This window comes from Pseudomonas khorasanensis (genome assembly GCF_014268505.2).
In the GTDB taxonomy this organism is placed as follows: Bacteria; Pseudomonadota; Gammaproteobacteria; order Pseudomonadales; family Pseudomonadaceae; genus Aquipseudomonas; species Aquipseudomonas khorasanensis.
In genome coordinates, this window is record NZ_JABWQP020000006.1 from 1 (window position 1) to 57,388 (window position 57,388).

The following is a 57,388-nucleotide window of genomic DNA, read 5'->3' on the forward strand; positions in this document are numbered from 1 at the left end:
CAGGTTCGATGTCAGCGCTGGAGCCGATCCAGCGCCTCGCCACTGCGCTTGAACCAGCCAATCAAATAATCCGCCAGCACTTGCGTGCGTTTCGGCAGACCGCCCTGATAAGGGTGCACCAGGTACATCGGCATGCGGCGGGTCTGAAAGTCGCGCAGCAGCCAGCGCAATCGGCCGTCGGCCAGCTCCGTCGGCAGCAGGTACGACGGCAAACGGGCAATGCCGGCGCCAGACAGCGCGGCTTTTTTCAACAGGCTGTAGTGGTTGCTGGCAAACGGCCCGGACACCCGCACCCGCAGCAATTCATGCTGCTGGTGGTACAGCCACTCCTCCCGCCCGCTGTAGTGGCTGTTGAGCAGGCAACGATGCTCGGCCAGTGCCTGTGGCGTTGCGGGTTCGCCGAAACGGTCGAGATAGGCCGGGCTGGCGCAGGTCATTTCATGCCAGGCCAGCAACGGTCTTGCGACCAGCCGATCGTCATTGGCCACCTCGGCGCGAATCGCCAGGTCAAAGCCATCACGGGACAGGTCGCGGTAACTGTTGCTCAACTCCAGCTCAATCTGGACCTCGGGATACTGCTGCGAAAACTCCAGCAACAAGCCATCAAAGAACGTTTCTCCCAGCGACACTGGAACCGTCATGCGCACCGGCCCCGCCATGTCGTCCTTCAAACGCGCCAATGCCTGACGCGCTTTTTGCACCTGGGCGACCAGCGCCTGGGCTTGCGGTAACAAGGCCGCGCCGGCTGCTGTCAGGCTCAAACGCCGGGTCGTGCGTTGCAACAGCACCACGCTGAACTGCGCTTCGAGCTGACTGATGCGCTTGGACAACTGCCCTTTACTGCACCCCAGCTGCTGCGCCGCCAAGGTGAAACTGCCAGCCTCGATCAGCACGGCGAATGCCGCGAGGTCATCCATCTCGCTCATGCATTGTTTCCAATTGAAAACCAAAGGTTGCCTATTAGTGCGCTTATCCGCAGAAAAAACCACTCTAGACTGAGCCCTCATTCCTTCACTTGAGGTAGAGCTCGATGAAAATTCTCTTGATTGGCGCAGGTGGCACCATCGGTTCGGCAGTGGACAAAGAGTTGTCGCAACGCCACGAAGTCATTCGCATCGGTCGTAACAGGGGTGATCTGCAGGTGGATATCAGCGACAGCGCCTCGATCCGCAAGCTGTTCGAACAGACCGGCAAGTTCGATGCCTTGATCTGCGCGGCAGGCAACGTGACTTTCGCACCGCTGGCCGAAATGAGCGAAGACAGCTTCGCCCTCGGTCTCAAAGACAAACTGATGGGCCAGGTCAATCTGCTGCTGATCGGTCGCGAATTCGCCAATGACGGCGCCTCGTTCACCTTCACCACTGGCGTGCTCAGCCACGATCCGATTCGCAGCGGCGCCTCGGCAGCGCTGGTCAACGGCGCCGTCGACAGCTTCGTTCGCGCCGCGGCCATCGAACTGCCGCGCGGGTTACGGGTGAATTCGGTGAGCCCGACCGTACTGGCCGAAGCCATGGGCAAATACGCGCCTTACTTCCGCGGCTTCAAGCCTGTTTCTGCGGCGGATGTGGCATTGGCTTACGCCAAAAGTGTTGAAGGCCTGCAGACAGGGCAGACTTTCCACGTCGGTTGATCGCTTACTCGATCAGGGTGGGCAAAAGTTTTTTTGCAACGGGCCGAAGCATCGCGATTTTCCATTGCCCACCCAGTACCGAGTGAACCGTCACCGTTGAAATCGGCTGGCCATTGATCGAAAGCGTCAACGGCTTGCCGATCGACTCCCGGCTAATTTTTGCGACCCTTTCGGTTGCTTCCGGCGTCAAGGTGACCGAGAGCTGAACATGATCCGGGTTAGCCCCTTCATCATCCTTGAGCAGCATCTCCATTCTGGTGAAATCCCTTGCCGAGGAGAGATTTATCTCGGCTGCCTGACTTACGCTCGATGCTGCCAGCGCCAACAGCAATATCGCAGACTTCCATTGCATAAAGTTCTTCCTGATACACGAGGCGAAACTATGCATCGACCTGAACGGCGACTCAATGGTGGCCACACAAGCCTTGTGATCGTCAGCCGCCCTCAGTAACGTGGCAGCACTTGTCTGGAGAGCCAAAGATGCGTGTTGCCCGTTCGTTAGTCCTCGTTGCCCTGCTGCCGTTGTTTGCCGCCTGCCAGTTATTCGACGGTCAGCGTGAAAGTGCCTCGCATGTCGGGCAGACACGGATGCAGGGACAACTGACCGCCGCCGAAGGAAAGCTGGTGTTCCAGCCGTGCCAGGATCAGCGCCAACTGGTCGTCAATGACGTCGGTGGCACCAGCGTTCTGCAAGAGGCCGCTACCCTGGCCGACGAGCAGGGCAAGCTGTTCGCCGATGTGCGCGGCAAAGTCGCGGGCGACCGCCTCGACCTGAGCCAGTTGTACCGCGTCGAACGCTCGGGCACGGCTTGCGATGATCCGAATTTCAAATTGCTGATCCTGCGCGCCGCCGGCCATGGCCCGGAATGGAACGTCAAAGTCAGCGGCAAAGGCATGGTTATCGACCGTGAAGGCCAGGCTCCGCTCGCCGTACCGTATGTGGAAGAACAACTGGGCGATGGCCGTTTCAATCTCAGCAGCGAAGCCAATAATCAACGCATCGAATTATGGGTCGCGCCGCAACGCTGCGTGGATAGCATCACCGGCAGCGTGCAACACATGAGCGCGGAACTGCGCATCGACGGCCAGGTGCAGCGCGGTTGCGGGTATTTCGGCGGTGCGCGCAACGACTGATCGTTTTTCCCCCACGGATCCGTTCGCGGCGGCTTATAATCGCCGCCTTCAAACGCCTTGGCGCAGTTGTGCGCCCCGCGAATCCGGATCCCGCCATGTTACGAATCACTGAACTCAAGCTGCCAATCGACCATCCCGAAGAAGACCTGCGCGTCGCCATCGTGCAACGCCTGGGCATCGCCAGCGATGACCTGCTCGATTTCACCCTGTTCAAGCGCAGCTACGATGCGCGCAAAAAGTCCTCCGAACTGTGCTTCATCTACACCATCGACCTCAACGTACGCGACGAGGCCCGGGTGTTGGGCAAGTTCGCCGATGACCGTAACGTCAACGTGGCGCCGGATGTCAGCTACAAATTCGTCGGCCAGGCGCAGAGCGATCCTGGTCAGCGACCCATCGTCGTCGGTTTCGGCCCCTGCGGTATCTTCGCCGGCCTGCTGCTGGCGCAAATGGGCTTCAAGCCGATCATCCTCGAACGCGGCACCGAAGTACGTCAGCGCACCAAGGACACCTGGGGCCTTTGGCGCAAAAGCGTACTCAATCCCGAGTCCAACGTGCAGTTCGGCGAAGGCGGCGCGGGCACGTTTTCCGACGGCAAGCTGTACAGCCAGATCAAGGACCCGAAATTCCTTGGCCGCAAGGTGCTGCACGAGTTCGTCAAGGCCGGCGCGCCGGAAGAGATTCTTTACGTCAGCAAACCGCACATTGGTACGTTCCGTCTGACCGGCATGGTTGAAAACATGCGCGAGCAGATCCGCGATCTGGGCGGTGAAGTGCGATTCCAGGAGCGCGTCAGCGATGTGCTGATCGAGGACGGCCAACTGGTCGGCGTGCAACTGGCCAGCGGCGAAACGCTGCACTCCAGACACGTGGTTCTGGCCCTCGGCCACAGCGCCCGCGACACTTTCCGCATGCTCCACAGCCGTGGCGTGTTCATGGAAGCCAAACCGTTTTCGGTGGGTTTCCGCATCGAGCACCCTCAGTCGCTGATCGACCGCGCGCGGCTGGGTAAATACGCCGGCCATCCAAAACTTGGCGCGGCCGATTACAAACTGGTGCACCACGCCAAAAATGGCCGTTCGGTCTACAGCTTCTGCATGTGCCCGGGCGGCACCGTGGTGGCGGCGACCTCGGAGCCAAACCGCGTGGTGACCAACGGCATGAGCCAGTACTCGCGAAACGAGCGCAATGCCAACTCCGGCATCGTCGTCGGCATTACACCGGAAGTTGACTATCCGGGCGGCCCGCTGGCCGGGATCGAATTGCAGGAACGCCTCGAATCCCACGCCTTCATCCTCGGCGGCAGCGACTACAAGGCGCCGGCGCAACTGGTCGGTGACTTCATCAACGGCAAGCCTTCGACCGAACTGGGCGAAGTCGAGCCGTCCTACAAACCGGGCGTGGCGCTGGGCGATCTGGCACTGGCACTTCCAGACTTTGCCATCGAGGCGATCCGCGAAGCATTGCCGGCGTTCGAGAAGCAGATTCGCGGTTATTCGCTGCACGATGCGGTGCTGACCGGGATCGAGACACGCACCTCGTCACCGCTGCGCATCACCCGCAACGAGTCGTTGCAGAGCATGAACGTCAAGGGCTTGTTCCCGGCCGGTGAAGGCGCGGGTTATGCCGGCGGGATTCTGTCGGCGGGTGTGGACGGGATACGGATTGCCGAGGCTGTAGCGCGCGATATCCTTGGATTGGACGCTTGACCAGCATTAGCTGACAAAACACAAAAACCTGTGGGAGCGAGCCTGCTCGCGAATACGGTTTCATGTTCAATAGAAATGTTGATCCATGAACCGCCTTCGCGAGCAGGCTCGCTCCCACATTGGTTTGTGCGTTCCCTCAAATGTTGGCGCGTAGCACCGAGGTCGGAAGCGCCTCTCCCCGCTCGGCACTCGCCGCCACGGCTTCAATCAATCCGCTCAATTCATACCCCTGCGCCTGCAACCAATCCTGATCGTAATAGGTGCCGGCATAACGCTCGCCACCGTCGCATAGAATCGCCACGATCGACCCCGACTCTCCCGCCGCTTTCATCTGCTGCGCCGCCATCAGGGCGCCGATCAGATTGGTCCCGCTCGACCCGCCTACATGCCGCCCCAACCGTTGCGCCAGATAATGCATGGCCGCCAGCGACAAGGCGTCCGGCACCTTGACCATCGCATCGATCACCTTGGGCAAAAACGACGCCTCCACCCGTGGCCGGCCAATGCCTTCGATGCGTGAGCCGCAGTCCAGTCGCAGGCTCGCATCACCGGTCTGATAGAAATCGAAGAACACCGAACGTTCGGCATCGGCGCACAACACGCGGGTGCAATGCTGGCGGTAGCGCACGTAACGGCCGAGGGTCGCGGTGGTGCCGCCGGTACCGGGGCTGGAAATCAGCCAGCTCGGTTCGGGGTGTTTCTCATAGCGCATCTGCTGGAAGATCGACTCGGCGATGTTGTTGTTCGCTCGCCAGTCGGTGGCGCGTTCTGCGTAGGTGAACTGGTCGATGAAGTGACCGCCCTGCTCGCGAGCCAGACGCTCGGATTCGGCGTAGATCTGCGTCGGATCTTTCACCAGATGGCTCTGGCCACCGTAAAACGCAATCTGGGCAATCTTCTCTTTCGAGGTGGTCGCCGGCATCACCGCGATAAACGGTAAACCGAGCATTCGCGCGAAATACGCTTCGGAAATCGCCGTCGAACCGCTGGACGCCTCGATTACCGGCGCACCGGGCTTCAGCCAGCCGTTACACAGCGCATAGAGGAACAGCGAACGGGCCAGGCGATGCTTGAGACTGCCAGTGGGATGGCTGGACTCGTCCTTGAAATACAACTCGATGCCGGCAAAACCGGGCAGCGGCAAAGGGATCAGGTGGGTGTCGGCGCTGCGCTGGAAATCCGCTTCGATGATGCGGATGGCTTCGCGGGCCCACTGTCGGTTGTCGCTCATGGTGATGGTTCTTCTCGTTGAGTCGGGCAGTCGTTGAGTCTTCTCGAAGGCTCATCGTCAGCTTAGGAAAAATCCTGCGGCGCGCACAGATACAGCTGAGTCTCAATGTGTCAGGCAACTGCTAGGCTCAGCGTGGCCCGGCCTAAAGAGTCTGTAACGACATATAACAAAAAAGAATATAACTTTTGTTTTAACAACTAACAGTACGGGTTAGGGTAGTCCACCTTTTGGATTATTAGATGGAGAGCGACCTTGCCTCTGCGTAGCACTTTCACGCGTTTCTTTCAGTTGGAAGCTGCCAGCGGTCTGTTACTGATCGCCGCGGCCATCCTGGCGCTGATTATCAACAACTCGCCGCTGTCGTGGCTGTACACCGGCCTGCTCGACACCCCGGTGGTGGCGCAGATCGGTGCGTTGAAAATCGCCAAGCCCCTGCTGCTCTGGATCAACGACGGCCTGATGGCGATGTTCTTCCTGCTCATCGGTCTGGAAGTGAAACGCGAGGTGCTCGACGGCCAGCTGTCCAAACCTTCGCAAATCGTTCTGCCCGGCGCGGCGGCGGTCGGCGGTATGCTGGTGCCGGCGCTGATCTACTGGTTTCTCAACCGCGACAACCCCGCCGCCCTCAGCGGCTGGGCGATCCCGACCGCCACCGACATCGCCTTCGCCCTCGGCGTATTGGCCCTGCTTGGCAAGCGCGTGCCGGTGTCGCTGAAGTTGTTCCTGATGACATTGGCGATCATCGATGACCTCGGCGCCATCGTAATCATCGCGATTTTCTACTCGGGCGAACTGTCGACCCTGTCCCTGGGCCTGGCGGCCGCCTGCATAGCCGCGCTGGTGGCGATGAACCGGCTCGGAGTGGTCAAGCTCGGCCCATACATGATCATCGGCCTGATCCTCTGGGTCTGCGTGCTCAAGAGCGGTGTTCACGCCACGCTGGCCGGCGTGACCCTGGCCTTCTGCATTCCGCTGCGCACGAAAAACGCCGAGCCGTCGCCTCTGCTGACCCTCGAACATGCGCTGCACCCTTGGGTCGCCTACGGCATCCTGCCGCTGTTTGCCTTCGCTAACGCGGGCCTGTCGCTGAGCGGCGTCACCGTTGAAAGCTTTACCCACGATGTGCCCATGGGCATCGCCATCGGCCTTTTGTTGGGCAAAACCATCGGCGTCTTCGGCCTCACCTGGCTGGCCGTCAAGATTGGCATCGCCGCCCTTCCCCAAGGCGCCAACTGGGGCCAGGTACTCGGCGTGGCAATTCTCTGCGGCATCGGCTTCACCATGAGCCTGTTCGTCGGCTCGCTGGCCTTCGAACCGGGCGTGAGCGACTACGCAGGGATGGACCGCATGGGCATTCTCACCGGCTCGATCCTCGCGGCATTGATTGGTTATGCGGTGACGGCGGCGGCGAGTCGCGGGAACTCCCAACTGAAATGACCCCTTGTGGCGAGGGAGCTTGCTCCCTCGCCACAGATTCCCCGCTCTCAGTTACACAGCGAACAATCCCCACCTCTTTAGCGACCCGTCCTACAGCCGCAATTTCTCCGCTTCGATAACGTCGTGCGGCCCCTTTCGAGGGGCTGTCGATGATGAACGAAGGGATGAACAGTGGCGCGGAACAGGGATATTCCCCGGGTGCAAAACCCACCGGCGGGCGACGGGCATCACATTACCTGGCGGTATATGACGACCGCTGAACTGGCCGAGCGCGAAGCCGGGCAAAACGCTTACGACGCGATGCTGGCACGCCAGGAAGCTTTCGAGCGTAGCCGTGAAGTGGCTGCGAAAAAACCTGAAACGGTGCGCGCCGGGTGCGTGTTCGCCAAGTCCTGCAAGTTGCCGGATGCGATCATTGATTACAACAATCCCTCAGGAATGGTGCCGACCGACAGCCTGAAGGATTACGGCGAGCTGATCCTGCTCGGGGCTCGCGAAGCCGACGAAAGCGGCGGCATTCCACTCAAGAAAATCAGCGCCAACGCGGTCCCGGTCGGGTTTGGCAGTCTGGCCCTGGCAGGTTCGGCTTTCGAAGCGCTGCCTGCGCTTGTATCGAGCGCAGCGGCGGCGCCTTTGGTAGGCCTGGTTGCGCTTCTGATGCCATCAACCCTGGGCGACAGTGCGCTTTACACCGATGAGCAACTGAACACTCTCAAACAAGCCCGGACTCGCGTGCGCATGCGCGTCGAACAACAGGCCGACGGCAGCCTCAAGGGTTACGGCTTCTACACCGGCAAGAACCGCAATTGGGAAATGGTCGATGTCGTGCAGTTCACTGCACGCGGCGACCGGTTCGTTGCTGATCTGGGTGAAGGCGTCGAATTGCTTTGGACGCCGGCCGTGGACGGTTCGGACATCCTCGGCATCCCAGCACTGGAGGCTGCACCGCAAGCGCCACATATCTGGGTGTATCCACCGACGAAAGCGGCGGACGGGATACTGGTGAACCCGGTTTATCCGCCGGAGTATAAAGATTTTATTTTGGTGTTCCCGGCAGATTCGGGTGTCAGGCCGCTGTATATAGTGGTTGCGCGTCCGGTGTCTGGCGACCACGACTACCATACGCCGCCCAAGCTGCTTCCAGCATTTCCCGATGCGAAACCGGTTCGTAACAAAGGGCCTCGAAAGCGCTGGGAAAGCAAGAAACGCATCTATGAGTGGGACTATCAACATGGTGCTGTCGAGGTTTATAACCGGGAGGGGGATCATCTCGGCGAGTTCGATATCAATACGGGCAAGCAAACCAGTAAGGCAAGACCCAAAAGACGCACCACAACAAAGTAACTATCGAGTACTCCAAAAATGGTTTTTTTAGCTCTCTCTGGATTTTTCCCGGAAACAAATCCTGACAACTCTCTGCAATATGACAAAGACGTCCCGGAGGCTTCGGAGCAAGCAGTTCTTGATGCAATGGGATGGAAATCGCTTAAAGACGTACCTATGGGGGAACACGACCTGACTGAGACTCAAGCCAGAGAAATCATGCAGATCGTCAATACGCCCTTCAGGGACGACTTGATATATTGCATCGGCCTTTGTCGTGAAGCCTGAGGAACCAGATTCGAAAAGCGCAAAACAGGCGAACACAAAAAACCCCGACCAGTCACCTGATCGGGGTTTTCTTTACCCAGCATTTCGCTTAGTGCGAAACCCGGCTCGTCCCGCCAACGGTCGAAATCCGTACCCGCTCGCCCACGCGGAACACTTCGTTTTCCTGAACCTGCTGCACGTAGGCGCGCATGCTGCCGTCGTCTTCACGCACGGTGATTTCTACGCCCTGGGTGCGCGTCAGGCCTTCTTCGGTTGCCGAACCCAGCAGACCGCCAGCCACTGCACCGATAACCGCTGCAACGATGCTGCCCTTGCCGCCGCCGATAGCGCTACCGCCCACACCACCCACCACTGCGCCAGCTGCGCCGCCGATCGGGGTTTTGGTGCCTTCGATTTTCACCGGTCGCAGGGATTCGATGGTGCCCATGCGAATCGTCTGCACGCGACGCGCTTCGTCACGGGAGTAGGAGTCGCCGGTGAGGCTCGATTGGCAGCCGGTCAGCAACATCGCCATCGTGGAAAAGGAAGCAACCAGCAGAACAGACTTACGCATAGCATCAACTCCAAAAGAACATGTGTTCATTAAACTCCGTGGACAGGCGCGTGTCACGACACCATCCGGATAAAATTTGCTTCCATTCAGGCTGAGTACAGATGCCCGCGAGCGTTCACTTAAAGTAGCGCGGAATCAGCGATCCTGCGCCATCGCCCTTCATCCCGCTCGGTAGACTGCTCAAGGGGCCAGACGTTCAAGAATCCAGTCGGTGCCCTGCGATCGATAGTTGAGGCGGTCATGCAGACGGCTCGAACGGCCTTGCCAGAACTCAATGCGTTCCGGGAGCAAGCGGTAACCGCCCCAATGTTCCGGGCAGTGCGGCTGAGTATCGCTGAAACGCTGTTCGGTGGCCTTGAGCAGGTCTTCGAGTTCAGCACGCCCATTGATGACCCGACTTTGCGGCGAGGCCCAGGCGCCGAGACGGCTGCCCAGCGGACGCACTTGATAATACGCATCGGACTCTTGCGGCGTGACCTTAAGGACCCGCCCTTCGATGCGCACTTGGCGCTCGAGCGTCGGCCAGAAAAAGGTCATGGCGGCAAAGGGATTGGCCGCCAGATGCTGGCCCTTGGCGCTGTCGTAGTTGGTGAAGAACGTAAAGCCCTGCTCGTCGAGCCCCTTGAGCAGCAGAATGCGGCAATGCGGACGGCCATCCGCATCGACTGTGGCCAAGGTCATGGCATTGGCTTCCACCGGTGCCTGCTCGGTTTTTACCGCATCGGCAAACCACTGGTGAAACAGCGCAAACGGCTCGGCCGGTGCTTGCGCCTCGGTCAAACCGTCACGGGTGTAATCGCGACGCATATCGGCCAGAGCCTGGGTCATGGCGCATTCCTTTTCGTTAGCGGATCACTTCTTTGTTGCGTCGGTCGCGGCGACCTTCTTGTCGGTCGCAGCGGCCTTGGCTGGCGCCGTCTTTTTGGCTGGCGTCTTGGCCGGTGTCTTTTTCGCAGGGGCCTTGGCGGCGGCCTTCTTGGCTGGCGCTTTCTTGGTCGCCGGCACAGCGGCTTTCTTCGCGGCAGGCGCCGGGGTTACCGGTTTGGCCACTGGTTTGACGTCTTGCGCAGCAACCAGGGTGACGGGCTTGGGCGCCGGCATGTTGTATTTGCTCAGCAGCGCAACCATGGTGTTTTGCGGGGTCACCAGCAGTTCGACACGACGGTTCAGGGCACGGCCTTCAACGCTGTCGTTGGCTGCACGCGGTGCTTCGGAACCCATGCCGCGCAGCATCAGGCGATCACGCTGCAGACCGCTGAGACGAAAGATCGCCGCCACCGATTGAGCACGTTCCTGGCTCAGCTTGATGTTGGCCGGCGCGGCACCGCTGGTGTCGCTGTGGCCCAGCACCAGCACGGCGGTTTTCGGGTCGGCTTCGAGAATTTTCGCCACGCGGGTGAACGGGCCGAGCGTGACCGGCAGCAGCATGGCTGGACGGTCCGGGTTGAATGAACCTTCGACCGGCGCCGTCACGACCAGCACGTTGTCGCGGCGTTCGACTTGCAGTTTGCTGTCTTTCACCGCTTCACGCAGGCGCGGTTCATAGTCGTCAAGCCAGGCTTGAGTCACTTTCGGATCCGGCATTGGCACGGCTTTCGCGGTTGGCTGATCCTTGCCGCCGAACGGCCACCACCATTTGCCATTGGACTCCGCGTCAGCCTTGGCGACCGCTGCCGGTTTGGCCTCAGGTTTGACCTCGTCCTTCAGGTCAGCCTTGACCGCTTCGTCGCTGGAACCGAACGGCCAGTACCACGGATTGCTGCTCTCGGCCTTGGCAATTGGCGCGGTCGCCGCCGGTTTCAACGGAGCGGGAGCCGGAGCAGGCTCCTTGGCCGCGACTTTGCCTGCCGAACCGAACGGCCACCAGCTGCTGCCGTCCGCATCGTTTTTCGGAGTCTGTGCGCAACCGGTGATCGCTACACACAGGGCCAGGGCGAGGGTCTTTTTAGATGACATTGAAAATCCACAAAATGAAGTAATGAAAAATCAGAGCACTTTCGCCCGGATAAACAGCCGTTTTGAATCGAAAATCCCTTCGAGGTTCCGACCCTGGAACCTCTGTTATAGCTTTACAGACAAGTGGCAAGCACCCGCGCGAGCTTCTGCGCGCGCGGATCCATCAAAACGTAAGGCCCCAGGGTATTTGTCACGAAGCCGAAAGCGACATCGTGCTCAGGGTCAGCAAAACCGATCGAACCGCCCGCCCCCGGATGACCGAACGCGCGCGCGCCGAGGCCGTAGGTGGCGTTGGGCACGTCCGGTTGATCGAGCATGCAGCCGAGGCCGAAACGGGTGCGGGTCAGCAAGGTTTTGTCGTCGCCCAGGCTGTGCTCGCGGGTCAGCTCTTCAAGCATCTCGCTTTCAAGCAGGCTGCCGTCGAGCAGACCGGCATAGAACCCGGCGAGGCTGCGCGCGTTGCCGTGGCCGTTGGCCGCCGGTTGCTGCATGCGCCGCCACTCCGGCTTGTTGGTGCTGGTGAGCACCGACGGCGGATTGGTGAAGGCGCGGGTAGTCATGGCGGTCGGCTCGCGCATTGTCACTTGCAGCAGGCGCTGGGCAGCGGCATCGCCCGCGTTGCCCTTGCCTCGAGCGATGTGCGCGACCCGATGAAATTCTTCGTCGGCCAGGCCCACGTGGAAATCCAGGCCCAACGGTTTGGCGACGCGGGCGACGATGGATTCGCCCGGTCCGCGACCGTCGGCGCGGCGCAGCAATTCACCCACCAGCCAACCGTAAGTGATCGCGGCATAACCGTGACCGGTGCCCGGCGTCCACCACGGCGCTTCGGCAGCGAGGGCGTCAACCATGGTCTGCCAGTCATAGAGGGCTTCGGGGGCGAGCAGCTCGCGCAAAGCCGGCAGGCCGGCCTGATGGCAGAGCAACTGACGCAAAGTGACGGATTCTTTGCCGGCGGCAGCGAATTCAGGCCAGTAGCGGGCCACAGGGGCGTCCAGTTGCAGTTTGCTTTCCGCGACCAATTGCAGCGCAGTGACGGCGGTGAAGGTCTTGGTGCAGGAGAACAGGTTGGCGATGGTGTCGCTGTGCCAGGCCTCGGTGCCGTCCTTGTCGGCGGTACCGGACCAGAGGTCGAGGACGGTTTGCCCGCCGACCTGAATGCACAAGGCTGCGCCGCGTTCCTGGGGATCGTCGAACAGTGCGGCGAAAGCCTCGCGCACCGCTTCGAATTGAAGCTCGTAATGTCCCTGAATCTGCACCGCAACTCCCCCGCGAAAACGCCCTACAAAGTGGCCCGCATTGTTCCAGCCCTTGAGGGATTTGGGAACAGGCGCGGGCCAGACGGTTATTTCAGATATTTCGGTGAGGCGGCTGATGCCTTCGCGAGCAGGCTCGCTCCCACCCTGGACCTCGGTAGCACCGCAGATCCCCTGTGGGAGCGAGCCTGCTCGCGAAGAACGAACCGCAGTTCAACGCCTAGTGGCCGTTTCCCGAGTGCCCACCCGGATGCCCTGCCTCGGTACTTTTGCCAGCCTCGGCGTTACGCCCGCCCTCTGCCTCGGCAACGGGCGCTTTCTGCGCTTGCTTGCCCAACTGCTCCATCGCCTGCAGATTGCTTTTGCGCACCGCGTCGACGAAACCCTGATACGGCAGATCTGTCACGCCGACCAGACCAAAATGGCCGTTCTCACCATCGAGCAAGCGTCCGGTCACCGGTTGGTCGAGATACTGGAACCAGTGCACGCCGACAATCGAAGGCTCGCTCACGGCCTGCTTGAGGAAATTGGCATAGGCCGGGCCGCGATCCTCTTCTTTCGCCAGTTGCGTCACGCCGCCCCAGAACGGGCCACGATCGGTAGAGCCGAAGTTGAATTCGGTGATCAGTACGGGTTTGTCCAACGCCTTCAGCGCGGCGAAGTCATAACCGTCCTGCGGCTTGAGCGTGTACATATTGAAACTCAGCACATCGCAATACTGCGCGCAGGAGGCCACGGCCTCAGGCGTGCTGATGGCGAAGCGGCCGCCGAGTAGCATCTGATTGGGCGCATGCCATTTCAGCGAGTCGGAAATGGTCTTGAAATAGGTGTCGGCGAACACCTTCTGGAAGTATTTGAAGTCCGCCTCGATTTCCGGATGCTCCGGGTTAGGCAGCGGCGGAACGAAGCCCGGATCCTCCATCAATTCCCACGCAGCCAGCTCGATGCCCCAGGCTTTCGACAGCCCGGCCTGATTGCGGTACTTGTCGCGCAGTTGCTTGAGGAACGCGCGTTTGGCCGGCACGTCGGTGGTCATTTTCAACGTGCCATAGGCCAGCGCGTAGTGCGACTTCGGATCGTCACCGGGGCCCGCCCAGGCTAGCTCGTTGTCGGCGTAATACCCGATCAGCCACGGGTCGTTGCGGTGATCGCGGGCGGCAATGGCCACGGCGCGCTCGGTGGCCATGGCGAAACGCGGATCGAACGGATCCGGCATGCCGCCCCACCAATCGCTGCCGGTGCTGATGCTGGTGTAATCGCCAACGATCGACAGCGGCAAGGTATACGGCACGCGTTCAGCCTCGGCCAGCGACGGCGCGCTCCAGTTGCCAACGGTGTTGAAACCCCAGGCTTGCAGGCGATCGAGGGTATGGGTAGTCCAGCGCGCCTCATCAAACGTGGCTTTGCACGGAGCGGCGTTTTCGGTGGACGCTTGCACCGCGTCGGTCTGCGCCGCTTCAGCGACACCCGACTTCGGCTCGGCAGGCACCGGTGCAGGCTCAGCGGACTCGACCGAAGTGGCTTCAGCCGCACCCGCCTTGGCCGCTTCGGCAATACCGGCCTTGTTATCGCTGTCCGGTTTGCACGGTTCGCCGTAGAGACGCTGCAGGTTGGCACCATAGAAGTCATACCAACGGCCATTGCCGTAGCCGCGCCCCTGATCGGCACCGTTGCCGCCACGGTTATCGTCCTCGCCAAAATGGACCGCCAACGGGTCCCCGGGCTTGGGCAGTGACTCGAACATGGATTCGCGTCCGGCCACGTAGGTCTGGTTGACCTGCGGGCTGACGGTGTTGACGCCCAGCGAGTAGAACGGATGGCCTTCAGGGGTCACCAGATACCAGCGGCCATCGCGCTTTTCAGTGCGGAAGAAACCGCTGGCCTTGAACGCCGGGCCTTTGTTCCAGCCGCCGAAGGTGTCCAGCGACGACTTCCCGCGCTCGGCCAGCCAAGTGTTCAGTTGTTGCTGCTCTTTGGCGGCGGCGGTTTTCAGTTGTTCGTCGGTATTGACCTTTTCCGGCCACTTGCTGCGGGTCGACTGACCGTAAGCGTCGACGAGATTGCCGTACACCGCCTGCGCCACCGATTCGCCGTCCTGCACGCCGAACCGCTCGATTAACAAGCTCTGGGCGACTTTCGGTTGATCCATCGAAAGACTCACCGAAACCACCTGGCTGCGATCGATTTCGCCGCTGCTGCTGGCCAGCAGAATGCGCTGGCCATCGACGGTCATCGGCATTGCCGGCCCGGCTTTCATGCCCTGACTCAACGGCGTCGAGGCCACCAGCGGCACCAGCAAGGTTTGTGCAGGGCCGGCCGGCAGATCGACGCGGCTGACCAGGGTGCGACCGTCGTTACTTTGAATCTGCACATAAACCGTCACGGCCCAGTTCATCGCGCTCTGCAAACGCAAGGTCATCATGCCGGACTGTGACCAGTCCCACGCGCCGGTCTGGGGCGTCAGGCGCAAGGTCGGGCGGGCGACCGGATTGAAGGTCACCCGGCGCAGCACTTCGCCTTCCGGCGTCTGTTCGGCATTGGCTTGCGGCAGGTCAGTGTTTTCCGTGACGACTTTGACCACATCGGCCGGGCGAACGAAGTTGAACAGCGTCTGCTGACCGGCGGGCGCCGCCAGCAACGGCGCGGCAAAGATCAAGGCGAAAACAGCGGGCAACGAACGGCGGATCATAAGAACGGAGTTCTCCCTAACGACCCGAAGGCCAGTGGAAACGCGATGGCAGAGAGATAGACAACACGGCGGGCAAATCGGCCCGCCGGGGTCTCAGGAAATTTCACGACGGAAAGGAGGCAACGCATTGAGGATCGCCTTGCCGTAGCGCTGGGTGACCAGACGCCGATCGAGCAAGGTGATGGTGCCCCGGTCTTCTTCGGTGCGCAGCAGACGACCGCAGGCCTGAACCAGCTTCAGCGAGGCATCGGGCACGGAGATTTCCATGAACGGGTTGCCGCCGCGGGCCTCGATCCACTCCGACAGCGCGGCTTCGACCGGGTCGTCAGGCACCGAGAACGGGATTTTGGCGATCACCACGTGCTCGCAGTACGCGCCCGGCAAATCGACGCCCTCGGCGAAACTCGCCAGCCCGAACAGCACGCTGGAATCGCCGCCATCGACCCGCGCCTTGTGCTTGTTCAGGGTTTCCTGTTTCGACAGATTGCCTTGAATGAACACTTGCTTGCGCCAGTCGCGATCGAGGCCGTCGAACACGTCCTGCATCTGTTTACGCGACGAGAACAGCACCAGCGTGCCGCGTGAGCCTTCGACCAGATCCGGCAACTCGCGGATGATCGCCGCGGTGTGGGCGGCGGCGTCGCGTGGATCGGCCTTAAGATCCGGCACGCGCAACACGCCGGCGTCGGCATGATGAAACGGGCTCGGCACCACCGCCGTGACGGCTTTTTTCGGCAACCCCGCACGCATGCGGAAGCGGTCGAACGTGCCCAGCGCGGTCAGCGTTGCCGAGGTCACCAGGCAGCCGTAAGCAACATTCCACAAACTGCGACGCAAGGTTTCCGCAGCCAGGATCGGGCTGGCGTTGACCTCGATGTCGAACAGCGAACCACTCTCGGCCAGCGTCAGCCAGCGCGCCATTGGCGGGCTGTCTTCCGGGTCTTCAGCGGTGAACGCCGTCCACAGCTCCCAGTTGCCGGAAGCGCGGGACAACAGGCTGCCAAACAGCGGATACCATTCTTCGGCCTGATTGCTGGCGATACCGATATTGACCTCGCCATCCATGCCTTCCTTGAGCAGGTCGGTCAGGCGCGTGAACAAGTCATTGAGGCGCGAATAGCCTTTTTTCAGCTCGATGCCCATCTCCCGCATAGAGTCGGGAATCACCCCGCCAACGAAGCGATGACGCGGGCGCTCGCGGCCTTCGACGTCTTCACCGGGCTTGAAATCGGCGATCTGCTCGCAGGCGGTGAACATGAATTGCTGCTGGGTCTTGATCTCCCGGGCCAGCTCCGGCACTTGCTCAATCAGCTTGCCAAGGTCGCCCGGCAGCGGATGTTGGGCCAGCAGTTTGGTGAGGTTCTTGGCGGTGGTTTCCAGCCAGTCGGCGGTAGAACGCAGGCGCGTGTAGTGCGCGAAGTGGCCGATGGCCTTGTCCGGCAGGTGGTGGCCTTCGTCGAACACGTAAATCGTGTCGCGCGGATCGGGCAGCACCGCGCCGCCGCCCAACGCCAGGTCGGCCAGCACCATGTCGTGGTTGGTGACGATCACGTCGACCTTGCCCATGCCTTCGCGAGCCTTGTAGAAGGCGCACTGGCCGAAGTTCGGGCAATGACGGTTGGTGCACTGGCTGTGATCGGTGGTCAGGCGCGCCCAATCCGCGTCTTCGAGCGCCGTGGACCAGCTGTCGCGATCGCCGTCCCATTTATTGCCGGCGAGCTTTTCGATCATGCTGGTGAACAGCTTCTGACTGGCCTCGTCGACCTCGATCTTGAAGCCTTCTTCTTCGAACAGCTGGGCGGTGGCGGTTTGCGCGTGGCCTTCCTGCAGCAGCATGTCGAGCTTGGACAGGCACATGTAGCGCCCGCGCCCCTTCGCCAGCGCGAAAGTGAAGTTCAGCCCGCTGTTGCGCATCAGGTCGGGCAAATCCTTGTAGACGATCTGCTCTTGCAGGGCGACCGTCGCGGTGGCAATCACCAGACGCTTGCCGGCCAGCTTGGCCGTTGGGATCGCCGCCAGGCTGTAGGCCACGGTCTTGCCAGTACCGGTGCCGGCTTCCACCGCGACAATCGCGGGGTCGCCACTGCGCCGGCCTTCGTCGTCGGTGTCGATATCCCCGAGGACTTTGGCGATTTCAGCGATCATCAGGCGCTGGCCGTAACGCGGCTTGAGGCTCTTGGCCTCTAGAAAACGCGAATAGGCGCCCTGGATCGTGGTTTTGAGTTCAGTGCTGATCATTGAGTGTCGGGCGCAAAAACGCTGGATAAATTTTCAGTGGTTTGGTTCGGCGGCTATCATACCCCGCTAATCGACATCGCGCAGAACGGAGTACCCCAATGACACCTTTTAGCCTCGTTTATCCCCTGCATGTCCTCGCCGCCCTGGTGTGGGTGGGCGGCATGTTTTTCGCCTGGATGGTCTTGCGCCCTGCGGCTGTGAAGGCCCTGGACGGCCCCGCTCGCCTGACCCTGTGGGTGGAAGTGTTTCAAGGTTTTTTCCGTTGGGTCTGGGTCGCTGTAATCCTGCTGCCGATCAGTGGCGTGGGCCTGTTGCATTTGCAGCAGATCGGTTTCGAGACCGCGCCGAAATACGTGCAGGTAATGATCGGGCTGTACATTGTGATGACTGCGCTGTTTATCCGGATTCAGGGGTTGATGCTGCCGGAACTGCGCAAGGCGGTGGAGGCGAAAGACTGGCCCGCGGGTGCGGCGGTGCTGGGGCGGATTCGGCGGGTGGTGGGGCTCAATCTGATTGTCGGGGTGGCGCTGGTGGCGATTGCGGCAGCTCGGCCGATGTTCTGAGGTGTCGAGACAAACACTGCTGTGGCGAGGGAGCTTGCTCCCGCCGGGTTGCGAAGCAACCCAAATCAGCTGCCGAGTTTAACCAGAAGGGGCGCGCTGCCTGATTTTCAGGGCCGCTGCGCGCGCCAGCGGGAGCAAGCTCCCTCGCCACAATGGAAAGTGCTGTTCTTTAGAGGCGTTGCACGGTAACAGCGCCCGCCGCACCGGCAGGCCCCGGCTGCCCATCAGCCCCGGCCTTGCCATTTTTGCCGCCATCGGCGCGGTACACCAGGCAGCCCTTGGACTTGCCGCCCTTCCCGGCCTTGCCGCCCACACCCGCCGGGCCACCGGCACCGCCCGCCACGTTGACCTTGATCAAAGCCTGCGGAAAATCGCGCGGCACTTCAAGACGCACCAGCGCGCCCGGTGCACCTGGCTGACCATCACTGCCGTCACTGCCATTGGCGCCGTGCCCGGCCGAGCCATAGGTGCAGCCTGGATCTTCACCGTTGCCGCCATCCAGCCCGACGAAACCCGGCGCACCGGTGCCGCCACGGGCATCGACCGTCAACTGCGGCGCGGTCAAGGCCTGAAATTGCAGATTGAGATTGCGCCCGGCCCGGGCGGCTTTTTCGTAAGTGCCAGGGGCGCCGCGTGCAGTGATCTGACTGCCGTCGCTCAGTTCGGCGCGCTTGACCTTCATCTCCAGCGCGGTTTCAGCCGGAACGATGGCGATGCGCGCTTCATGGCCCAGGCGCAGCTCATCGACGTTCAATTCGGCCACGTTCGACGGAATCAGCAAGGTGCCGTAATCGGCCACTTCCAGTTTTTCCAGTTTCAATGTGCTGGTGGTGTTCGGCAAACGCATCAGCGAGTTGCTTTGCACATTGACCACCTGGGCACAGGCCAGTGGGCTGATGAAGAGAGCGAGCAGGCAGAGTTTACGCATGGGAAGAAGCCTCCGGAGCGGCCGGGGCCGGGATGGTTTGCAGGTGGAATACGCCGAATAACAGGATGCGGCCGCGATCACGCCAAGGGTGCGAACGGCCCTTGAGGCTGCGATTGCACAGCAGCACTTCGAACACATGGAGAAGCAACAACAGAGCACCGGCCAGATTGACCAGCAGATGCAGCGGATGGACAAACGGTACCAACTGATTGGCCAGCACCACACAGCAGAACAGCAGGGTCAGCAAACGCCCCAGCCACCAGAACACCTTCATACGCCCCCCCGTGTTGCGAATTATTCTTTGCACGCACAGTACCGGCTTCTGCGGGGGATAAGCCAGAGGGAAAAATGAAATATCTGCAAACACCGATCAAATGGCTACCGGGGCCGAGAATCTCGACCCGGCAGCTCTAGCCTGCGGACTACAGCCCTTGCCTAACGATTGATGTGCAGCTCCACGCGACGGTTTTGCGCTCGACCGTCATCGCTGGCGTTGTCGGCGACCGGTTCACTTTCGCCGCGCCCCTCGCTGGTGAGCTTGTCCGGCGCCAGACCCTGACTCAGCAAATAAGCCGCGACACTGCTGGCCCGCCGTTCGGACAGCGCCTGGTTATAGGCGTCAGAGCCTTTGCTGTCGGTATGACCGATGACCTTGATGCCGACCACATCGGCATTGCGCAGTTTGTCCATCAAGGTATCGAGCTGCGCTTTGGCCGCCGGGGTCAGGTCAGACTTGTCGAAATCAAACAGAACGTTGCCCGCGTCACTCAAGGTGATCACTTCATTTTGCGGCGCCGGTTCGACCGGCTTCACAGTCGCCGGGTATTGCGGCAACGGGCAGCCACGGTGATCGACTTCGGTATTTTCCGGTGTATCCGGGCAACGGTCGCGGCGGTCGAATACGCCGTCGCTGTCTTCATCGCCATCCTGGGCATAACAGATCAACCCGCCGGTGAGGATGCCCAACGCCGCGCCGCCGCCGGCCCAGCCTGCGCTTTCGATGGCACCGAGACCGCCGCCGACCAGCCCGCCCAGCAGGCTGCAGATCGGCCACGTACGTTGATTGAGGGGTGCGGTGCCATCGCTGTGAGTGGCACAACCGGTGAGCAAGCTGCCAAGCAGCAGCAACGGCAAGACGGACCTTGAGAAAACACGCATTTGTGAACGCTCCTGTGTACCGGCCCATACCGGTTACACAGGAGTAAAGACCCGCATCCGCGACTGCACAAGCCGCGGATGCGAGAGGGCTAGCGGACGATTTTGATTTCGGTGCGACGGTTCTGCGCGCGACCATCGGCCGACTTGTTATCGGCCACTGGCTGGCTTTCACCCAGGCCGGACACCGAAACGAAGCTGGCGCGTGGCACGCCCTGCTGGATCAGGTACTCGACCACCGAATGCGCACGACGGTCCGAAAGCTTTTTGTTGTAGGCATCGCTGCCCACGCTGTCGGTATGACCGGTCACGGTCAGTTGCGCGGTGGAGGATTCCTGTTTCAGGCGGTCGGCGACTTTGTCGAGCACTTGCTTGTCAGGGCTGGTCAGCGCGGCCTTGTCGAATTCGAAGTGCACATCACGGATGACGATGGTTTCCTCCTTGACCACAACCGCTTCTTCGACCACTGGCGCAGGCGTCGGTGGCGGGCAACCGTCAGCATCGACCTGCACGCCTTTGGGCGTGCCCGGGCACTTGTCGCGACTGTCCGGCACGCCATCGCCATCTTCGTCGCCATCACCATGCACCCAGCAATAGGCAGCTGCGGTGCCGCCGACCAGCAGCGCACCGTAACCGGCCCACGCAGCACTTTCCGTCGCGCCCAGACCGGCGCCAACAACACCACCGACCGCCGCACAGGTGGGCCAGTCGGTTTTCTGCAAACCTGCGCAACCAGTCAACACACTGGTTAGCAGAACCAAGGGTAATGCTGTGCGAACTATGCTCATCTAGTTTTCTCCTGAGGGATCGGCTTAAAACCGATTCAGGGAGTAAAGACCGGAGTTTTAATCTCCGCCAGCAATAGGCCAGCGCTGTTTGCGACCGTGTTCACAGGTGTTTGCCACTTTTGGCGCAAACATGCGCCACGGAAGGCTTTGCCACCGCAGCCTGGCAGGCTAGTCTTGGCGATCTGAATGAGGAGCTTCGATGAACGTCGCCATTTCTTCGCGCACGCCGCAACAGGCGCTGGCCGCTTTGCTGGATCGCTACGCCCCGGCTCGACTGCTGTTGATCGGCGCCAGCGAATTTCCGGCATTGAGCGCTTTTAAAGAGGCGCATCCGGACAGCGTCGTCGCCCACGCCGCGCCCGGGGCATTGCCCGCCGATCTGGCCGGGCAACGCTTCGATCTGGCGCTGGTGGTCGATTGCCTGGAACATTTGCCCAAGCGCGACGGCCTGAACCTGTTGGGCGGCATCCGTAACCTCAACGCCAGCCGCATCGCGGTGGTGGCAGATCTGTCGGCGTGCGGCTGGCAGGAAACCGACTTTTACTCGCTGGCACTGCAAGCCAGCGAGCGTTTCCAGCGTGACGATCAGGTGCTGACCCTGTTCACCTACGATCTGCTCGACTACAAACAAGTCCCCGACTGGCTCAATTCACGCTTCTGGGCCAATCCGGAAAACTTCGGGAAATACTGGTGGTAATGCAATGAGTACAGCCATTTGCCCTTGCGGCAGCGGCAACCTGCTGGAGGCCTGCTGCGGCCCTTATCACGAGGGCCACCCGGCGCCGTGCGCCGAAGCCTTGATGCGCTCGCGCTACAGCGCTTACGTGTTGGGGCTGGTCGATTACCTCGTAGCGACCACCCTGCCCGCGCAACAAGCGGGTTTGAACCGGCAGTCGATCAGCGACTGGAGCGCGCAGAGCACCTGGCTCGGCCTCGAAGTTGACAGTTCGGAAGTCTTTGGCGGCCAGCCGGAACATGCCTTCGTGACCTTCACCGCGCGCTGGCACGACAGCCAGGGCGAGCACAGTCATCGTGAGCGATCCTCGTTCGTGCAGAACGCCGGGCGCTGGTATTTCATCGACCCGACGGTGCAGATGAAGCTGGGGCGCAATGACAATTGCCTGTGCGGCAGCGGGCAGAAATTCAAGAAATGTTGCTCGGGGTATTTCGGCGCTTAGACCGGCCGGCGACTAGACTGGGGTCAAAGGGAGTCCTACTCGATGCTCGGTCAATGGCACACATTTCAACTGTTCACCTTGGTGCTGATCCTCAACCTCGGCGGCTGTGCCTCGTGGTTCAGCGATGACAGCGTCGAGCCCGCCGTGCATCTGGTGAAAGTCGAAGTGGTGCGGGCAAAGCTGCTTGAACAGAGATTCATCCTGCACTTTCGCATCGACAACCCCTACGACAGCGACCTGACCGTACGCGGCATGGAATACCGCATTCACCTAGCAGACATGCTGCTGACCGAGGGGGAGCATGAACACTGGTTTACCGTCGGGCCCAAACGCAGCGCCTATTTCAAGGTACCGATCCGCACCAACTTATGGCCCAAGGTCAAAACCGTAGTGAAGCTGCTGAAAAAACCGAATCAGCAGATTCCCTATCGATTGGAGGGAGAACTGGAAACCGGTTTATTCATCGCTCACTACGTGCACCTTGAGCGCAATGGCGTGATAATCCCCGCCGATCTAACTCCGGAGTGACCTCGATGACCCAGCAACCCCATGTCCATGGCCCTGACTGCAACCACGATCATGACCACCATCACGATCACGACCATGGCCATGTCCACGGCCCGAACTGCGGCCACGCCCACCAGGAACCAGTGCGCAACGCCCTGAAAGACGTTGGCCGCAACGACCCTTGCCCATGCGGCAACGGCAAGAAATTCAAGAAGTGCCACGGGGCTTGATGCCCAGGGCGAAGATCTTCTTCGCCTGACACATCGCCTTCGCGAGCAGGCTCGCTCCTACAGGGATCGCGTTCATTCAGTTGAAATGCACTCCACTCTGGGAGCGAGCCTGCTCGCGATGCAGGCGGCACATTCACCACAAACCTCAGCCCGCCGCCAACACCTGCGCGACACTGACCACCGTCGCATACTCCCCGTGCAGATTCCCCAGCGACATCCCATGCACTTCTTCAGCCGTACGCGGTGTGCCGAAATAATCGGCCTTGTCGAAGGTAAAGCACGCGTCCTCCGCTACCCACGCGTCGAAGCCCAGATTGCCCGCCGACCGCGCTGTAGATTCCACCGAATTATTCGTGGCCACGCCGACAATGATCACCTGCCCGATCCCCGCCTCGCGTAGCCGCACCTCCAGCCCTGTCGCGCAAAACGCATCGGGAACCTGTTTCTGGATCAGCCATTCACCGTCCTGCGGCACAAAGCGCGGCTGAAACTCCACCCCCGACTGTTCAGGCCAGAACACCGATTCCGGCGAGCGCGACAAATGTTGCACATGAATCACCGGGCGCCCGGTACGTCGCCACAGCCCCAGCAGATCGAGCATTCGCTCTTCGGCCTGAGGGTTATTCCGGCGCCCCAGACGCGGATGCAGAATGCCTTTTTGCTGGTCAATGATGATCAGTGCAGCGTTGGCCTGAAGCTCCATGGCGATTTATCTCATGCAAGGTCATTGGATATTTCCATAGTTCAACACCACCGGTTTCTCACAGGCAACTGCAAACCCTCTGACCGATCGGCGCACAAGTGCACAAATAAGCGCTCGCCCCGCTTGCGCGGCCCTCGCGCCCTCACTAACGTAGCGGCTTTATTGCGTCCCCAGCCTTATACCCCGCAGGAGCTTCGCCATGGCCTCGCCAGCCCTTACACATTTTCTTCCCCGGTTCGGCGTTGCCGCAGCAGTGGCCGGTGTCCTCGGCCTGTCCGGTTGCCAGACCTGGAACGCCCAGGACAGCCTGCCGCCGGCTTCCGGTGTGCAACCGCTCAAGGGCCTGGCGCAGAACGTTTCGGTGCGGCGCAATGCGATGGGCATGCCGTTGATCGAAAGCAACAGCTTCCATGACGCCCTGTTCAGCCTCGGCTACGTCCACGCCAGCGACCGCATCAATCAGATGGTCACTCTGCGCCTGTTGGCCCAGGGACGTCTGGCGGAAATGTCAGGCGCGTCAATGCTCGACGCCGACCGCTACATGCGCGCGGTCAGCCTGAAGAAAAGTGCCGGCGAGTTGTACAAGGCCTCGTCGCCACGGCTCAAACGGTTCTTCGAGGTCTATGCTCGGGGCGTCAACGCTTACCTGTTCCGCTACGCCGACAAATTGCCGGGCGATCTCGCCGCCAGCGGTTACAAACCGGAATACTGGAAACCGGAAGATTCGGCGCTGATTTTCGTGCTGTTGAATTTCAGCCAGTCGGCCAACCTGCCGGAAGAAATTGCCTCGCTGGTGCTCGCGCAAACCGTGACCAGCGACAAACTCGCTTGGCTGAGCCCGTCGGCACCTGACGAAAATCTGCCATTGGCCGAAGCCGACAAACTGCAAGGACTCAAGCTCAACGGACAGATCCCGGGTCTGGCTGAACTGAGCAGCGCCAGCCAGCAACTGTCGGCGCTGAACCTGCTCGGCACGCCCACTTCCAGCAACTGGGCGATCGCCCCGCAACGCAGCCGCAGCGGCAAGAGCCTGCTGGCCAGCGACGCGCACGGGCCGCTGGCCGCACCATCGCTGTGGAGCTTCGTGCAAATCCGCGCGCCTAAATATCAGGCGGCCGGCGTTACGGTAGCTGGCTTGCCGATGGTCCTCGGTGGGTTCAACGGCAAAGTGGCGTGGAGCATGACCAGCGTGCTTGGCGACAATCAGGATCTGTTCCTGGAAAAGATCCGCCGTCAGGGCAGCAGCCTGACCTACGAGGTCAATGGCAAATGGCAGGCGCTGGGCGTGCGCAACGAAACCTACTTCGTCAAAGGTCAGCGGCCGATTCGCGAAGCGGTGTATGAAACGCGCCACGGCGCCCTGCTCAACAGTGCCCGGGTGGCGGCGCAGGGCAACGGTTTCGGCCTGGCGTTGCAGACGCCGGGTTTGACCGATGACAAAACACTGGACGCCTACTTCGACCTGACGCGCGCGCAAAACGTCGAGCGCGCCTCGGATGCCAGCCGCGAAATCCGCGCGATCACCCTGAATCTGGTGTTCGCCGATGCGAGCAATATCGGCTGGCAAGTCACCGGACGTTTCCCCAACCGCCGCGAAGGCGAAGGCCTGCTGCCCTCGCCGGGCTGGGACGGTCGTTATGACTGGGACGGTTACGCCGACCCGATGTTGCACCCCTACGATCAGGACCCGGCACAAGGCTGGCTCGGCACCGCCAACCAGCGCGTGATCCCGGATGGCTACGGCATGCAGCTGTCGAAATCTTGGGCAGCACCAGAGCGCGGCGAACGGCTCGCCCAACTGGCGGGCGCGGGCAAACACGACAGCCGCAGCGTGATTGCCATGCAGTACGACCAGACCACGACCTTTGCCGAAAAACTGAAAAAAGTCTTCGAGGCGCCGGGCATGAAGCAGCCGTTGAAGCAGGCCATCGATGCCCTGCCCGACGCTGATCGCAGCAAGGCACGCGAAGCATTCACCCGCTTGATGGCGTTCGACGGCAAGCTCAGCCCGACCTCGGCCGATGCGGCGGTTTATGAACTGTTTTTGCAGGAAAGCATGAAGCAAATGTTCCTCGACGAACTCGGCCCTGAGTCGAGCGCTACGTGGAAAGCGTTTATCGCAAATGGCGATTTGTCCTACGCAGCGCAGGCCGACCATTTGCTGGGCCGTGAAGACAGTCCGTTCTGGGATGACGTTCGCACGCCTCAGAAAGAAGACAAGGCTACCCTGCTCGCCCGCAGCCTCGCCGCTGCGATCAGCGCTGGCGACAGCCTGTTGGGCGGCGATCACAAAGCCTGGCAGTGGGGCAAATTGCACAGCTACGTCTGGAAGAATGCCAACGGCCAGACCGTGCGCGGGCCAGTCGCAGCGGGTGGTGATCACACGACGTTGAACACCGCGGCGTTCGCCTGGGGTCAGGACTTCAGCACGACGCGTGCACCGTCGATGCGCTTTATCGTCGACTTTGGTCAAAGTGAACCGCTGATGGCTCAGAACGGTACGGGGCAATCGGGGAATCCGTTGAGCCCGAACTACCTGAACGGGATCGATGCGTGGCTCAAGAGCCAGTACATTGGCTTGCCGATGCAACCGCAGAACTTTGATCGGGTGTATGGCAAGGCGCGTTTGACCCTCACGCCCGCAAAATAATCCAGACCGCCCACTACCTGATCGTTCCCACGCTCTGGTGGGAATGATCCATCCGCGCACGGGTACGATCAACCAAGGGAGAGGGCTGGGGTGAGGGTTGCGGTTGAAAACCGATAGAACTTCCATCCCCACGTCAGCCTCATACTTAACAAGCCCTCCATTCTGGTCACGACATGGATCTTGTTATCGCCCGACCCGAAGGTCTCTACTGCCCCGCCGGGGATTTCTATATCGATCCGTGGCGGCCGGTCGAGCGTTCGGTGATCACCCATGCCCACGGCGATCACGCGCGAACCGGCAATCAGCATTACCTCTCAAGCAGCGCCAGCGAAGGGATTCTGCGTTCGCGCCTGGGGCACGACATCAATCTGCAAACCCTCGACTACGGCCAGCGCCTGACCCATCACGGTGTCACCTTGAGTTTTCACCCGGCCGGCCATGTGCTCGGTTCGGCGCAAGTGCGTCTGGAATATGGCGGCGAAGTCTGGGTCGCGTCCGGTGATTACAAAATCGAGCCGGACGGCACCTGCGACCCGTTCGAACCGGTGCGTTGCCACACCTTCATCACCGAATCGACCTTCGGCCTGCCAATCTACCGCTGGCAGCCCCAGGCGCAGGTGTTCAGCGAGATCAACGAATGGTGGAAAGCCAATATCGCCGCCGGCAAGGCCAGCGTGCTGTTCTGCTACTCCTTCGGCAAGGCCCAGCGGATTCTCCACGGCATCGATGAAAACCTCGGGCCGATCCTCAGCCACGGCGCGGTCGAACCCTTGAACCGCGTCTATCGCGAGGCCGGCGTGTACCTGCCGCCGACCATCTATGCCGGCGACGTGAAAAAAACCGATCCGGTGATGCGTCAGGCGCTGATCATCGCCCCGCCCTCGGCCGGCGGCAGCACCTGGATGCGGCGCTTCGGCGAATACAGCGACGCCTTCGCCAGCGGCTGGATGCGCCTGCGCGGCACCCGTCGGCGGCGCGGTGTGGATCGCGGCTTTGTCCTGTCCGACCATGCCGATTGGCCCGGCCTGCTGTGGGCGATCGAGCAGACCGGCGCGGAACGGGTGATGGTCACGCACGGATCGATTGGCGTGCTCGTGCGTCACCTGCGCGAAAAAGGCCTCGACGCCCAAGGCTTCAGTACCGAATACGGCGATGACGAAGAGGACAACATCACCGCCGAACCGACCGTCGCCGAGACGTCCGCATGAAAGCCTTCGCCGAGTTGTACACCGAACTCGACGCGACCACGTCGAGCAACGCCAAACTGGCGGCCATGCAGGCCTACTTCGCTCAAGCCGCGCCCGAAGACGCCGCGTGGGCGGTTTACTTTCTCTCCGGTGGTCGCCCCCGGCAACTGGTGCCGGTGCGCATCCTGCGTGAGCTGGCAGTCGACGTTTCGGGGCTGGAGCCTTGGTTGTTCGAAGAAAGTTATCAAGCCGTCGGCGACCTGGCCGAGACCATTTCACTGGTACTTGCGGAAAATTCGCACAGCTCCGAGGCCGGTCTCGCCGAATGGATCGAGGACAAACTGCTGCCACTGCGCGGCGAAACCCCTGAATACCTGGCGCGACAACTGCCGATGCTGTGGGCGCAACTCGATCGGCCAAGCCTGATGCTGTGCATCAAGCTGATTACCGGCAGTTTCCGAGTAGGCGTGTCGAAGTTGCTGGTCACCCGCGCACTGGCGTCGATGGCCGGGCTCGACAGCAAGCGCGTGGCGCAACGTCTGGTCGGTTACACCGATCTGTCGAACCGGCCGAACGCCGCCAGTTACCTGAAACTGATCGCCCCGGAATCTGCCGACGAACACGCCCAGCGCGGCGGCCAGCCTTACCCGTTCTTCCTCGCTCACGCCCTGGCGCAACCGGTCGAGGCGTTTGAAGCTCTGCTCGGGCCGGCAATGGACTGGCAAGTGGAATGGAAGTGGGACGGCATCCGCGCCCAGGTGGTCAAGCGTGACGGGCGGCTGTGGGTATGGTCGCGCGGCGAAGAACTGGTGACGGAGCGCTTTCCCGAATTCGATGTGCTGGTGCACGGTTTGCCCGACGGCACGGTGATTGATGGCGAAATTGTGGTGTGGAAAAGTACCCATCCGCGCACCGAAGACGCTTTCGATCCCGAGTCGCCAGAGCCCCCGGCGGTGCAACCATTTGCCTTGCTTCAACAACGGATTGGCCGCAAAACCCTCGACAAGAAAATCCTTGAGGATGTGCCCGTGGTGCTGCTCGCCTACGACTTGCTGGAATGGCAAGGGGAAGACTGGCGCAACCAGCCTCAGGTCAAACGGCGCGAGCAATTGGAAAAAGTCATCGCGCGTTGCGACAGTCCGGTGTTGCTGCCCTCGCCCGTGCTGACCGGCGAGGACTGGTTTGACCTCGGCCGACAGCGTGAAGCGTCACGCAAACTGGGCGTCGAAGGCATGATGCTCAAGGCTCGCGACTCGTTGTATGGCGTGGGCCGGACCAAGGACATGGGCGTGTGGTGGAAGTGGAAAGTCGAACCGTTCAGCGTCGATGCCGTGTTGATTTATGCCCAGCGCGGGCATGGTCGCCGCGCCAGCCTTTACAGCGATTACACCTTCGCCGTGTGGGACGGCCCGCCGGAGTCGAGCCAACGCTCGCTGGTACCGTTCGCCAAGGCGTATTCGGGGTTGACCGACGAAGAGATGCGCCAGGTCGACAGCATCGTGCGCAAAACTACGGTGGAAAAATTCGGTCCGGTCAGCAGCGTCAAGCCCAGCCTGGTGTTTGAACTGGGTTTTGAAGGTATCGCCCTGTCGCGGCGACACAAAAGCGGCATCGCCGTGCGCTTCCCGCGAATGCTGCGCTGGCGCAAGGACAAGACCGTGGAAGAGGCCGATAGCCTCGCCACCCTGCAGGATCTGTTGGCCTGACCCATTCTCAATAACACCGCGAACCCCGGTGGCGAGGGAGCTTGCTCCCGCTCGACTGCGCAGCAGTTGCAAAGCCTGCAACCTGAGTATTGCAGGATAAACGCCGGGGAGTGCTTCGCCCTCCAGCGGGATCAAGCTCCCTCGCCACCGGAAATCGCGGCCCAAATTCGCGTCGCGTTCCGAAACAGTGCAACGAAAACGCCATGCCCTTTTCCGGGCACCCATTGCGCTCGTCTCTCCCCGCCCGACCTTTTAAAACACTTGTTCGGGACTCTGGTTCGGAAATTGCTACTTTCTATAGGTCGTAAGCGTTGCAGTAACAATAATTCTGCGCCACAAGCGCTCATATTGGTTCTTAGGGATTGAATAATGAAAAAAGCATTGCTGACCCTTTCTGCACTGGCGTTGTGCATGGCCGCCGGCTCCGCGCTGGCCAAGGAATACAAAGAGCTGCGCTTTGGCGTTGACCCTTCGTACGCACCGTTCGAGTCGAAAGCGGCCGATGGCAACCTGGTGGGCTTCGACATCGACCTGGGCAACGCAATCTGCGCGGAGCTGAAGGTCAAGTGCAAATGGGTGGAAAGCGACTTCGACGGCATGATCCCGGGCCTCAAGGCCAACAAGTTCGACGGCGTGATCTCGTCGATGACCGTTACCCCGGCGCGGGAGAAAGTCATCGACTTCTCCAATGAGCTGTTCTCCGGCCCGACCGCTTACGTGTTCAAGAAAGGCTCCGGCCTGAGCGCAGACGTCGCTTCGCTCAAGGGCAAAACCGTCGGCTACGAGCAAGGCACCATTCAGGAAGCCTACGCCAAAGCCGTACTGGACAAGGCCGGCGTGAAAACCCAGGCGTATCAGAACCAGGATCAGGTTTACTCCGACCTGACCTCGGGCCGCCTCGACGCTGCCATCCAGGACATGCTGCAGGCCGAACTGGGCTTCCTCAAGTCGCCTAAAGGGGAAGGCTACGAAGTCAGCCAACCGGTCGACAGCGAATTGCTGCCTTCCAAAACCGCCATCGGTATCAAGAAAGGTAACACTGAGCTGAAAGCGCTTTTGGATAAAGGTATCAAAGCGTTACACGACGACGGCAAATACGCCGAGATCCAAAAGAAACACTTTGGCGACCTGAACCTGTACAGCGGCAAATAATGCCCCGGCGCCCATCCTCGATGGGCGCCTTTTCCATCCGCTCGGGTTGCTGATTTATGTTCGAAAACCTCCTGCAAAATCTGGGGCTCTCTGCGTTCAGCCTTCAGGGCTTCGGCCCGTTGCTGCTGCAAGGCACCTGGATGACCATCAAATTATCGGCGATGTCGTTGCTGGTGGCCGTGCTGCTCGGCCTCCTCGGCGCCAGTGCCAAACTGTCCAAAGTCAAACTGGTGCGCCTGCCCGCCCAGCTCTACACCACACTGATTCGCGGGGTGCCGGACCTGGTGCTGATGCTGCTGATCTTCTACAGCCTGCAAACCTGGCTGACGACTTTCACCGATTACATGGAATGGGAATACATCGAAATCGACCCGTTCAGTGCCGGCGTGCTGACGCTGGGCTTCATATATGGCGCGTATTTCACCGAAACCTTTCGCGGCGCCATCCTTGCCGTACCGCGCGGCCAGGTCGAAGCCGCCACTGCCTACGGCCTCAAACGTGGTCAGCGCTTTCGCTTCGTGGTGTTTCCGCAAATGATGCGCTTCGCCCTGCCGGGCATCGGCAATAACTGGATGGTGATGCTCAAGGCCACCGCACTGGTATCGATCATCGGCCTGGCCGATCTGGTCAAAGCCGCGCAGGACGCCGGTAAAAGCACTTATCAACTGTTCTACTTTTTGGTCGTTGCCGCGCTGATCTATCTGCTGATCACCAGCGCATCCAACGTCATCCTGCGCTGGCTCGAACGCCGCTACGCCGCGGGCGCCCGGGAGGCCGTGCGATGATCGAACTTCTGCAGGAATACTGGAAAGCCTTCCTTTATACCGACGGCCAGAACATCACCGGGCTGGCGATGACGATGTGGCTGTTGACCGCCTCGATCTGCATCGGCTTCATCGTCTCGATTCCGCTGTCGATTGCCCGCGTCTCGCCGCACTTCTACATCCGCTGGCCGGTGCAGTTCTACACCTACCTGTTTCGCGGAACGCCGCTCTACATCCAGCTGCTGATCTGCTACACCGGTATCTACAGCCTCGCCGCCGTGAGGGAGCAGCCGATTCTCGACAGTTTCTTCCGCGATGCGATGAACTGCACAATCCTGGCGTTCGCCCTGAATACCTGCGCCTACACCACCGAGATTTTCGCCGGTTCGATCCGCAGCATGAACCATGGTGAAGTCGAGGCGGCCAAGGCTTACGGTCTGACGGGTTGGAAGCTGTATGCCTACGTAATCATGCCCTCGGCGCTGCGCCGTTCGTTGCCGTACTACAGCAATGAAGTGATCCTGATGCTGCACTCGACCACGGTGGCTTTCACCGCGACCATCCCGGATATTCTGAAAGTCGCGCGGGACGCCAACTCGGCGACCTTTCTGACTTTTCAATCCTTCGGCATTGCCGCGCTGATCTACCTGACCATTACCTTTGCGCTGGTCGGCCTGTTCCGTCTTGCCGAACGCCGATGGCTGGCCTTCCTCGGGCCGACTCACTAGGACCGGCTTCAGAAATAAAGAGATAAAAATGCGCCACCAGATACATGACCTGCTGGCCCCGCTGCCGGGGACCGCACGACAGATTCACAGCTTCCACCTCGGCCCCGAGCAGGCCAAGGGCAAGATTTACATCCAGTCATCGCTGCATGCCGACGAACTGCCCGGCATGCTCGTCGCCTGGCACCTCAAGCAACGGCTGGCCGAGCTGGAAGCTGCGGGGCGCCTGCGCAGCGAGATCGTGCTGGTGCCGGTGGCCAACCCGGCTGGCCTGGAACAAGTGCTGATGGACGTGCCGCTGGGCCGCTACGAATTCGAGAGCGGGCAGAATTTCAATCGCTGGTTCGTCGACCTCAGCGAAGAAATCGGCAACGACATTGCGACGAAGCTCGGCGATGACCCGCAGCACAACCTTGAAGTGATTCGCGCCAGCCTGCGCCACGCCCTCGCCCGCCAGACGCCGACGACGCAACTGCAGTCCCAGCGACTGACCCTGCAACGGCTGGCCTGTGATGCCGACATGGTGCTGGACCTGCACTGTGATTTCGAATCGGTCGTGCACCTTTACACTACACCCGAAGCCTGGCCGCAGGTCGAGCCGTTGGCGCGCTACATCGGCTCGCAGGCAAGTCTGCTGGCTACCGATTCCGGTGGGCAGTCGTTCGATGAGTGTTTCACCCTGCTGTGGTGGCAGTTGCAGGAGCGCTTCGGCGACCAATTCGACATTCCGCAGGGCAGCTTCTCGGTCACCGTCGAATTGCGTGGCCAGGGCGACGTCAGTCACCCGCTGGCCAGTCGCGACTGCCAGGCGCTGATCGATTATCTGATCCAGTACGACGCCATCGTCGGCGAAACCAAACCGCAGCCGCCCTTGCCGTTCCCCGCCACGCCATTGGCCGGCGTGGAACCGGTGACCACGCCGGTTGGCGGGTTGCTGGTATTCACCGCCACGGCCGGGCAATACCTGGAAGCCGGCCAGCAAATCGCCGAAATCATCGACCCGATCAACGATCGCGTCACGCCCGTTCGCAGCACCTCTGCCGGCCTGCTGTACGCCCGCTCGCTGCGGCGCATGGCCACCGCCGGCATGGTCATTGCCCACGTCGCGGGCGCCGAAGCCTATCGCAGCGGCTACCTACTTTCGCCTTGAGGATGCTCGTCCCATGTACAAACTGACCGTTGAAGGCCTGCATAAAAGCTATGGCGACCATCAGGTGCTCAAAGGCGTTTCGCTCAAGGCGAAGACTGGCGACGTGATCAGCCTGATCGGCGCCAGCGGCTCGGGTAAAAGCACCTTTCTGCGCTGCATCAACTTTCTCGAACAACCCAACGACGGCGCCATGAGCCTCGACGGCCAGGCCATCCGCATGGTCACCGACCGCCACGGCCTGCACGTCGCCGATGCCGATGAACTGCAACGCCTGCGCACGCGGCTGGCGATGGTGTTCCAACACTTCAATCTGTGGAGCCACATGACGGTGCTGGAAAACATCACCATGGCTCCGCGCCGGGTTTTGGGTTGCAGCAAGCAGGAAGCCGACGACCGCGCCCGGCGCTATCTCGACAAGGTCGGCTTGCCGGCGCGAGTGGCAGATCAGTACCCGGCGTTTCTTTCGGGTGGTCAGCAGCAACGCGTAGCGATCGCCCGGGCGCTGGCGATGGAGCCGGAGGTAATGCTGTTCGACGAACCGACTTCGGCGCTGGACCCGGAACTGGTCGGTGAGGTGTTGAAAGTGATTCAGGGTCTGGCCGAAGAAGGCCGGACGATGATCATGGTGACGCACGAAATGAGCTTTGCGCGCAAGGTGTCGAGCCAGGTGCTGTTTTTGCACCAGGGTCTGGTTGAAGAAGAAGGCGCGCCCGAGGAGGTGCTGGGCAATCCGAAAAGCGAACGCCTCAAACAATTCCTGAGCGGAAACCTGAAATAAAGTTTGCCACACACCCTGTGGGAGCGAGCCTGCTCGCTCCCACAAGGGAATCCATCGACCGACAAAGTTAAACTTGTCCGCCCGCTTCGCTGTCTCTGAAACAACCCCTCCAGAGCGCACGCAGCCGGCATGGCGAAATCCCCCGACCTTGCAAAAACCTGGTTCAGCGCCCGCGACTGGAAGCCGTTCGCCTTTCAGAAACAGGTGTGGGCAGCGGTAAAAAATGGCGAATCCGGGCTGCTTCACGCCAGCACCGGCGCCGGCAAGACCTACGCGGTGTGGTTTGCCGCGCTCAATCGCTTCGCTCGCATACCTCCGTCCGTAGCGACGCCGCGCAAACGCAAACCGCCGGCCGAACCGCTGACCGTGCTGTGGATCACGCCAATGCGCGCCCTCGCCGCCGACACCGCGCGCGCGCTACAAACTCCGGTCGATGATTTGCAGATTCCATGGAGCATCGGCCTGCGCACCGGCGACACCAGCAGCAGCGAACGCGCCCGTCAGGGCCGGCGCCTGCCAACCACGCTGATCACCACACCGGAAAGCCTGACACTGCTGCTCGCCCGAGCGGATGCACGTGCTGCTTTGTCGACATTGCGCATGATCGTAGTGGATGAATGGCACGAATTGCTCGGCAATAAACGCGGCGTCCAGTTGCAACTCGCCCTCGCCCGCCTGCGTTATTGGCAGCCGGACCTGATCGTCTGGGGTGTTTCCGCTACGCTCGGTAACCAGTCCCACGCCGAGCAAGTGCTGATCCCACAGGGCGGCGGCGTCAGTGTTCAGGGCAAAAGCGAAAAAACGCTGCAGGTCGATACCCTGCTCCCACCCGCTATCGAGCGTTTTCCATGGGCCGGGCACATAGGTCTAAAAATGCTGCCGCTGGTCGTGGCTGAACTGGATGCCTGCGCCAGCAGCCTGGTGTTCACCAACACCCGGGCGCAATCGGAAATCTGGTATCAGGCGTTGCTGGAAACGCGCCCGGACTGGGCCGGATTGATTGCGTTGCACCACAGTTCACTGTCGCGCGACACCCGCGACTGGGTCGAGCAGGCCTTGAAGAACGGCCAGTTGAAAGCGGTGGTCTGCACGTCCAGTCTGGACCTGGGTGTTGATTTCCTGCCGGTCGAGCGGGTGCTGCAAATCGGCTCGGCCAAAGGCGTTGCGCGGTTGATGCAGCGTGCCGGGCGTTCCGGCCACGCACCGGGGCGCACCTCGCGCGTGACGCTGGTGCCGACGCACAGTCTTGAGCTGATCGAGGCCGTTGCCGCGCGTGACGCGGTCGAGCAGCGCCGAATCGAACCACGCCTGTCACCGCACAAGCCGCTGGATGTCCTGGTTCAGCATTTGGTCAGCATGGCCCTTGGCGGTGGGTTTATTCCTGAGGAGCTGTACGAAGAAGTCCGTGGGGCCTGGGCTTATCGCGACCTGACACCGGCTGACTGGGCCTGGGCGCTGGCGTTCGTACGTCATGGCGGAATGTCGCTGACGGCGTATCCGGATTATCGCCGGGTCGAGCCGGACGAGAACGGCGTCTGGCGCGTGCCGGATGCACGTCTGGCGCGGCGCCACCGCATGAGCATCGGCACCATTGTCAGCGATGCCAGCATCAACCTGAAGTTCTGGAGCAAGGGCGGCGGTGGCAAACAGTTGGGCAGCGTCGAGGAAGGCTTTATCGCCCGGCTCAAACCCGGCGATGGCTTTCTCTTCGCCGGCCGCTTGCTGGAGCTGGTGCGGGTGGAGAACATGACCGCCTACGTCAAACGCAGCACCGCGAAAAAGGCCGCCGTGCCGCGCTGGAATGGCGGACGCATGCCGTTATCCAACGAGCTGGCCCAAGCGGTGGTTGCGCGCTTCAGCGCTGCCGCTGAGGGAGCGTTCAATGGCCCGGAAATGCGCGCGCTGCGGCCGTTGCTGGAAACGCAGATCCGCTGGTCCGGCTTGCCCACCACGGAAAATCTGCTGGCCGAGGTGCTGAAGTCCCGCGAAGGCTGGCACCTTTTCCTCTATCCCTTTGCCGGACGTCAGGTGCATCTGGGGCTGGCAAGCTTGCTGGCGTGGCGCGTCAGTCAGCGCCAGCCGGTGACCTTCTCGATCGCGGTCAATGATTACGGTCTGGAATTGCTCAGTGCCACGCCGGTAGATTGGACGGCGCAGCTCGACGCACGTCTGTTCAACGCAGACGACCTGTTACTGGATGTGCTGGCGAGCCTCAATGCCGGCGAACTGGCGCTGCGCCGCTTTCGCGAAATCGCGAGGATTGCCGGGCTGGTGTTCGCGGGTTATCCAGGGGCGCCGAAAAGTACGCGGCAGGTGCAGGCGTCCAGTGGTTTGTTCTTCAATGTGTTCAAGCAGTATGACGCCGACAACCTGCTACTGGCCCAGGCAGGGGAAGAAGTCCTACGCGAAGAACTGGATATTCGGCGTTTGGAACTGACGTTGGCGCGTATCAATGAGATGAAACTCGACGTGCATCAGATCAAGCGTCCTACACCGCTGGGATTCCCCCTGCTGGTGGAGCGGATGCGCGAAAGCATGAGCTCGGAAAAACTGGCTGACAGGATCAGAAGAATGGTCGGTGACCTGGAAAAAACCGCTGATAACGGAAAATCGTCGTGAATACAGCGTACCCGGTGCGCCTGGCCGGCGAAGAGTTATGGTTGTTGCCAGAGAAAGCCCTGTACTGGCCAGCCCAAGAAGCGCTATTGATTGCAGACGTGCATTTCGGCAAGGCGGCGGCCTATCGCAGCCTCGGGCAACCAGTTCCGCATGGCACGACGGCGAGCAATATCGAAGTCATCGACGCGCTGCTGGCCAGGCTGCCGTGCCGACAATTGATCTTTCTCGGTGACTTCCTCCACGGGCCTGGGTCTCACGCGGAAAATACGCTGAAAGCCTTGGCACAATGGCGTGAGCGGCACGCTGGGCTGCCGATGACATTGATTCGCGGCAATCACGACAAGCGCGCGGGCGATCCACCCGCCTCGTTGAATATCCGCGTGGTGCCCGAACCGCTGTTGCTCGGGCCGTTCGCCTTGCAGCATGAACCCGATCCGCATCCCGAACGACACGTGCTCGCGGGCCATGTGCACCCGGTCTATCGACTGCACGGCAAAGGGCGACAGAGCTTGCGCCTGGCCTGTTTCAGGCTGGGTGAGCGCATCAGCCTGATGCCGGCGTTCGGTGCGTTTACCGGTGGTTTTCAGGTCGAGCGCGACGAAAGCTGCAGAGTCTTTGTGATTGGCGACAACGAAATATGGCCCGTCAGTTAGATCTCATATGGATCTGACTGCCGGGCCATATCTGCACCAGTGGATCAGGCGACAGGCGCCGGAGGCGGTTCGTCCGGCAGTGTGGGCTCGCCGGGTTCGGTCGGTTGTTCGTAGGGAGTATCGGGATCCGGCTGACCGGGGACACCGGACAGGCTCAAAGATGGATTCGCCAATAGCGACCAGGCCAGTACGCCTATCTGATTGGGCTCAAGCCTTGCCAGTTCAGCGCTGATTCGCGGGTCGATCTTCATAGGGCACTCCTCGTTGAAGGCCCGTCTTTGTCTGAAACGAAAAACGGGCAGTACACCCCATAGAGTGTCTGCCCGCAAAAGAATTCCCGACATCCGTCGGACGGCAACTCAGGTACGCGGCAATGTCACGCCACGCTGGCCCTGGTATTTGCCGCCGCGATCCTTGTAGGAAACCTCACATTCCTCGTCGGATTCGAGGAAGAGCATCTGTGCCACGCCTTCATTGGCGTAGATTTTCGCCGGCAGATTGGTGGTGTTGGAGAACTCCAGCGTCACGTGGCCTTCCCACTCGGGCTCGAGCGGGGTGACGTTGACGATAATGCCGCAACGGGCGTAGGTGCTTTTACCCAGGCAGATGGTCAGCACGTTGCGCGGAATACGGAAGTACTCGACGGTGCTGGCCAGGGCGAAGGAGTTCGGCGGGATGATGCAGACATCGCTGTGGATGTCGACGAAGCTGCCGGCGTCGAAGTTTTTCGGATCGACGATGGCCGAGTTGATGTTGGTGAACACTTTGAAATGGTTGGTGCAACGCACGTCGTAGCCGTAGCTCGACACGCCGTAGGAAATCACCCGGCTGTCGTCGCTGCCGCGCACCTGGCGCTCGACGAACGGTTCGATCATGCCGTGTTCCTGCGCCATGCGGCGAATCCACTTGTCCGATTTGATGCTCATGGCGGGTTTGTCCTGAATAGCGAGGTGGAAAAATTCTGTCCGGCATCTTACCGGGCGCGTCGCCTCGTTCAAAGTGCGCAACGCAATTCTCGGCGAACACCCCGTATTTACGCGCTGTGGCGACGAACCGTCGCACCGTCGATCCCTAAAACACAGAAACCTTTGCAAGAAACATTGGCACGTTCCGGAAAAACGGTTAAGGTGGCGTCACTGTGTTGCTTGTGTCACTGAGAATCTCTACACGATATGTTGAATTTCGATCCAACCATCTACAAGAATTTTTCCTGCTCTTTGCACTCAGTCTCGGCCAGGGTTCTTCCTGAGTCGCAGTTATCTTTGTTCAAGGAGTTACACCATGTCTAATCGCCAAACCGGTACCGTTAAGTGGTTCAACGATGAAAAAGGCTTCGGCTTCATCACCCCACAATCCGGTGACGACCTGTTCGTTCACTTCAAAGCTATCCAATCCGACGGCTTCAAAAGCCTGAAAGAAGGCCAACAGGTTTCTTTCATCGCTACCCGCGGTCAGAAAGGCATGCAAGCTGAGGAAGTACAAGTTATCTAACTTGTAGCTTCTTTAGAAAAAAGCCCCGCCCTCAAAAGCGGGGCTTTTTTGTGTCTGCGTGTTTTGTTCGCCCCTCTTTTTGCCTCCGCTCTATATGATCCGCGCCCCGGAATCACATGGAAGAAGCAGGATGCAATTCATCTCTTGGAACACATTCAACGCACTGCTGTTGGCGTTCGCACCGTCTCTCAATGCAGAGACAAAATCTGATCACCCTACGGTGATCCTTGACATGAACCCTCGCGCGACCTATTTGGCGAAAGGGCCAGAAGTCAATGGCCACTCTTCGATGCAGCTTAGAGGAGCAGCACTCCTGACACTCTCTACCCCTCATGCTTGCGGGAGCAACGAGGTCTACCTGACCCCAGAATCATTGGGCATCCCAACCGAATCATTTCGCCGCGCACTCGGCGAAGTCCAAGACTTGATCGACCAAAAAATCCCCCTGATTCTGACGCTCTCAGCTTGTGAGCGAAAACGCGCCTTCTTCGAAAAGGTACGCCCCTGCACTCCAGAGGAGTGCGCAGACCTGACGAACCCTCTGGCAGACGACAAGCTTTATCTGGACGAGCACCTCAAGCCGATCGGCGAAGGCCTGGCGTTGTACTACCTGCAAATGCCAATGCCCTATGACGAAGAAAAACAGGCGTGGCAAGCACAAATTTTTTACCGGGACACGCGAAGTCTACGCAGCGAGCATTACGTCGACAGAGAAGACTTCGCTTCAGCGAAACCCGTTCTGACATACAAAGCTTACTATCGAAACGGAAAACCCCGCCGGACCTACCAGAATGATGCTAACGGCCTGCGTCAGGGCGAGGCGCTGACGTATTCCGATCAAGGCGTCGTCATCAAGCGTGAAAACTACCTCAACAACCATCTCGACGGTTGGCAATTTATCTATCACGAAAATGGCAAAGTCGCTGAGTCTTATAATTGGCATCTGGGCAAGCACGTAGATGGCGAGTACCTCGAATACGACGAGAACGGGGCGCTGATCGGGCGCAGCAGCTATCGAAATGACGTTCTCCACGGCCCTGCCCTTGGATACCATCCGAATGGACAGATCAAGTACGAAACGGTTTTCATCAACGGCACATCTCAAGGACCGGATAATTCTTATTTTGACAACGGAGCCATTAAGACTTTGCGCAACAACGTCGACGGAAAGCCAGATGGCTGGTTAACCACTCACTTCATCGACGGGACTGTCAAAGAGAAACAGTTTTATAAGGACGGCGTTCAACGAAGCTATGAGCAATGGAATGAGCAAGGCAAGCAAACCTTGCAGTGGCAGTGGGATGAAAAGCATCGCCAACAGGGCGACTTCAAACAGTGGTATGCGACCGGCCAGCTCAAAGAACATCGAAAATACAAGAACGACAAGCTTCACGGAGCATCCGCGACATGGCACGAAAACGGTGGGATGGCTTCATTTACCGATTATATCGAGGGTGCCGCGCATGGCCCGATGCGCTTCTTCAGGAAAGACGGCAGCCTGAGCTACGAATGCCATTACCAGATGGGCATCAAGCAGGGAGAATGTGTTTCGATTCCCACCAGCAAGACCAAAGCAGAAAGCTGACAATGAAGCCCCGCAATCACGGGGCTTTCTCCTTTGTATCAGTAGGCCTTACCAAGCCACGCCAAACCCTGCGGTGTAACGGGTCTTGTTCAAATCCGCATCGTTGGTGCCGCTAATAATGTCGCGCTCCGCCTTGAGATTGAGCGAGGCCCAGTCCGTAACCTTGTAGCGCAAGCCCAGCTCCGCATCCAGCGCGTAGTCCGCAACACCCGACAACGGCTTGCCGACTTCACCGTTGGTGAAGAACTCGACCTTCTTGCCGATCAGGTAGCGGTTGTAATCCCACTTCATGGCAACGGAATAGAAATTGTCCTTGCTGCCATCGCGATATTCGTAATCGGTGCGGTTGAGCAAGGAGCCCAGCGAGAATGCGCCCAGCTCGTCATCCCAGAACTGGTAGCCCGGACCGGTACCTACCACACGCTGACGCGAAAGCTCCTCGACGTGGTCGCGTTTGTAATTCAAACGGCCCTGCCAGAACCACTGGTCTGTCAGGAAGCGGTCGAGGGAGTATTCGGCGCGCCAGTTGTTGGTGGTGGTTTCTGTATCCTGGACTTCGCGGTTGTACTCGCCCTCGGCAGTGTGACGCCAGCGGCCATGACGCGCCGAGGTCTTGAAGCCCACGTCGTAGTCATCGGTATCTTTCTCTGCCCGCTGATAATCCAGCGCCAGATCGACATTGCCCTTCCACACCAGGTCGGTGACGATCGGCTTGGGCTTGAGAATCTGTTGAATGCTCGCCAGCTCGACCGTTTTCGGCGCATCGCCGTTGGCCAGCGTGACCTTGCCATCGTCCGCCGCCGTCAGCGACTTGGACACTTCACCGGTGTAGGCGTCCTGCTTGACCAGCAATTGCTGATCACTGTCCAGCGTCTTGACCTCTTTCCAGTCAATGCTGACCGCACCGGCGTATTTGGTCTGAATCAACAGCTTGCCGCCGTCGAACACAGTGATCGTCCCGCTCAACTTGTCACCGTTTTTCAACCAGACGGTGTCGGCAAGCAAGGGCGTGGACGCGCTGAAAACAGCAAGGCACAACAGGGTTCTGGGGAACATAAGTAGATCGACGACTCAGAGTGGCGAAAAAAGTCGGCATTATCCGTAGGATTCAGGCCATGACAAGGACTGACCGGACTATTTCAATTGAGTTCATTTCTCAACTGCGCCGCCAGCGATTACCCTTGTTAACCTCAACACGCCCACGCTCAGGAACCGCGTACGTGAAAGACCCACTCGACAGCGTTGAGAACGACGCGCAAATCCGACGCACGGCGCTCTACTCGACGCTCGCCCAAGTACCTGAAGGGAAGGTCGTCAGTTACGGTCAGCTAGCCGAACTGGCCGGATTGGGCCGCGCCGCCCGCTGGGTCGGCCGCACCCTGAGCCAATTGCCCGGTGACACCAAGTTACCTTGGCACCGCGTGCTGGGCGCTGGCGGGCGAATCAGCTTGCCCGTGGGCAGCCCCTCCGGCGATGAACAGCGCGCCCGATTGCGCATGGAAGGCATTACCGTCCTGAACAATCGTGTGGATATTCGGCGCCATGGCTGGCGTCCGGTAGAGCACAGCGGTTAGAGTGCGCGCTTTGTTTTCGCAATTTTGAGGCAGACTTCAGCCCATGCCCCGTAAAACCTGGCGCGCCGCGCTCGCCGCCTATGCCAGTCCTTCGACGCTCGTGCTGTTGTTGCTCGGTTTTGCCGCCGGCCTGCCGTACATGCTGGTGTTCTCAACGCTGTCCGTGTGGTTGCGTGAAGCGGGCGTTGCCCGCGAAACCATCGGCTACGCCAGCCTGATCGGTCTGGCCTACGCGTTCAAATGGGTCTGGTCACCACTGCTCGACCAATGGCGCCTGCCCTTGCTCGGCAAGCTTGGCCGTCGCCGTTCCTGGCTGGTGCTCTCGCAGACGCTGGTCATTCTCGGGCTGATCGGGATGGGTTTCTGCGACCCGCAAAAGCATTTGTCCTGGCTGATCGCCATTGCCGTCGTCGTCGCTTTCGCTTCTGCCACCCAGGACATTGCGGTAGACGCCTATCGCCTGGAAATCGCCGACGACAGTCGCCAGGCCGCCCTCGCCGCCAGTTACATGTCCGGCTATCGCGTTGCCGCCCTGCTTGCCACCGCTGGCGCACTGTTTTTCGCGGAAGGCTTCGGCTCCACCGGTTTCAACTATAAACACGCGGCCTGGACCGGCACTTATGTGCTGTTCGGCGCATTGATGGTGCCGGCGCTGCTGACCACGATCTTCATGCGTGAGCCGCCCGTGCCGCTGCGCACGCAATTACAGGCCGGGCGCTACACGTTCATGCATCAACTGATGTCGGTGTTCGTGCTGATCGTGCTGCTGGTGTCAGTGCCGGCGATGTTTACGCAGCTCTACAACACCGATTTCGCGGGCGTGCTGTTTGGTGACATGAGCCCGCTCGACCTGCTACTCGAAGACCGCGCCTTCCTGCGCGCCATCCTCTATACACTGCTGACCGGCCTGTGCCTGTCAGCCATGGGACGGCGCGGGCTGGCGCCGGTCCTCACGCCGATCAATGATTTCATTCTGCGCTACCGCTGGCAGGCACTATTGCTGCTGGGCCTGATCGCCACGTATCGGATGTCGGATACGGTGATGGGCGTCATGGCCAACGTGTTCTATATCGATCAGGGTTTCACCAAGGATCAGATTGCCAGTGTCAGCAAGATCTTTGGCCTGATCATGACCCTTCTGGGCGCCGGCATGGGCGGCCTGCTGATCGTGCGTTTCGGCATCCTGCCGATTCTGTTCATCGGCGGCGTCTCGTCGGCCGCCACCAACCTGCTGTTCGTGATGCTTGCCGACATGGGCCCGAACCTGCAAATGCTGGTCGTGACCATTTCCCTCGACAATTTCAGTTCAGGTCTGGCCACATCGGCATTCGTCGCCTACCTGTCGAGCCTGACCAACCTGAAGTTCTCGGCGACGCAATATGCCCTGCTCAGTTCGATCATGCTGCTGCTGCCGCGCCTGATGGGCGGCTATTCCGGCGTACTGGTCGAGAAGTTCGGCTATCACAGTTTCTTCCTGATTACTGCGCTGCTCGGCGTGCCGACGCTCGTATTGATTGCCGTGCACTGGTTTCAGGAGCGCCGCCGCGAAGGCCCGACGCCAGCGGACGAGCCCGCACCGACGCCAATCCCGGAAGAATTGTAGGACGCTTCGCCAATGGCGGGAGCAATCCCGCCGCTGGACCTCGCCGCTGGCCACACTTCTGTACGTCAGCAAAACTCGCCGGTACACTGCTCCGTCATTTCCAGTCAAAGCAACCGACAACGGCCAACCATGCGCACCAGTCAATTTTTGCTCGCCACACAGAAAGAAACGCCTTCCGATGCGGTCGTGATCAGCCACCAGCTGATGCTGCGTGCCGGCATGATCCGCAAGCTGGCCTCGGGCCTGTACACCTGGCTGCCGATGGGCCTGCGTGTGATGCGCAAGGTTGAAGCCATCGTTCGCGAAGAAATGAACGCTGCCGGCTCTCTGGAAGTGCTGATGCCGAGCACCCAACCGGCCGAGCTGTGGCAGGAATCGGGGCGCTGGGAAGAATACGGCCCTGAGCTGCTGCGCATCAAAGACCGCCACGGTCGCGACTTCTGCGCGGGCCCGACCCATGAAGAAGTGATTACCGATCTGATGCGCAACGAATTGAGCAGCTACAAGCAGCTGCCAATCAACCTGTACCAGATCCAGACCAAATTCCGTGACGAAATCCGCCCACGCTTCGGTTTGATGCGCGGCCGCGAATTCATCATGAAGGACGCCTACTCGTTTCACGCTGATCAGGCTTCGCTGCAGGTCACCTATGACCGCATGCATCAGGCCTACTGCAACGTATTCACCCGTCTGGGATTGAAATTCCGTCCGGTTGAAGCCGACAACGGTTCGATCGGCGGCGCCGGCTCCCACGAGTTCCACGTATTGGCCGAATCGGGCGAAGACGACATCGTGTTCAGCAACGGTTCCGACTACGCGGCGAACATCGAAAAAGCCGAAGCCGTGCCACGGGAAACGTCCCGTCCGGCTCCGACCGAAGAGCTGCGCCTGGTCGACACCCCAGACACCAAGACCATCGCGGCGCTGGTGGAAAAATTCAGTCTGCCGATTGAAAAGACCATCAAGACGCTGATCGTCCACGCGGAAGAAGAAGGCAAGCTGATTGCCCTGATCATCCGTGGCGACCACGAACTGAACGAAATCAAGGCTGCCAACCAGCCAGGCGTGGCCAGCCCGCTGGTCATGGCGTCCGATGCCGAACTGCGCGACGCGATCGGCGCCGGCGCGGGCTCCCTTGGGCCGCTGAACCTGCCGCTGCCGATCATTATTGATCGCTCGGTCGAGTTCATGAGCGACTTCGGTATCGGCGCGAACATCGACGACAAGCACTACTTCGGCGTGAACTGGGAGCGCGATCTGCCGGTTCCGACCGTTGCAGACCTGCGTAACGTGGTCGCCGGCGACCCTAGCCCGGACGGCAAAGGCACGCTGGAAATCAAGCGCGGCATCGAAGTCGGTCACATCTTCCAGCTGGGCAACAAGTACAGCAAGGCGATGAAGTGCGAAGTGCTGGGCGAGAACGGCAAGCCTGTGACCCTGGAAATGGGTTGCTACGGCATCGGCGTGTCCCGCGTGGTGGCTGCGGCCATCGAGCAGAACAACGACGAAAACGGCATCATCTGGAGCGACACGCTGGCGCCATTCCAGATCGCACTGGTACCGCTGCGCTATGAAACCGAGCAGGTGCGCGAAGCCACCGACAAGTTGTACGCCGAACTGACGGCGGCCGGCTTCGAAGTGCTGCTGGACGATCGCGACAAGAAAACCAGCCCGGGCATCAAGTTCGCGGACATGGAGCTGATCGGCATTCCACACCGGATCGTGGTCAGCGACCGCGGTCTCGCCGAAGGCAACCTGGAATACAAGAGCCGTACCGAAGGCGAGGCGCAAGCGCTGCCGGTGGCCGATGTTGTGTCCTTCCTTCAGGCCCGTATCCGCCGCTGAAACCAGTAGAGACGTCATGTTCAAGCGAAACACCTTAGGCCTCGGCGCCGCCGCCCTGTGCGGCGCCCTGCTGGTCAGCGGCTGCGCCAACCACATGTCGCAACGCAGCGAGCACGAAGAGCGGGTCGAGCGAAAACTGCTCGACCACAGCCTGCAGATTGATGTCGGCGAGCCCAAGGTGCTTGAGCTGCCGCAGCGGCGCGTGAAGATCAACGAGCAGAAGACTTTCGAAGTCACCGAGTTCGAAGTCACCCGCCGGTACGACCGCTACACGCCTTATCAACCCTGGCGCGAGGTCTACGAGATTCCGCTGGGTGCGGTGGCCGTGGTTGGTGGCGTCGGCGCCAACGTGGTCAACGTTTTCGCCCTTGGCAATCTGCCAGACAGCGTCACCAGGGATTGGCTGAGCTACGGTTTCGCCGGGCTCAACCCGTTCATGAACGTGCAGTCCAATGGTCGCGCGCAGCAAAATCTGGCCGGGATCGATGAAGTCCAGCGCGACAAGCGCACGGAGTATTCGAGCCTGCCATGGAGCGAGCGGCCAGTGCAGGTCAAGGCCGGCAAGCAAACCTTCGACATGACCACGGACCGTAACGGCGTGCTGCGCCTGAATCTTCTGGACAGTCCGTTCGCCGAAAATGACCTCAATCATGTCGGCAGACTGCAAATCAGCGTGGAAGATGCCAAGGACGATGTGCATTCCGACTCGACACTGATGCTCAGCGGTAACTTGCGCGGCAAGTTGCTGGAGGCTCACGGGCTGATTTACGACGACCTGGAAGATGACGAGGTGAGCCAGTGGGTGCACCGGGTCAAACGCCTGTCGGAGCTGGGCCTGGAAGAAGAAGCCAGCGAACTGGAACAGAGCCTGATTGAACTCACGCGCAACGATCCCGAGTTGCAGGCCGAGTTTCTCAAGTCGTTGACCAAGGATGCAGGTCGGTTGGTGGCGGATCCGGGACCGAATTAAAAAGCTTCGCGAGCAGGCTCGCTCCCACAAGGGAAATGCATTCCAAATTGTGGGAGCGAGCCTGCTCGCGAAGAGGTCCTGAAAAACGCCACGTAGCTACCGCTCAAACAACTCCATCTGCTCAAACCCACCGCGCAGATCCTCAAGCCGCACCCCCACTCCCAACAACCGCACCGGTTTGCCGCCGCGATTGAACGCCTGCGTCAGCATCAACTGATAGCTGCCCAAATCCCGCCCAGCCCCTGCCTGTTCGAGGGTCGTCTGGGTAAAGTCGTGAAACTTCACTTTGACGAATGGCTTGCCCGGCCGGTAGCTGCTGTCGATTCGGGCCATGCGGGTTTTGAGGGTTTCCAGCAGCTCAGGCAATTTATCCAGACAGCTGCGTAAATCCGGCAGATCCGTGTCGTAGGTATTTTCGACACTGATCGACTGACGTCGGCTGTCGTTGTGCACCAGCCGGTCATCAATCCCACGGGCCAGATTCCACAATCGCTCGCCAAAACTTCCGAATTCGCGCACCAGCGCCAGCCTGCCCCACTCACGCAGATGCTGGCAGTCGACAATGCCCAGCTTGCCGAGCTTGTCAGCAGTGACCTTGCCGACACCGTGCAATTTGCTCACGGGCAAACCGCTGACGAAGTCTTCGACCTGATCCGGGGTGATCACAAACAAGCCGTTGGGTTTCTTCCAGTCACTGGCAATCTTTGCCAGAAACTTGTTTGGCGCCACGCCTGCGGACACGGTGATGTGCAACTGGTTGGAAACGCGACGACGAATGTCCTGAGCGATGCGCGTGGCGCTGCCGCCGAAATGAGCGCTGTCCGACACATCCAGATAGGCCTCGTCCAGCGACAGTGGCTCGATCAGGTCGGTGTAATCGGCAAATATCGTGTGAATTTCTTTTGAGGCTTCGCGGTAGGCGTCCATGCGCGGCTTAACGATAGTCAGGTCCGGGCACAGCTTCAGCGCATGCCCCGAAGACATCGCCGAGCGAACGCCGTAAGCCCGGGCTTCATAATTGCAGGTCGCGATCACGCCACGCCGGTCCGCCGAACCGCCCACCGCCAATGGCTTGCCGGCCAGACGCGGGTCATCGCGCATTTCAATGGCGGCGTAGAAACAATCGCAGTCGACGTGGATGATTTTTCGCTGAGTCATGTCAGAAAAGTAAACGTGGCGAACCGGATCGTCAGTATCTCACTGGCACCTGTATATAGCACCAGTGGTCTGAATGTTCTTTCCGACCGGTAGGAAAAAGCGCCTGAATTTATTTTCTCAATCGAACGTCACCTGCCAATAGAGCTGGAAGCCTTGCCCCGCCTGCCTTGCGGCGCGACGCAAGCATCACCAATAACGCTAAGCGATTGAAGCCCAACGGTTTTATCTGAATTGAGGGTTGACACAGTGGCGATCCTCTGTAGAATGCCGACACACAGACGCGGGATGGAGCAGTCTGGTAGCTCGTCGGGCTCATAACCCGAAGGTCGTCGGTTCAAATCCGGCTCCCGCAACCAAACATCAAAAAAGGCTACTCGAAAGAGTGGCCTTTTTTGTGCGCGTCTGTTTTAGCGCCACTCTCCTGATCAGGTTCAGGGTTGAAGCGCAACCCTTTGGATTTCCGCAGCTTAGGCTTCACCTGCGACCGATTGACGCGATTCCCCGCTTATTCGAACCTTTACGGGATTATCGGTTGACACCTCGTCGTTCGCCTGTAGAATGCCGCCACACAGACGCGGGATGGAGCAGTCTGGTAGCTCGTCGGGCTCATAACCCGAAGGTCGTCGGTTCAAATCCGGCTCCCGCAACCAAACATCAAAAAAGGCTACTCGAAAGAGTGGCCTTTTTTGTATCTGTCGAAAAAGTCCTTTCGCAACAATGATCTGTCACTGTGCAGTGAACCGCTGGGGATCATCAGAGGCAGCCACTCGCGACCATCCTTGAGTCGCAGACGAGGCCTCTGCAATCCAGGAACTGCCCTCGCCGATGTCAGGTGAGAGGCGTAGTATTTTGTGATTATTTTTTTCTACAGGGATTGGTAACTTGGCTGGATACCTCCATCCTGTCGCGCACAATCCAAGAGGTGATTGATGCGCGCCAACTCGTCTGATCCACAAGACTCCGTCACAGCAGAACAACCGATCAAACCCGAGCGTTTACGCTGGCTGGATCGGTTAAGCAAATACCGTCAGCCGATCGGCCTGGCCGTCACGCTGCTGCTGTTTGCCATTGCCCTGATTGCCTGCCGCCATCTGCTCGCCGAACTCGATCTCGACGCGTTGCATGACTCGATTCTCGACGTGCCGAAACCCGCCCTGCTCGGTGCACTTGCGGCGACCGTGGTCGGTTTCATCATCCTGCTCGGTTATGAATGGTCCGCCAGTCGTTATGCGGGCGTGACATTACCGACACGTACGCTGGCACTCGGCGGCTTCACTGCGTTTGCGATTGGCAATGCAATCGGCCTGTCGCTGCTGTCCGGCGGCTCGGTTCGCTATCGTTTATATGCGCGACTGGGCGTCAGCGCTTCGGAAGTCGCACACATGACGCTGTTCGCCAGTCTGTCACTGGGCTGTGCACTGCCGCCACTGGCCGCGCTCGCAACCCTCAGCGATCTGCCAGCTGCTTCTCAGGCATTGGGATTATCCCAATGGCTGCTCGGTACAGTTGCCACCGCCGTCCTGGTTCTGGGCGCGATTCTGGCGATCGGCATCTATCGTCGGCGCCTGCCGGACCAGCCCTATCCGCACAACCTGCTGGTCAAGGCCGGTCGTCGCACCTTGCGCTTGCCCGGTCGGCGCCTGACGTTCCTGCAGTTGGTTATTACCGCCCTCGATGTCGCCGCTGCTGCCACCGTGCTTTATCTGTTGCTACCGGAAGCCCCGCCGTTTGGCGCCTTCCTGCTGGTGTATTTGTTGGCGCTGGCCGCCGGCGTGCTCAGCCATGTACCGGGTGGCGTCGGCGTCTTCGAAGCGATTCTGCTGGCCGCGTTTGCCGACAAACTTGGCGCTGCGCCACTTGCCGCCGCCCTGCTCCTGTATCGACTGATCTACGTTGTGCTGCCTTTGCTGGTCGCTTGCGTTTTGCTGCTGATCAACGAAGGGCAACGCCTGTTTCAGACCCAGACCATGCGCGCGGCGTCCGGTCTGGCGGCGCCGATTCTCGCGGTGCTGGTATTTCTGTCCGGTGTGGTTCTGCTGTTTTCCGGTGCCACCCCGGAAATCGATACGCGGCTTGAGCACATCGGCTTTCTGATTCCTCACCGCCTGGTCGATGCCTCGCACTTCGGCGCCAGCCTGATCGGCGTGTTGTGCCTGCTGCTGGCTCAAGGCCTGCGCCGTCGCCTGTCCGCCGCCTGGATGCTGACGACCATACTGTTGCTGGTCGGCGCCCTGCTCTCACTGCTCAAAGGTTTTGACTGGGAAGAAGCCACATTGATGATGCTGACGGCGGCGTTGCTCGGTGTCTTCCGCCGCTCCTTTTATCGCCCCAGCCGCTTGACCGAATTGCCGTTCTCGCCGCTGTATCTGGTGGCCAGCCTTTGCGTGCTGGGCGCTTCGGCTTGGTTGCTGTTGTTCGCGTATCAAGACGTGCCTTACAGCCATCAGTTGTGGTGGCAGTTCACCCTTGATGCTGATGCGCCCCGTGGTCTGCGCTCGTTGCTTGGCGCCGCTGTGCTGTTGCTCGTGATCGCGCTGACCTGGCTTTTGCGTACCGCGCGCCCGGTCATTCACCTGCCGACGCCAGACGAAATTGATCGCGCAGCGAAGATTCTGATGGCTTCGTCGCAACCTGATGGTGGCCTGGCGCTGACCGGTGACAAGGCGTTGCTGTTTCACCAGAACGACGAAGCCTTCCTGATGTACGCGCGCCGTGGCCGCAGTCTGGTGGCGCTGTACGACCCGATCGGCCCGAGCCAGCAGCGCGCCGAGATGATCTGGCAATTCCGCGACCTCTGCGACATTCACCATGCCCGTCCGGTGTTCTATCAGGTGCGGGCGGAAAACCTGCCGTACTACATGGACATCGGCCTGACCGCGATCAAGCTCGGCGAAGAGGCTCGAGTCGATCTCCATCGCTTTGATCTCGAAGCCAAGGGCAAAGAGATGAAGGATCTGCGTTACACCTGGAACCGTGGTACCCGCGATGGTCTGTCGCTGGAGATCCATGAGCCGGGGCAGGCGCCGATGGATGAGCTGAAGGTGATTTCCGATGCCTGGCTCACCGGCAAGAACGTGCGCGAGAAAGGCTTCTCCCTCGGCCGTTTCAGCGACGATTACCTGAAGCACTTCCGCATCGCGGTGATTCGTTTCGAAGGTCGCCCGGTGGCGTTCGCCAATCTGCTGGAGACCTACAGCCACGATCTGGCCAGTCTCGACCTGATGCGCGCGCACCCGGAGGCGCCGAAGCTGACCATGGAATTCATGATGGTCGGCCTGATTCAGCATTATAAGAGTCACGGCTACGCGCGCTTCAGCCTGGGCATGGTGCCGCTGTCGGGGCTGCAACCCCGGCGTGGCGCGCCGCTGACCCAACGGCTGGGCTCGATGGTGTTCCGCCGTGGTGAGCAGTTGTACAACTTCCAGGGCTTGCGCCGCTTCAAAGACAAGTTCCAGCCTGACTGGGAACCCCGTTATATGGCCGTGCCTGCCGGACTCGATCCGCTCGTGGCGCTGGCCGACACTGCTGCCCTGATTGCGGGCGGCTTGACTGGATTGGTGAAACGCTGATGATTCAACGCACCCTGAAGTACATCCTGGCCGCACTGATCGTGCTGGCCGTGATCGCTGGCGGCGCTTTCTGGTACCTCAAACGCCCCGCACCGGAACCGACCGTCGAACAACTCACGCCCGCCGACGGCGCGGCGATGACCCGCATCATTCCCGGCACCAAGCCCAAGGCACAGGTGTTGGTGGCCGTCACCGAAGATCAGAAACTCAGCAACAAGCAACTGAGCACCCTCAGTCGCAGCGCCTCGGCGCAGATCGTTCAGGTGATTCTGCCCAAGGACTGCCTGCTGCAAAGCCGCGCCCTGCAATCGGGCCTGCGTGAACTGAACGGCCCGGCCACTCTGGTCAGTGGTATCGGCCCTGGCGCGGTGCTGGCGTGGCGTTGGTTGTCGGAGCAAAAAGACGACAAGGCCCAAGCCATTTCCGTCGGCTTGGCGCTGGAAAAACCCGGCTGCACTCATCTGCTGCCCAAATCCGCCGCCCACGGCCACTGGCTGGTGGCGTGGAACGACAACCCGGACGACACCAGCGCCGGTTTCGTGCGCGATCAACCAAACGCCGAAACCAGCATCAGCGACTACGACATCAATCTACCGCAGGTGCTGAACAACGAACTGCGCAAGATCCTCGTCGGCGGCGACAAGGCCAACGGCGGCCTGGCCATCCCGGTAGTGGAAGTGCCGGCCGGCCAAGCCAACGACACCGTGACCCTGTTCCTCTCCGGAGACGGAGGCTGGCGCGACCTCGATCGCGACGTGGCTGGCGAAATGGCCAAGCTCGGCTACCCGGTGGTCGGCATCGACACCCTGCGCTACTACTGGCAGCACAAGAGCCCGGAACAGAGCGCCCTCGACCTGACCGAACTGATGCAGCACTACCGGCAGAAATGGGGCACCAAACGCTTCATCCTCACCGGCTACTCGTTCGGCGCCGACGTGTTGCCAGCAATCTACAACCGCCTGCCAGAGAACGAGCAACAGCGCGTCGACGCCATCATCCTGCTCGCCTTCGCCCGCACCGGCAGCTTCGAAATCGAAGTCGAAGGCTGGCTCGGCAACGCCGGCAAAGAAGCCGCCACCGGCCCGGAAATGGCCAAGCTGCCGCCGGCCAAGGTCGTGTGCATTTATGGTGAAGAAGAAACCGGTGAGAGTGGCTGCACGGACAAGACTGCCGTGGGCGAGCCGGTGAAACTGCCCGGTGGTCATCACTTCGACGAGAACTATCCGGCACTGGCCAAGCGCTTGGTGGACCTGATTCAGAAGCGTCAGAGCAAGGACTCGGTCGCCGAAGAGTGATCTGAAGCGCATCCGCAAAAAGCCCCCGCAACTTCAGGTTGCGGGGGCTTTTTACATCTCGGTCGCCACCAGAATCCACTGTGGGAGCGAGCCTGCTCGCGAATGCGGTGGGTCAGTTTACAGATTCGTCGACTGACACTACGCCTTCGCGAGCAAGCTCGCTCCCACAGAGAAACAAGTGCCAGGTGTTTACTTTCGTTTACTTCCAGTCTCGCAATATCAGATGACGCCCACAGACCTTGTAGGCAAACTCCGAAACTCGTGTTTGGACGCTCTGCCGCTCTATTGCGCTGTTTTTTGACGGGATACTCTCCGGACGTCGCTGAACCATTCAGCGATCGGGTGTGGTAACCCGGTTAAGCAAAGTGCAACAGTGCCTCCATCACGACATCAGGCGTTCTTTTACGCCTGTAATTTACTGTCATGGCAGCTGTACGTGGGAGACCTTCGGGTCTGCCGGTTTCTTTGCTCTCCCGGTTTACCACCCTGCGTACAGCTGCCACCCATTCGTGTGGTAACGAATGCGGCAGCTCCTTGTTTTAGGGAGCAAAACAATGAGCAAAGAAATTCCGTCAACGCCTTCAGACCTTACAACCATCGGCTTCCCCCCTTTTCTCTACAACTCGGATCAAGCGTTCTTCAACGTCCGCTCCGGCATCCCGATCATCAATGCCTTGTCGCAATCCTCCGACCTGCTGTCCCTCGCCAAATCCTTCGCTGAAGACGCAGCCTTCAACAGAGACACCGACCGTCAAGCCTGGGCCGCGCATTACCTGACAGTGATGGGCAAAGCCTTGATTGATGATGTGATCCAAGCGCTGATCCCACGACCTGGGCGGACGAAGACTGAATCTGAAGCTGATCTGTCTGAACGCACCTCTTGATTCAACCCAATACCCTGTGGGAGCGAGCCTGCTCGCGAATGCGGTGGTTCAGCCACCACATGCTTCGACTGACACTACGCCTTCGCGAGCAGGCTCGCTCCCACAGGGAATCAGCGGTGATTTGAGGATTGGGCACAGGCACAAAAAAGCCCCCGCCAGCCACAAGGCTGACGGGGGCTTTTCAATTGCGGCGGGGCTTACATCTCCACCTGCGTCCCCAACTCAATCACCCGATTCAACGGGAGATTGAAGAACCGCAAATTGCCATTGGCATTCTTCAACATGAACGCAAACAGCGCCTCACGCCAACGCGCCATGCCTTCAAGCTTTGAGGCAATCACCGTTTCCCGGCTGAGGAAGTACGTCGTGCGCATGGGGCTGAAGTCGAGGTCTTCGAGGTGGCACAGCTTCAGCGCCTGCGGCACATCCGGCTCGTCGGTGAAGCCGAAGTGCAGGATCACGCGGAAGAAGCCTTCCCCGTGGGCTTCCACTTCGAAGCGTCGCGATGGCGGCACGCGCGGGATGTCTTCGTAGACCACCGTCAGCAGCACAACTTGCTCGTGCAGCACCTGGTTGTGCAGCAAGTTATGCAACAACGCATGTGGCACGGCGTCGGAGCGGGCGGTGAGGAACACCGCGGTGCCCTGCACGCGGTGCGGCGGTTGCACGCGGATGCTGCTGATGAAGATCGGCAGCGGCAGCGCGCCTTCGTCGAGGCGTTCGACCAGCAGTTGTTTGCCGCGCTTCCAGGTGGTCATCAGCACAAACAGGGCGATACCGGCGATGACCGGGAAGGCGCCGCCCTGGACGATTTTCGGCACGTTGGCGGCGAAGTACAGACCGTCCACCAGCAGGAAACCCAGCAATACCGGGACCGCAAGAATCGGTGGCCATTTCCACAGCAGCAACATGACGGCCGAGACGAGTATCGTGGTCATCAGCATGGTCCCGGTCACCGCCACACCGTAGGCTGAGGCGAGTGCGCCGGACGACTCGAAGCCGATGACCAGCAGCACCACGCCGACCATCAGCGCCCAGTTCACCGCGCCGATGTAGATCTGGCCCTGCTCGTCGCTGGAGGTGTGCTGGATGTACATGCGCGGAATGTAGCCGAGCTGGATCGCCTGACGGGTCAGCGAGAACGCGCCGGAGATGACCGCTTGCGAGGCGATCACGGTGGCCATGGTCGACAGGCCGACCAGCGGAATCAGCGCCCAGCTCGGCGCCAGCAGATAGAACGGATTACGCGCCGCCTCCGGGTTGTCCAGCAGCAAGGCGCCCTGACCGAAGTAATTGAGCACCAGCGCCGGCAGCACCAGCAAAAACCACGCACGGGCGATCGGCTTGCGACCGAAGTGACCCATGTCGGCGTACAGCGCTTCGGCACCGGTCAGCGCCAGCACCACTGCGCCGAGGATGGCTACGCCCATGCCAGGGTGAACGGTGAAGAAACGCACCGCCCACAACGGATTCATTGCGTGCAGCACTTCCGGGGTGTGGCTGATGCCATACACGCCGAGGGCGCCAAGCACCAGAAACCAGGTGACCATGATCGGCCCGAACAGAATGCCGATCCGCGCCGTACCGTGTTTCTGGATCAGAAACAGCGCAACCAGCACCACTAGCGACAATGGCACCACCCAGTGATCGATGCCTTCAAATGCCAACCCGAGACCTTCAATCGCCGACAGAACGGAAATTGCCGGGGTGATCATGCTGTCGCCGTAAAACAGCGCCGCCCCGATCAGCCCGCAAACCACCAACAGCGTGCGCAAGCGCTTGCGCCCCGCCGCCGCTCGCCGGGCCAGCGCCGTAAGCGCCATGATGCCGCCCTCGCCCTGGTTGTCGGCGCGCAGCACGAACATCATGTATTTGATCGAGACGACCCAGATCAGCGACCAGAAGATCAACGACAAAATGCCCAGCACGCCGTCGTGATTGACCGGTACGCCATAAGCGCCGGAAAACACTTCCTTCAGGGTGTACAAGGGGCTCGTGCCGATGTCGCCATAAACCACCCCGACCGCCGCGACCAGCATACTCAGCGGTCTGCTGGCCGAACCCTCGGCGCCCGCCGCATGACTACTTGCCTGACCCATCCAACACTCCTGATCTCAATACTGGCTTCTTCGAATGAAGCACTATGCTTGCTGCTGCAGCATGCGCTGTTTCACCTGTTGTTACAGACCATTTGTTGACTGTAAGAAATCGGTAAAGCTCAACGGCGCGAAGCATAGCGCAGCACTCGTCGTATTTCCCTGCATAAAGCTGGTCAAGCGCGCTGCCCGCCGCTAGAATTGCGCACTTTTTGATCAGAGGCGCGCCTTAAGCGCCCATCCGTCGGCTGCCGCGCGTGGCAACCGACGTCACAAAACACCGAGGTTAGACATGTCCACCACTCCTGCGCCGGCCAACCCCAAGGTTGGTTTTGTATCTCTGGGTTGCCCGAAAGCTCTGGTCGACTCCGAGCGCATCCTGACCCAGCTGCGCATGGAAGGCTATGACGTGGTGTCCACCTATCAGGACGCCGACGTCGTGGTGGTCAACACCTGTGGTTTCATCGATTCGGCCAAGGCCGAGTCGCTGGAAGTGATCGGCGAAGCAATCAAGGAAAACGGCAAGGTCATCGTCACTGGGTGCATGGGCGTGGAAGAAGGCAACATCCGCAACGTGCACCCGAGCGTGTTGTCGGTGACCGGTCCGCAGCAGTACGAGCAAGTGGTCAACGCCGTGCACGAAGTCGTGCCGCCGCGCAAGGATCACAACCCGCTGATCGACCTGGTGCCGCCGCAAGGCATCAAGCTGACCCCGCGTCACTACGCTTACCTGAAGATTTCCGAAGGCTGCAACCACAGCTGCAGCTTCTGCATCATCCCGTCGATGCGCGGCAAACTGGTCAGCCGTCCGGTGGGCGATGTGCTCGACGAGGCTCAGCGCCTGGTCAAATCCGGCGTCAAAGAGCTCCTGGTGATTTCCCAGGACACCAGCGCCTACGGCGTCGACGTCAAATACCGCACCGGTTTCTGGAACGGCGTGCCGGTTAAAACCCGCATGACCGAACTGTGCGAAGCCCTCAGCAGCCTCGGCGTCTGGGTGCGTCTGCATTATGTTTACCCGTATCCGCACGTTGACGAGCTGATCCCGTTGATGGCCGCTGGCAAGATCCTGCCGTACCTGGACATCCCGTTCCAGCACGCCAGCCCGAAAGTGTTGAAGTCGATGAAACGCCCGGCGTTCGAAGACAAGACCCTGGCGCGGATCAAGAACTGGCGCGAGATCTGCCCGGACCTGATCATCCGTTCGACGTTCATCGTCGGCTTCCCGGGCGAAACCGAGGAAGACTTCCAGTACTTGCTGAACTGGCTGACCGAAGCCCAGCTCGACCGCGTCGGTTGCTTCCAGTACTCGCCGGTGGAAGGCGCGCCGGCCAATGACCTGGACCTGGAAATCGTTCCGGACGACGTCAAGCAGGATCGTTGGGATCGTTTCATGGCGCACCAGCAAGCCATCAGCTCGGCCCGCCTGCAAATGCGCATCGGTCGTGAAATCGAAGTGTTGGTGGACGAAGTCGACGAGCAAGGCGCGGTTGGCCGCTGCTTTTTCGACGCCCCGGAAATCGATGGCAACGTGTTCATCGACAACGGCAGCAATCTGAAGCCGGGCGACAAGGTCTGGTGCAAAGTGACTGATGCTGACGAATACGACCTCTGGGCCGAACAGATCTAGCGCAGGACATCCTGTAGGGGCTGCTGAAGGCTCAGGCCGCGATCGGATGATCCCTTGCTCTTAGAAAACAAGATCAAAAGATCGCAGTCTCGTTTCACTCGACAGCTCCTACAGGGATAGCACTGAATTACAAAGCCCCGCTCTTTTCACGAGATGCGGGGCTTTTTTACGGCTATCGTTTATCGGGGGACGGACTCCCTTGAACGGACAAGAGGCACACGCACATGCGTCACCATTCGGTCATCCACACACCCAAAACCAGCGACTATCAGGAACTGACCCGGGTCTGGGAGGCCTCGGTTCGCGCCACTCATGATTTCCTGCCGGAAAGTTACATCGAGTTGCTGCGCAATCTGGTGCTGACCCGCTATCTGGATGCAGTGATGCTGATCTGCACAAAGGACAGCCACCAGCGCATCAGCGGGTTTGCCGGCGTGGCTGCGGGCAAGATCGAGATGCTGTTCATCGATCCCGAGCATCGCGGCCAAGGCCTGGGCAAGCAATTGCTCAAATATGCCATCGAGCGGCTGAACGCCGATGAACTGGACGTCAACGAACAGAATCCTCAGGCGCTGGGCTTTTATGAAAAGCAGGGCTTCGAGGTGATTGGTCGCTCGGAGGTCGATGGCATGGGCCAGCCGTATCCGTTGCTGCATATGCGATTGCGGCAGAACCAGCAGCGCTCGAATCATGCCTGACACAACATGGAACAACCTGTGGGAGCGAGCCTGCTCGCGAAGGCGACGTGCCAGTCACCATCAATGTTTAATGACACACCGCTTTCGCGAGCAGGCTCGCTCCCACATTC

Annotated in this window: 51 protein-coding genes and 2 tRNA genes; 34 read left to right on the forward strand and 19 right to left on the reverse strand. The window is 60.3% G+C overall.

What is annotated here, in order from left to right; all coding sequences use genetic code 11:
• Positions 1-11: 11 nt before the first annotated feature.
• The gene (locus tag HU727_RS14770) at positions 12-926 is read right to left on the reverse strand and encodes a LysR family transcriptional regulator (RefSeq protein ID WP_186534291.1); all 915 of its coding nucleotides are present in this window, start codon (positions 924-926) and stop codon (positions 12-14) included.
• A 104-nt stretch (positions 927-1,030) separates the two neighbouring features.
• Between HU727_RS14770 and HU727_RS14775 the strand changes: the two genes are divergently transcribed.
• Positions 1,031-1,630, forward strand: a complete 600-nt coding sequence (locus tag HU727_RS14775; RefSeq protein ID WP_186534292.1) for a short chain dehydrogenase — start codon at positions 1,031-1,033, stop codon at positions 1,628-1,630.
• Between the two features lie 4 nt (positions 1,631-1,634).
• Here HU727_RS14775 and HU727_RS14780 read toward each other — a convergent pair whose 3' ends face one another.
• Positions 1,635-1,982 (reverse strand): hypothetical protein, encoded by a 348-nt coding sequence (locus HU727_RS14780; RefSeq protein ID WP_186534293.1) that lies wholly within the window; start codon positions 1,980-1,982, stop codon positions 1,635-1,637.
• 128 nt (positions 1,983-2,110) lie between these two features.
• Here HU727_RS14780 and HU727_RS14785 point away from each other — a divergent pair, with 128 nt between their 5' ends.
• Complete coding sequence (locus tag HU727_RS14785; RefSeq protein ID WP_186534294.1) at positions 2,111-2,764, forward strand: COG3650 family protein; 654 nt, start codon at positions 2,111-2,113, stop codon at positions 2,762-2,764.
• A 95-nt stretch (positions 2,765-2,859) separates the two neighbouring features.
• Positions 2,860-4,473, forward strand: a complete 1,614-nt coding sequence (locus tag HU727_RS14790; RefSeq protein WP_186534295.1) for an NAD(P)/FAD-dependent oxidoreductase — start codon at positions 2,860-2,862, stop codon at positions 4,471-4,473.
• A 136-nt stretch (positions 4,474-4,609) separates the two neighbouring features.
• Here HU727_RS14790 and HU727_RS14795 read toward each other — a convergent pair whose 3' ends face one another.
• Positions 4,610-5,704 carry a PLP-dependent cysteine synthase family protein gene (locus HU727_RS14795; RefSeq protein ID WP_186534296.1) on the reverse strand — a complete coding sequence of 365 codons (1,095 nt, stop codon included), beginning with the start codon at positions 5,702-5,704 and terminating at the stop codon, positions 4,610-4,612.
• A gap of 252 nt (positions 5,705-5,956) precedes the next feature.
• On the opposite strand from HU727_RS14795, the gene nhaA reads away from it, so the two are divergent.
• The 3 genes from nhaA (at position 5,957) to HU727_RS14810 (ending at position 8,752) form a co-directional block, all read left to right on the forward strand.
• A complete protein-coding gene (gene nhaA, locus HU727_RS14800) occupies positions 5,957-7,141 on the forward strand; it encodes a Na+/H+ antiporter NhaA (protein ID WP_186534297.1) in 1,185 nt (394 codons plus the stop codon).
• 171 nt (positions 7,142-7,312) lie between these two features.
• Entirely contained in the window at positions 7,313-8,485 is a 1,173-nt protein-coding gene (locus tag HU727_RS14805) for an S-type pyocin domain-containing protein (protein ID WP_186534298.1), read from the forward strand.
• An 18-nt stretch (positions 8,486-8,503) separates the two neighbouring features.
• Complete coding sequence (locus HU727_RS14810; RefSeq protein ID WP_186534299.1) at positions 8,504-8,752, forward strand: pyocin S6 family toxin immunity protein; 249 nt, start codon at positions 8,504-8,506, stop codon at positions 8,750-8,752.
• 88 nt (positions 8,753-8,840) lie between these two features.
• Here the strand turns inward: HU727_RS14810 and HU727_RS14815 are convergent, their stop codons facing one another.
• The 6 genes from HU727_RS14815 to dinG form a co-directional block, all read right to left on the reverse strand.
• A complete protein-coding gene (locus HU727_RS14815; protein ID WP_016771369.1) occupies positions 8,841-9,305 on the reverse strand; it encodes an outer membrane lipoprotein in 465 nt (154 codons plus the stop codon).
• Positions 9,306-9,485: 180 nt separating this feature from the next.
• Entirely contained in the window at positions 9,486-10,133 is a 648-nt protein-coding gene (gene pdxH / locus HU727_RS14820) for a pyridoxamine 5'-phosphate oxidase (protein ID WP_186534300.1), read from the reverse strand.
• 24 nt (positions 10,134-10,157) lie between these two features.
• Entirely contained in the window at positions 10,158-11,261 is a 1,104-nt protein-coding gene (locus HU727_RS14825; RefSeq protein ID WP_186534301.1) for an OmpA family protein, read from the reverse strand.
• A 113-nt stretch (positions 11,262-11,374) separates the two neighbouring features.
• Entirely contained in the window at positions 11,375-12,520 is a 1,146-nt protein-coding gene (locus HU727_RS14830) for a serine hydrolase domain-containing protein (RefSeq protein WP_186534302.1), read from the reverse strand.
• 217 nt (positions 12,521-12,737) lie between these two features.
• Complete coding sequence (locus HU727_RS14835; protein WP_186534303.1) at positions 12,738-15,206, reverse strand: beta-galactosidase; 2,469 nt, start codon at positions 15,204-15,206, stop codon at positions 12,738-12,740.
• A gap of 93 nt (positions 15,207-15,299) precedes the next feature.
• On the reverse strand, positions 15,300-17,444 hold the full coding sequence (gene dinG, locus HU727_RS14840) for an ATP-dependent DNA helicase DinG (protein WP_186534304.1): 2,145 nt from the start codon (positions 17,442-17,444) through the stop codon (positions 15,300-15,302).
• A 98-nt stretch (positions 17,445-17,542) separates the two neighbouring features.
• On the opposite strand from dinG, the gene HU727_RS14845 reads away from it, so the two are divergent.
• On the forward strand, positions 17,543-18,007 hold the full coding sequence (locus tag HU727_RS14845) for a CopD family protein (protein WP_186534305.1): 465 nt from the start codon (positions 17,543-17,545) through the stop codon (positions 18,005-18,007).
• A 169-nt stretch (positions 18,008-18,176) separates the two neighbouring features.
• On the opposite strand, the gene HU727_RS14850 is transcribed toward HU727_RS14845, so the two are convergent.
• The 4 genes from HU727_RS14850 to HU727_RS14865 all read right to left on the reverse strand — a co-directional run bounded on the left by HU727_RS14850 (position 18,177) and on the right by HU727_RS14865 (position 20,878).
• On the reverse strand, positions 18,177-18,935 hold the full coding sequence (locus HU727_RS14850) for a collagen-like triple helix repeat-containing protein (RefSeq protein WP_186534306.1): 759 nt from the start codon (positions 18,933-18,935) through the stop codon (positions 18,177-18,179).
• The gene (locus HU727_RS14855; protein ID WP_186534307.1) at positions 18,928-19,209 is read right to left on the reverse strand and encodes a DUF1145 domain-containing protein; all 282 of its coding nucleotides are present in this window, start codon (positions 19,207-19,209) and stop codon (positions 18,928-18,930) included. The genes HU727_RS14850 and HU727_RS14855 overlap by 8 nt, the downstream gene beginning before the upstream one ends.
• A gap of 161 nt (positions 19,210-19,370) precedes the next feature.
• Positions 19,371-20,093, reverse strand: coding sequence for a PA1041 family peptidoglycan-binding anchor lipoprotein (locus HU727_RS14860; protein WP_186534308.1), 723 nt, complete (start codon positions 20,091-20,093; stop codon positions 19,371-19,373).
• A gap of 89 nt (positions 20,094-20,182) precedes the next feature.
• A complete protein-coding gene (locus HU727_RS14865; RefSeq protein WP_186534309.1) occupies positions 20,183-20,878 on the reverse strand; it encodes a PA1041 family peptidoglycan-binding anchor lipoprotein in 696 nt (231 codons plus the stop codon).
• A gap of 199 nt (positions 20,879-21,077) precedes the next feature.
• Here HU727_RS14865 and HU727_RS14870 point away from each other — a divergent pair, with 199 nt between their 5' ends.
• Genes HU727_RS14870 through HU727_RS14885 form a run of 4 tightly spaced genes read left to right on the forward strand, consistent with a single transcriptional unit; the run spans position 21,078 to position 22,793 of the window.
• Positions 21,078-21,575: a DUF6231 family protein gene (locus tag HU727_RS14870; protein ID WP_186534310.1), complete on the forward strand. Its 498-nt coding sequence runs from the start codon at positions 21,078-21,080 to the stop codon at positions 21,573-21,575.
• A gap of 4 nt (positions 21,576-21,579) precedes the next feature.
• Positions 21,580-22,056, forward strand: a complete 477-nt coding sequence (locus tag HU727_RS14875; protein ID WP_186534311.1) for a YchJ family protein — start codon at positions 21,580-21,582, stop codon at positions 22,054-22,056.
• Between the two features lie 42 nt (positions 22,057-22,098).
• The gene (locus tag HU727_RS14880; RefSeq protein ID WP_186534312.1) at positions 22,099-22,584 is read left to right on the forward strand and encodes an LEA/WHy family protein; all 486 of its coding nucleotides are present in this window, start codon (positions 22,099-22,101) and stop codon (positions 22,582-22,584) included.
• A 5-nt stretch (positions 22,585-22,589) separates the two neighbouring features.
• On the forward strand, positions 22,590-22,793 hold the full coding sequence (locus HU727_RS14885) for an SEC-C metal-binding domain-containing protein (RefSeq protein ID WP_003198420.1): 204 nt from the start codon (positions 22,590-22,592) through the stop codon (positions 22,791-22,793).
• A gap of 145 nt (positions 22,794-22,938) precedes the next feature.
• Here HU727_RS14885 and HU727_RS14890 read toward each other — a convergent pair whose 3' ends face one another.
• Positions 22,939-23,496, reverse strand: coding sequence for a cysteine hydrolase family protein (locus tag HU727_RS14890; protein ID WP_186534313.1), 558 nt, complete (start codon positions 23,494-23,496; stop codon positions 22,939-22,941).
• A 199-nt stretch (positions 23,497-23,695) separates the two neighbouring features.
• On the opposite strand from HU727_RS14890, the gene HU727_RS14895 reads away from it, so the two are divergent.
• From HU727_RS14895 to pdeM, 10 genes are all read left to right on the forward strand, one after another.
• The gene (locus HU727_RS14895; RefSeq protein WP_186534314.1) at positions 23,696-26,146 is read left to right on the forward strand and encodes a penicillin acylase family protein; all 2,451 of its coding nucleotides are present in this window, start codon (positions 23,696-23,698) and stop codon (positions 26,144-26,146) included.
• Positions 26,147-26,319: 173 nt separating this feature from the next.
• The gene (locus HU727_RS14900; RefSeq protein ID WP_186534315.1) at positions 26,320-27,354 is read left to right on the forward strand and encodes a ligase-associated DNA damage response exonuclease; all 1,035 of its coding nucleotides are present in this window, start codon (positions 26,320-26,322) and stop codon (positions 27,352-27,354) included.
• Positions 27,351-29,039, forward strand: coding sequence for an ATP-dependent DNA ligase (locus HU727_RS14905; protein ID WP_186534316.1), 1,689 nt, complete (start codon positions 27,351-27,353; stop codon positions 29,037-29,039). The genes HU727_RS14900 and HU727_RS14905 overlap by 4 nt, the downstream gene beginning before the upstream one ends.
• Positions 29,040-29,408: 369 nt before the next feature.
• Entirely contained in the window at positions 29,409-30,191 is a 783-nt protein-coding gene (locus tag HU727_RS14910; protein WP_186534317.1) for a transporter substrate-binding domain-containing protein, read from the forward strand.
• Between the two features lie 56 nt (positions 30,192-30,247).
• Complete coding sequence (locus HU727_RS14915; RefSeq protein ID WP_186534318.1) at positions 30,248-30,976, forward strand: ABC transporter permease; 729 nt, start codon at positions 30,248-30,250, stop codon at positions 30,974-30,976.
• Complete coding sequence (locus HU727_RS14920; RefSeq protein WP_186534319.1) at positions 30,973-31,683, forward strand: ABC transporter permease; 711 nt, start codon at positions 30,973-30,975, stop codon at positions 31,681-31,683. Before HU727_RS14915 ends, HU727_RS14920 begins: the two co-directional genes overlap by 4 nt.
• A 28-nt stretch (positions 31,684-31,711) precedes the next feature.
• Positions 31,712-32,830, forward strand: coding sequence for a succinylglutamate desuccinylase/aspartoacylase family protein (locus tag HU727_RS14925; protein WP_186534320.1), 1,119 nt, complete (start codon positions 31,712-31,714; stop codon positions 32,828-32,830).
• Positions 32,831-32,843: 13 nt separating this feature from the next.
• Positions 32,844-33,608, forward strand: a complete 765-nt coding sequence (locus tag HU727_RS14930; protein ID WP_186534321.1) for an ABC transporter ATP-binding protein — start codon at positions 32,844-32,846, stop codon at positions 33,606-33,608.
• A 129-nt stretch (positions 33,609-33,737) separates the two neighbouring features.
• Positions 33,738-36,227: a ligase-associated DNA damage response DEXH box helicase gene (locus HU727_RS14935; RefSeq protein ID WP_186534322.1), complete on the forward strand. Its 2,490-nt coding sequence runs from the start codon at positions 33,738-33,740 to the stop codon at positions 36,225-36,227.
• Entirely contained in the window at positions 36,224-36,880 is a 657-nt protein-coding gene (gene pdeM / locus HU727_RS14940) for a ligase-associated DNA damage response endonuclease PdeM (RefSeq protein ID WP_186534323.1), read from the forward strand. Before HU727_RS14935 ends, pdeM begins: the two co-directional genes overlap by 4 nt.
• Before the next feature lie 44 nt (positions 36,881-36,924).
• Here the strand turns inward: pdeM and HU727_RS14945 are convergent, their stop codons facing one another.
• The gene (locus tag HU727_RS14945) at positions 36,925-37,131 is read right to left on the reverse strand and encodes a hypothetical protein (RefSeq protein WP_186534324.1); all 207 of its coding nucleotides are present in this window, start codon (positions 37,129-37,131) and stop codon (positions 36,925-36,927) included.
• A 108-nt stretch (positions 37,132-37,239) separates the two neighbouring features.
• Positions 37,240-37,806, reverse strand: coding sequence for a dCTP deaminase (gene dcd, locus HU727_RS14950; RefSeq protein WP_007904652.1), 567 nt, complete (start codon positions 37,804-37,806; stop codon positions 37,240-37,242).
• Between the two features lie 355 nt (positions 37,807-38,161).
• Between dcd and HU727_RS14955 the strand changes: the two genes are divergently transcribed.
• Together HU727_RS14955 and HU727_RS14960 are read left to right on the forward strand one after the other, a co-directional pair.
• Positions 38,162-38,371: a cold-shock protein gene (locus tag HU727_RS14955; RefSeq protein WP_002554837.1), complete on the forward strand. Its 210-nt coding sequence runs from the start codon at positions 38,162-38,164 to the stop codon at positions 38,369-38,371.
• A 130-nt stretch (positions 38,372-38,501) separates the two neighbouring features.
• Entirely contained in the window at positions 38,502-39,956 is a 1,455-nt protein-coding gene (locus HU727_RS14960) for a toxin-antitoxin system YwqK family antitoxin (RefSeq protein WP_225919844.1), read from the forward strand.
• Positions 39,957-40,004: 48 nt separating this feature from the next.
• Here the strand turns inward: HU727_RS14960 and HU727_RS14965 are convergent, their stop codons facing one another.
• Complete coding sequence (locus HU727_RS14965; protein WP_186534325.1) at positions 40,005-41,012, reverse strand: DUF481 domain-containing protein; 1,008 nt, start codon at positions 41,010-41,012, stop codon at positions 40,005-40,007.
• Between the two features lie 164 nt (positions 41,013-41,176).
• On the opposite strand from HU727_RS14965, the gene HU727_RS14970 reads away from it, so the two are divergent.
• The 4 genes from HU727_RS14970 (at position 41,177) to HU727_RS14985 (ending at position 45,948) form a co-directional block, all read left to right on the forward strand.
• Positions 41,177-41,530: an MGMT family protein gene (locus tag HU727_RS14970; protein WP_186534326.1), complete on the forward strand. Its 354-nt coding sequence runs from the start codon at positions 41,177-41,179 to the stop codon at positions 41,528-41,530.
• A 43-nt stretch (positions 41,531-41,573) separates the two neighbouring features.
• Complete coding sequence (locus HU727_RS14975; RefSeq protein WP_186534327.1) at positions 41,574-43,133, forward strand: AmpG family muropeptide MFS transporter; 1,560 nt, start codon at positions 41,574-41,576, stop codon at positions 43,131-43,133.
• Positions 43,134-43,262: 129 nt separating this feature from the next.
• Positions 43,263-44,978: a proline--tRNA ligase gene (locus tag HU727_RS14980; RefSeq protein ID WP_186534328.1), complete on the forward strand. Its 1,716-nt coding sequence runs from the start codon at positions 43,263-43,265 to the stop codon at positions 44,976-44,978.
• 16 nt (positions 44,979-44,994) lie between these two features.
• The gene (locus tag HU727_RS14985; RefSeq protein WP_186534329.1) at positions 44,995-45,948 is read left to right on the forward strand and encodes a hypothetical protein; all 954 of its coding nucleotides are present in this window, start codon (positions 44,995-44,997) and stop codon (positions 45,946-45,948) included.
• Positions 45,949-46,044: 96 nt separating this feature from the next.
• On the opposite strand, the gene dinB is transcribed toward HU727_RS14985, so the two are convergent.
• Positions 46,045-47,106, reverse strand: a complete 1,062-nt coding sequence (dinB, locus tag HU727_RS14990) for a DNA polymerase IV (RefSeq protein WP_186534330.1) — start codon at positions 47,104-47,106, stop codon at positions 46,045-46,047.
• Positions 47,107-47,385: 279 nt separating this feature from the next.
• On the opposite strand from dinB, the gene HU727_RS14995 reads away from it, so the two are divergent.
• The 5 genes from HU727_RS14995 (at position 47,386) to HU727_RS15015 (ending at position 52,854) form a co-directional block, all read left to right on the forward strand.
• Positions 47,386-47,462, forward strand: a tRNA-Met gene (locus HU727_RS14995).
• A 217-nt stretch (positions 47,463-47,679) separates the two neighbouring features.
• Positions 47,680-47,756: transfer RNA gene (locus HU727_RS15000), tRNA-Met, on the forward strand.
• 279 nt (positions 47,757-48,035) lie between these two features.
• Positions 48,036-50,675: a bifunctional lysylphosphatidylglycerol flippase/synthetase MprF gene (gene mprF, locus HU727_RS15005; RefSeq protein WP_186533032.1), complete on the forward strand. Its 2,640-nt coding sequence runs from the start codon at positions 48,036-48,038 to the stop codon at positions 50,673-50,675.
• Positions 50,675-51,970, forward strand: a complete 1,296-nt coding sequence (locus HU727_RS15010; RefSeq protein ID WP_186533033.1) for a virulence factor family protein — start codon at positions 50,675-50,677, stop codon at positions 51,968-51,970. The genes mprF and HU727_RS15010 overlap by 1 nt, the downstream gene beginning before the upstream one ends.
• A 554-nt stretch (positions 51,971-52,524) precedes the next feature.
• Positions 52,525-52,854 (forward strand): DUF3077 domain-containing protein, encoded by a 330-nt coding sequence (locus tag HU727_RS15015; RefSeq protein WP_186533034.1) that lies wholly within the window; start codon positions 52,525-52,527, stop codon positions 52,852-52,854.
• 197 nt (positions 52,855-53,051) lie between these two features.
• Here the strand turns inward: HU727_RS15015 and HU727_RS15020 are convergent, their stop codons facing one another.
• Entirely contained in the window at positions 53,052-54,893 is a 1,842-nt protein-coding gene (locus tag HU727_RS15020; protein WP_437180415.1) for a potassium transporter Kup, read from the reverse strand.
• A 349-nt stretch (positions 54,894-55,242) separates the two neighbouring features.
• Between HU727_RS15020 and rimO the strand changes: the two genes are divergently transcribed.
• The gene (gene rimO / locus HU727_RS15025; RefSeq protein WP_186533036.1) at positions 55,243-56,580 is read left to right on the forward strand and encodes a 30S ribosomal protein S12 methylthiotransferase RimO; all 1,338 of its coding nucleotides are present in this window, start codon (positions 55,243-55,245) and stop codon (positions 56,578-56,580) included.
• A 224-nt stretch (positions 56,581-56,804) separates the two neighbouring features.
• Positions 56,805-57,278 (forward strand): GNAT family N-acetyltransferase, encoded by a 474-nt coding sequence (locus HU727_RS15030; protein WP_186533037.1) that lies wholly within the window; start codon positions 56,805-56,807, stop codon positions 57,276-57,278.
• Positions 57,279-57,388 lie beyond the last annotated feature (110 nt).

Coding starts and splice junctions, on each gene's coding strand:
- HU727_RS14770 (WP_186534291.1), bottom strand. CDS start 926: ATGAGCGAGATGGATGACCTCGCGGCATTCGCCGTGCTGATCGAGGCT.
- HU727_RS14775 (WP_186534292.1), top strand. CDS start 1,031: ATGAAAATTCTCTTGATTGGCGCAGGTGGCACCATCGGTTCGGCAGTG.
- HU727_RS14780 (WP_186534293.1), bottom strand. CDS start 1,982: ATGCAATGGAAGTCTGCGATATTGCTGTTGGCGCTGGCAGCATCGAGC.
- HU727_RS14785 (WP_186534294.1), top strand. CDS start 2,111: ATGCGTGTTGCCCGTTCGTTAGTCCTCGTTGCCCTGCTGCCGTTGTTT.
- HU727_RS14790 (WP_186534295.1), top strand. CDS start 2,860: ATGTTACGAATCACTGAACTCAAGCTGCCAATCGACCATCCCGAAGAA.
- HU727_RS14795 (WP_186534296.1), bottom strand. CDS start 5,704: ATGAGCGACAACCGACAGTGGGCCCGCGAAGCCATCCGCATCATCGAA.
- HU727_RS14810 (WP_186534299.1), top strand. CDS start 8,504: ATGGTTTTTTTAGCTCTCTCTGGATTTTTCCCGGAAACAAATCCTGAC.
- HU727_RS14815 (WP_016771369.1), bottom strand. CDS start 9,305: ATGCGTAAGTCTGTTCTGCTGGTTGCTTCCTTTTCCACGATGGCGATG.
- pdxH (WP_186534300.1), bottom strand. CDS start 10,133: ATGACCCAGGCTCTGGCCGATATGCGTCGCGATTACACCCGTGACGGT.
- HU727_RS14825 (WP_186534301.1), bottom strand. CDS start 11,261: ATGTCATCTAAAAAGACCCTCGCCCTGGCCCTGTGTGTAGCGATCACC.
- HU727_RS14835 (WP_186534303.1), bottom strand. CDS start 15,206: ATGATCCGCCGTTCGTTGCCCGCTGTTTTCGCCTTGATCTTTGCCGCG.
- dinG (WP_186534304.1), bottom strand. CDS start 17,444: ATGATCAGCACTGAACTCAAAACCACGATCCAGGGCGCCTATTCGCGT.
- HU727_RS14845 (WP_186534305.1), top strand. CDS start 17,543: ATGACACCTTTTAGCCTCGTTTATCCCCTGCATGTCCTCGCCGCCCTG.
- HU727_RS14850 (WP_186534306.1), bottom strand. CDS start 18,935: ATGCGTAAACTCTGCCTGCTCGCTCTCTTCATCAGCCCACTGGCCTGT.
- HU727_RS14855 (WP_186534307.1), bottom strand. CDS start 19,209: ATGAAGGTGTTCTGGTGGCTGGGGCGTTTGCTGACCCTGCTGTTCTGC.
- HU727_RS14860 (WP_186534308.1), bottom strand. CDS start 20,093: ATGCGTGTTTTCTCAAGGTCCGTCTTGCCGTTGCTGCTGCTTGGCAGC.
- HU727_RS14865 (WP_186534309.1), bottom strand. CDS start 20,878: ATGAGCATAGTTCGCACAGCATTACCCTTGGTTCTGCTAACCAGTGTG.
- HU727_RS14870 (WP_186534310.1), top strand. CDS start 21,078: ATGAACGTCGCCATTTCTTCGCGCACGCCGCAACAGGCGCTGGCCGCT.
- HU727_RS14875 (WP_186534311.1), top strand. CDS start 21,580: ATGAGTACAGCCATTTGCCCTTGCGGCAGCGGCAACCTGCTGGAGGCC.
- HU727_RS14880 (WP_186534312.1), top strand. CDS start 22,099: ATGCTCGGTCAATGGCACACATTTCAACTGTTCACCTTGGTGCTGATC.
- HU727_RS14885 (WP_003198420.1), top strand. CDS start 22,590: ATGACCCAGCAACCCCATGTCCATGGCCCTGACTGCAACCACGATCAT.
- HU727_RS14890 (WP_186534313.1), bottom strand. CDS start 23,496: ATGGAGCTTCAGGCCAACGCTGCACTGATCATCATTGACCAGCAAAAA.
- HU727_RS14895 (WP_186534314.1), top strand. CDS start 23,696: ATGGCCTCGCCAGCCCTTACACATTTTCTTCCCCGGTTCGGCGTTGCC.
- HU727_RS14900 (WP_186534315.1), top strand. CDS start 26,320: ATGGATCTTGTTATCGCCCGACCCGAAGGTCTCTACTGCCCCGCCGGG.
- HU727_RS14905 (WP_186534316.1), top strand. CDS start 27,351: ATGAAAGCCTTCGCCGAGTTGTACACCGAACTCGACGCGACCACGTCG.
- HU727_RS14910 (WP_186534317.1), top strand. CDS start 29,409: ATGAAAAAAGCATTGCTGACCCTTTCTGCACTGGCGTTGTGCATGGCC.
- HU727_RS14915 (WP_186534318.1), top strand. CDS start 30,248: ATGTTCGAAAACCTCCTGCAAAATCTGGGGCTCTCTGCGTTCAGCCTT.
- HU727_RS14920 (WP_186534319.1), top strand. CDS start 30,973: ATGATCGAACTTCTGCAGGAATACTGGAAAGCCTTCCTTTATACCGAC.
- HU727_RS14925 (WP_186534320.1), top strand. CDS start 31,712: ATGCGCCACCAGATACATGACCTGCTGGCCCCGCTGCCGGGGACCGCA.
- HU727_RS14930 (WP_186534321.1), top strand. CDS start 32,844: ATGTACAAACTGACCGTTGAAGGCCTGCATAAAAGCTATGGCGACCAT.
- HU727_RS14935 (WP_186534322.1), top strand. CDS start 33,738: ATGGCGAAATCCCCCGACCTTGCAAAAACCTGGTTCAGCGCCCGCGAC.
- HU727_RS14945 (WP_186534324.1), bottom strand. CDS start 37,131: ATGAAGATCGACCCGCGAATCAGCGCTGAACTGGCAAGGCTTGAGCCC.
- dcd (WP_007904652.1), bottom strand. CDS start 37,806: ATGAGCATCAAATCGGACAAGTGGATTCGCCGCATGGCGCAGGAACAC.
- HU727_RS14955 (WP_002554837.1), top strand. CDS start 38,162: ATGTCTAATCGCCAAACCGGTACCGTTAAGTGGTTCAACGATGAAAAA.
- HU727_RS14960 (WP_225919844.1), top strand. CDS start 38,502: ATGCAATTCATCTCTTGGAACACATTCAACGCACTGCTGTTGGCGTTC.
- HU727_RS14965 (WP_186534325.1), bottom strand. CDS start 41,012: ATGTTCCCCAGAACCCTGTTGTGCCTTGCTGTTTTCAGCGCGTCCACG.
- HU727_RS14975 (WP_186534327.1), top strand. CDS start 41,574: ATGCCCCGTAAAACCTGGCGCGCCGCGCTCGCCGCCTATGCCAGTCCT.
- HU727_RS14980 (WP_186534328.1), top strand. CDS start 43,263: ATGCGCACCAGTCAATTTTTGCTCGCCACACAGAAAGAAACGCCTTCC.
- HU727_RS14985 (WP_186534329.1), top strand. CDS start 44,995: ATGTTCAAGCGAAACACCTTAGGCCTCGGCGCCGCCGCCCTGTGCGGC.
- dinB (WP_186534330.1), bottom strand. CDS start 47,106: ATGACTCAGCGAAAAATCATCCACGTCGACTGCGATTGTTTCTACGCC.
- mprF (WP_186533032.1), top strand. CDS start 48,036: ATGCGCGCCAACTCGTCTGATCCACAAGACTCCGTCACAGCAGAACAA.
- HU727_RS15010 (WP_186533033.1), top strand. CDS start 50,675: ATGATTCAACGCACCCTGAAGTACATCCTGGCCGCACTGATCGTGCTG.
- HU727_RS15015 (WP_186533034.1), top strand. CDS start 52,525: ATGAGCAAAGAAATTCCGTCAACGCCTTCAGACCTTACAACCATCGGC.
- HU727_RS15020 (WP_437180415.1), bottom strand. CDS start 54,893: ATGCTGGTCGCGGCGGTCGGGGTGGTTTATGGCGACATCGGCACGAGC.
- rimO (WP_186533036.1), top strand. CDS start 55,243: ATGTCCACCACTCCTGCGCCGGCCAACCCCAAGGTTGGTTTTGTATCT.
- HU727_RS15030 (WP_186533037.1), top strand. CDS start 56,805: ATGCGTCACCATTCGGTCATCCACACACCCAAAACCAGCGACTATCAG.